The following is a 57,671-nucleotide window of genomic DNA, read 5'->3' on the forward strand; positions in this document are numbered from 1 at the left end:
GCAGCAGATGGCGCGATCATTCGGCTGCGCAGCCAACCGCAACCGGTGGCCGCACAAACTGGCCCGGATAATCAGGACAGGACCATCTATCGCTATGACCGCGAAGGGGTTCTCAACGCTTTGAAACAGGTGAGAGGCGGCGCGAGGTAATCATGAAAGACTTGCTCGTAATGGCTCAGATCGCCGGGCGCCGATGCGCTTTGAATGCGCATGATGTGCAATCGGTGATTGAATTGGGCGATGTCACACCTGTTCCAGGCACCCCGCCATATATTGCCGGGATCACAGCTTTGCGCAGCCAGTCGCTCACCGTGATTGACAGCCGCGTGGCATTGGGTTTCGACCCGGCGCAGTGGACCCTCGATCACCGCGCGATTGTGGTCGCAGTAGACGGGTATTCTTATGCCCTTTGTGTCGATGGCATCGAGGATATCACCACTCAAGTCACCAGCGCCGAGCAAGTGCCGGGCGGTTTCGGCAAAGCATGGACGCAAGCGGCATCTGGAATGATCGAAACGATGGGTGGTCCTGCTTTGCTAATCAATCTGCCCAATTTGATTGAGCCCAGACTGATCGAGCCCACAGAAGACATCGGAGCTGCAGCTTAATTGATTGGTTACGGGTGTTTCGTATTGTTTCACGAAACATAACAGAGGTCTTCATGAAAACGTGCCTGATAGTAGATGATTCGCGGGTGATCCGAAAGGTTTCGAGGCATATTCTCGAAACCTTGGGTTTCAACGTAGACGAAGCCGAAAACGGCCAGCTCGGGCTTGACGCTTGTGACAAGCAGATGCCCGATGTGGTGCTGCTTGATTGGAATATGCCTGTTATGACCGGCATCGAATTCATCATCCAGCTGCGCCAACGTCCGGGCGGTGACAAACCAAAAGTTGTCTTTTGCACCACTGAAAACGATGTTGCCCACATCCGCGAAGCTATTTCTGCAGGCGCGGACGAATACGTGATGAAGCCGTTTGATCACGAAACGCTTCAGATCAAATTGCAGCTTGTTGGCTTTTCATGAACGCCCCGATTGCTTCTCTTCGCAAGGAGAGCTCCGACCAGTTTGACGATCATATCAGAGTGATGATCGTCGACGATTCCCTGACGGTTCGCACGATCTTCAAACGCATGTGTGAAAGCGCGCAGGGCCTTCACGTGGCTGCCACGGCAAGCAACGCAGAACGAGCGATTGCACAATTGCGCAATGGCGATGAGATTGGCCGGATTGATGTTGTGCTGCTCGATCTGGAAATGCCCGGAATGGGCGGGCTCGAAGCCTTGCCAATGATCCTGGACGCCGCTTCATCAGTGCAGGTTCTGGTGGTCTCCTCGCTTACTGAAGATGGAGCAGAGGCCACTCTCAAGGCCCTGTCCATGGGCGCAGCAGATACCATGCTCAAGCCTCGGCCTGGCGGGTTCAATGATGAATACCGCTCGCAGTTGCTGGCAAAAATTGCGGCCCTGGGCGGCAAGGATGATGGGTTCGACAGCTCGTCTGGCAGCCAGCGAAACGGTTCAGGCCCATTATCGCAATCGCTGCAGTCGTCCACGTTTCGGCCAGAAGTAGTTGCCATTGGCGCGTCGACAGGCGGCATCCATGCGCTCAATATCATGCTGAAGTCATTGACCCCGGATTTCACTATACCGATTGTTATTACACAGCATTTGCCGGCAAGTTTTATTCCCGTTTTCGCTCGGCAAATTGAACTCGCCTGCGATCGCCGCACTGTGATTGGCGAAGCTGGAACACCGATCAAATCGGGTGAAATTGTCGTCGCGCCAGGCCATGGCCACATGAATATCCGCCGCGAATACGGCCAGCTTGTGTGCGGTGTCTCTTCCGATCCTGTGCGCAGCGGCTGCATGCCCTCTGTCGATCCCATGCTCTCCAGCCTTTCCAAGGCATGCGACGGCAATGTGCTTGGCATCATCCTGTCCGGCATGGGCCGCGACGGGGCCGAAGGTGCGAGCGAACTGGTTGACAATGGCGGCATGGTGTTTGCTCAGGACGCAGACAGCAGCGCTGTTTGGGGAATGCCGGGAGCGGTCGCAAAAGCGGGTCTAACCAGCCTTGTGGCGCAGCCGGAAAAACTCGCCGAAGCCATGATCGCGCAGGCAAATCGCAGCGGCAATCGCTGATCGGACGCATGCGCGGATAATGGACGGAAGCAACGCCTCGCACCAGATTATTGCCGATCTTCTGGCGAGCGAAACCGGCCAGCACCTGACCGAAAGCCGCCGCTGGCGCGTGAGCTCCGCCTTATCAGGCGTGTTTCGCGAACATGGGATCAGCAATGTCGATCAATTGGTGTGTTTGCTCGATGACAAGCACAATGCCGCCTTGTCCAAACAAGTGGTCGAAGCGCTTTTGAACAATGAAACCTATTTCTTCCGAGACAAGCCAACATTTGACCAATTGCCCCAAAGTGTCCTCCCGGCGCTGGCGCAAAACCGGCAAGACACAAAAAGGCTTTCGATCTGGTGCGCGGGGTGCTCGACCGGACAGGAGGCCTATTCGCTCGCGATGGCGATCGCTGACAAATCAGAACTGTGGGATGGCTGGGCGATAGATATTCTGGGCACCGATGTGTCGCACCGCGCAATCTCAACCGCGCGCAAAGGTCTTTATAGCCAGTTCGAAATTCAACGCGGCCTGAGCGTGACAGAGATGCTTCGTCATTTTGAGGAAACACCAGAGGGTTGGCAGATAAATCAAAATGCGCGCTCGCTTACCGATTTTCGCGTCCATAACATTCTGACAGAACCGCCCGGCTGGCAGAAATTTGACCTTATCTTATGCCGCAATGTCATGCTCTATTTTGACCGCGACATGCGCTCGCGAGTGTTCGAACGGTTGCATTCCGCTTTGGCCTTGGACGGGTTTTTGATGCTGGGCGCGGGCGAAACCGTAGTCGGTCAAACCCGCGCATTTGACCCGGTTGAACAAAAGGCCAGCCTTTACAAGCCGCATTGAAGTGTCTGCGACTTCCTGGTGCGCCGCCCGCATTCACACATTCTTAGCCACTCCTCTTTATTAATTAATACAGATTAACTGGCCTTGTGCGGTCGGTGTTGCGCACCTTTGGGACCGATAAAGGAAAAGTGGTGGCCACAAAAAGCAAACCCTTGCGCCTCACGCCAACAGGATTGGTGGTGATGCCGTTTGCCGTGCTCACTTTTGTCTTCGCGCTCATCGCTCTTGTTGTGATTGCGAGCGATCAGATCGTTGTGATGTCCACATCTGCATTGCTGATTGCTGGCACGCTGCTTTACGCTTCCACCATCCTGCTGCTGGCTCGCAATGGTTTTGCGGGCGTGCGCGAACTCGAAGCGCTGGGTTCAACCGATGCGCTCAGCGCCCTGCCCAATCGCCGCGAACTCCATGCGTTTGTTGAGCAATGCTCGAAAGCAGACGAGGAAGTTGCGATTGCGATTGTCGATCTGGATGGCTTCAAACAAATCAACGACCATTATGGGCACGCCATTGGCGATGCGCTGATTCAGCAATGCGCCGGCCTGCTCAAAACCGTCATGGGCTCTGATGCGCGCTGTTACCGGCTGGGCGGGGACGAATTTGCAGTGGTCTTTTCCGGCAAGGTTGCTGGCACTATCCTTGAAGGACTATGCCGGACTTTCCTCGAGCGGCTGCACACTCCCTTCGAGGTGCGCGATCGCCGGATCACGGTTGGAGCAAGTATCGGGCTTGCGCGATCATCGCGTGAGCGCCTTGTCGCTTCGTCAGAAATGTTGCGGCGCGCTGATATCGCGATGGAAATGTCAAAACGCGGCGGAAAAATGCGCTGCACCTGGTTCAACGAAACCTTTGATCAAAGACGCGAAGCTGTTCGCGAGATCGAAGATGATCTGCGCGAAGGTTTGGCCGACGAGGAATTCGCGCTGGCTTACCAGCCGCTGGTGGACGCCGATACCAAAGACATCGTCGCTGTCGAAGCGCTGCTGCGCTGGAACCGCAAGGATGGCCGCCAGATCGGTCCCAATGTCTTTATCCCGGTCGCCGAGGAATCGGGTATCATCAACCCCATCGGGCTTTGGGTCTTGCGCAAGGCCATGGTGGATGCACTCAATTGGGGCGACATAACTTTATCGGTCAATATTTCCGCCGCGCAGCTTCGCAACCCGGAATTTCCTGTAAAGCTGGGCGAAATACTCGAAGAAACCGGCTTTGAACCCACGCAATTAGAGCTTGAGATCACCGAAACATGCCTGGTGCTTGACCCGGTCGTCGCGGAACGCAGCCTTGATGTCATTCGCGGATTTGGCGTGAAAATCAGCCTTGATGATTTCGGGACTGGTTACGCCTCGATCGGCTTCCTGCGCCAGTTTCGGTTTGAAAAACTCAAACTTGATCGCAGCCTTGTCGTCCAAGCGGGCGAAGACGATGGCAGCCGCGCCATGATGCTATCCAGCATTGCGGTTGCAAGAGCGCTTAAAATGGCCGTCACTGCCGAAGGCGTGGAAACCGCTGAACAAGCAGATATGGTTCGTCTGGCTGGATGCGATCAAATGCAGGGCTGGCTTTATTTCAAGGCAATGCCCGCCCGGGAGATTGACGTGTTGATCGAGGCCCAGAATGAAGCCAGCGGTGCCGTCGTCACAATGCTACCAGGAAAAGCGGCAGCAGGTTGAACGGGCTCTACGCGGCGCAATTTCCAATCAAGCCCAAGCGTGCATTTGCGCGTTAACCTGCGCCTTGGAATTATCCGGGATCGTTCGATTTGAGCGGAGCGAAAGCTGCGCGGCAAGCATTTATCAACCATTTTCGTTCATTAACGATGACCTAGGTAGAACTCGGGAATACTCGCATGAATATGGCAAGCCTTCAGGTTAACAGCGAGACAGAAGCAGGACCAGAATTCCTGCATTCCATTCATGACCAGCTCGAAGCAGACGTGGTTGACGAGCAGAGTCCTGAAGACGAAGAATCCGGCTTTTTCCTCGAACGATTCAACGTGTTTCGCAACTTGCGCATTGCCGCAAAAATTCGTGCGATCTTCGGTACTTTTTTCGCCGTGGGTTTCGCGATTGCTCTGGTTCTTGGTCTTGGACTGACAGAGCTTTGGTTTCGCTACAACACCTCTGCTCAGGTCCAAACAGCGGTCCAACTTGCGACGGAATTACGCGGCGCGACAGGGGAAATGCGTTACAACACTGCCCGATTTGTTTTTGAGGGTGAGCCCGAAGTTCTTAAAATTCGTCAGGAAAACTATGAAGCAGCACAAGAGAAGCTTGCCGACCTTGCTGCGATCATCTCCGAAACAGTGCCGGAAATGCAAAGCCAGATAGCAAGCGCTGCGGCTGATCTCGAAGCCTATGACGCAGCATTCGAGGGCGCGAGGACTAAAATAGAAGCAGAGGGCCGCAATGAGCGCACGGTTGCTTTGGCGTATGAGATTTCTGATGCCGGTGACCGATTGTTCGCAGAATCTGACATTATTGCTCAGGATTTGAAAATCAAATTCGAACAGGTCCAGAGCTCTGGCATCGCATACTTTTTTACCATGGTAGCGATTTCTGCAGTGCTCGCTTTGATTGCGACCACCATATTGCTTATCGGATTAAGTTATCTTTCGCGCGATGTGTCACGGAAAATCGGCGAAGTAACTGCCGGAATGACACAGCTCGCGCGCGGTGACGACAACTTTGTCATTAAGGGCCGCACCCGAAAAGATGAAATTGGCGAAATGGTGCGCGCGCTTTCCCTGTTCAAACGCGCAAACCGCCAGCTGGAGGTGTGGGCGCGTGAGCGTGCGGACCGGGCTGAGCTAGAGATCAACACGCAAAAAGAGCTGGCACGCGAACGCGAAGAATTGGATGCTCGCAAGGCGTCACTAATCTCAAAAGTCGCCGAGCAGTTTGAACAAACGGTCGGCGATGTCGTTGAAAGCGTCGCCAAAGCGTCAGGTGAATTGCAGACAACGGCAACCCGGATGGCCAGCACCGCTGATGAAGCCGGTGCTGGCGCGGTTTCCCTGTCAGAGAATATGGACGAGGCCAATGCAGGCGCTACGTCGGCTGCTGCTGCAAGCGATGAGTTTGCCTTGTCCATTGGCGAAATCAGCCGTCAGGCAGCCTCGTCAAGCGAGCTGGCCCGCCAGGCCGCCGATGCGACAGAGCAGGCCGATACAACCATCTCAGCTCTATCTGCGTCGGCAGACGAAGTTGGCCAGATTGTTGAATTGATCCAAACCATCGCCCAGCGCACCAACCTTCTGGCGCTCAACGCCTCGATCGAAGCCGCGCGCGGCGGCGAAGCGGGCCGCGGATTTGCGGTTGTTGCAAGCGAAGTCAAAGAGCTTGCCATGCAAACCAGCCGCGCCACCGATCAGGTTGGCGAGCAAATCCGCTCCATGCAGGAAACAACGGGCGCCAGCGTCAACGCACTTCGATCGATCGCAGGCCAGGTCAAAGAGCTCGAAAGCACTGCTATTTCAATCGCAAGCGCGGTGGATCAGCAATCGGTGGCGGGCCAGGATCTGGCGCAAAGCATCGACCTTGCTGCACGCCGTACCGAAGCCGTTTCCGGCCACATCGAAGATGTGCGCGCCTTGTCGCTATCCACCGGGGCCGCGGCGAGCCAAGTGCTCACCAGCGCAACTGAACTTGATGGACAGGCCAATTATCTGAGCGAACAGGTGGAAAACTTCCTCAAGAAAGTTCGAGAAGTATAACTCCTGCAAACTCAAATTGCTGGCCATTCAGCGACTTATAAATTTTTAAGACCCTTCCCATAGGTAAAGTCACTCAAACACGATCAACGCTGCAAGCCGGAGATCGGAACTAGGGGACGCTTACGTGACCGGCAAACAGCTGGATAACGCCATTGCAGCAACATATCTGCCTATGATCCGCGGATACTTCGCGACATTGGCACTGTATTATGCTGTCATCACCGCGACCAACTTCATGTTGGTATCTGGTACCGAGCTGTTGGTCTACGCCGGGATTTCATCGGTGACTTGCGGCCTTATCTGCCTGTCGATTTATCGCTTGCCCAGCCAGGCAAACACCCGCGCGATCACGTGTCAGACCATGCTCGTGAATGCGCTGGTGCTGGCCAATATCATTGTCGCCATATATCTTGAATTTGTCGAAGCCAAGCTGGCCTATTTCATCATCGCAACCACGTTATTTGCGTTGTCGAGCCTGACGCTCAGGCAGGCCTTTGTGACCTGCTCGGCGGCGCTGGGCGGGCTTGGCTGGCATATTGTCGCGAATGGGTCGGAACAATTGGTAACCTATGCGCTGGTCGGACTTGCCGCAGCGTTGAGTGCGACGGGTATCTCTCATCATTTGCGCAAGGCAATCGGCACGGCGGCCAAGGCAGAAATTGCAGCGCGCGAGGCGCATGCGAAGGCGGAAAAAAAGCTCGATCATGAAGTGTCGGCAAAGCTTGTGCTGAAGAAAGAATCCTTCTCAGACACTCTGACGGGCCTCGCCAATCGACGCGCTTTCTTCGATTCTTTTGAAACCTGCGTTGAGGGCGATACGCATGGCTGGGTCGTGCTGCTTGATCTTGATGGTTTTAAGCAGGTGAATGACAATTACGGCCACATGATGGGGGACGAATTGCTGAAAGCGGTGAGCTTTCGGCTGCGCGCATTTTGCGGCGAGGATGCTCTTGTAAGCCGGATCGGCGGCGATGAATTTGCGCTTATCTTCAATCGCCCCATGTCCGAAGAAGACATTCAGGAGCTGACCGGAAAGCTGCTTTCCAGGATCGGGCAGACCTATCCGATTGATGGACGTCTTATCCAGATTTCCGGATCAATCGGGTGCTGTCAGTTGAACGGGGAGCGTGATGCTGGCGATGTGATGAAGAATGCCGACTTTGCCTTGCTTCATGCCAAACGGAGCGGAAAGAACCGTTCGATCTCGTTCAATGATGAGCATGCCAAATCCTTCGCGGAACATTACAAAATTGAGCAAGCCTTGCGCAGCGCGAACTTTGCCGACGAGCTCGAACTTGTGTTCCAACCGCAATATGACCTGCGCACAAACACCATCGAGCGCGCAGAAGCTCTCGCCCGGTGGCACAGTCCGGTTTTAGGCTTGGTTGAACCAAACAATTTCATCAAAGTGGCGGAAGAATGCGGGTTGATGGCGAATATCTCGCTCACCGTAGTCAGCAAGGCCATCGCGCAATTGAGCCACTGGGACAACCGCGTGCCTGTTTCGGTCAACCTGTCGGCGGCAGATCTCAATTCGGATGACACCACGCAGGCCATTCTCGATCTGCTCAACCAGAATGAGACTGATGCTTCGCTGATCGAGTTTGAAGTCACCGAAACCGCGATGCTAGTCGATCTCGACAAGGCGAGCAAAAACGTGCGGCGGCTTGCAGCGCGCGGTCACGCCATCGCAATCGACGATTTTGGCACCGGCTATTCGAATTTCAGCAATCTGCGCGCTTTGCCGATTTCAAAGTTGAAGATCGACCGTTCCTTCGTTGAAAATCTGCACGATCCGATGACTGAAAAGATCCTGCGTTCGATGGTGGGCCTTGCACAGACTTTGGAAGTCCAATGCCTGCTCGAAGGCGTGGAGGATGAGCTTGGCATGACCATTGCCAAACGCACCGGCATGGAAATGGTGCAAGGATACATGGTTGGCCGCCCGGTGTCGGGAAATGCCCTCGCAATTCAGATGAACGAAGAAATCGCGCCGGATGATCCCAGCATGGCGCCCGCGCCAGCCGCTCGCACGGCGTAAATGGGGCAGGAGATGCGCGCGGGATTCCACAGCGCGTTCGCCCAGCGGCGATCCTCGCCCCCCTTTAGAGTATCCGCCGCACCATGCGGGCCGCTTCGCTTAACGCCCAACCTGCAAAACTGCGGCCATCGGTTTCGATCTGAACCACGCCTGTGATTGGTTGGATCTGATGGCTTTCATCGCCCTGCTGGCCTCGTTCTGCGACAAGGCGAACGCGGTAGAGCGCCTCGCGCGGTTTATACTCATCACCATCCTTGTTGACGGCAATTGGGCCGCCATTTTCGGATGCAAGAATGGGCTGATCCAGCCGCTCAATCGCGCTGGTTGAAACCTCGATCAGTTTCGCTTTGCGCGCGGCATCGGTGCCGTGCGAGGCGACAAAAGTTCCCATCGCCTCATTTTCAATCCGCCAGATGTCATCTTCGCTGATGAAAGCCTGAAGATCGTAATCAGCAGGGCTCAAAACATATGCGATAATCTCGGCCCCATCCAGCCAGCGCCCGGCATGCACGTGCGGCCCAAGGTCCGATACGGTGCCGGCAATCGGCGCGCGCAGAACCAGCTTTTCTGACCGTCTCTCAAGCCCTGCAAGCTTGCTTTTTTCGCGCGCCAGTTCCCGTTCGATGACTGCGCGATTGGACAGATCACGATCATCCGCCACCGCGCGGCCAAATTGCAGCTCAAGCTGGGCAACGCGCACTTTGGTCGCGGCTGTTTCGGATGAAAGCTGCGGCGCGGTGAGCTCAACGAGCGGCGCGCCCGCCTCAACGCGGTCTCCATTCTTGACCAGAATGCGTTCGACCCGCGCCGCTTCGCCAGCGACAACTGGGGATGCGCCAACAGGGGCCAGCACCGCATGGCCCGACACATGACGATCAAGCGGCAGAACCGCCAGAAGAACCCCTCCCAATGCCAGCAGCAGCCAGGCTTTTCCGCGCCGCGTTGCAAAGATGCGGCTGCGCATTTCGTGCCACACTTTCAGCTCTGAAAAGATGGGACGGCCCACAAACACAGCCATTTCCACCACCGCGAGGATCAGGCCAAGCGGTTCAAAAAAGACGCTGTAGACAAGGATGGCGATCCCGGTGAACAGGAACAGGCGGTAAATCCATGTCGCATAGGCGTAAACGATCATGCCCACATGTAAACGGCGCGGCACGCTTTCGGGCACGGGATCGCCGATGTTGAAGAAGACCTCGCGCAATTTCCATCGCCCCAGCGCAAAGGCGCGCGGTTGCAGATTGGGCACATTGAGCAGATCAGACAGCACATAGTACCCATCAAACCGCATGAACGGATTGAGATTGACGGCAAGGCTCATCACCCAGCTTGTGGTCGCAAGGATAAAGGCGACGCTGCGCAGCAAGCCATCGGGCAAAAGCACCCACGCCATCGTCGCGATGCTGGCCACCATCAGTTCAGCCGCAACCCCGGCACAATCAATCGCGAGCTTTTCCTTGCGCGATTTCAGCCGCCAGGCCGCAGTTGTATCGGTGTAAAGCACCGGCATCATCACCAGAAAGCTGACCCCCATGGTCGGCACCCGGCAGCCATAGCGGGTAGCGGTGTATGCATGGCCAAGCTCATGCAGGATTTTGACCGCGATCAGCCCAAAGCCATAAGCGATCAGGCCCTGCCAGCTGAAGAAATACAGGAATGATGCGATGAACACGTCCCATTGGCGCGACACCAGAAACAGGCTGAAAAGCGCGAGGCAGGCAAAGAATATGAGGCTGTAAGGCGACCAGAGCGGCCTGACGCGGTCAATCGTGCGCTCCAAAAACCGCGCGGGTTTAACCAGCGGCAATCGGATGAACAGATAATTGTCGAGCAGCCATTTCCATGCCGCTTTCTTGCCCGCATTGCGCTGGGCGGTGTAAGTGGTGACAGCGTCTTGCCCCACAGGCGCGATTGTCAGCCCGTTGGTTGCGGCAAATTCCACCACTTCATTAAACGCATCATCGGCCTCTTCCCCGTCCAGCCCCAGCGCGCGCAATTGGCCCGCAATCCCGTCCATCTTGCCCGATGCCCAGCGCGAGAGGATCGCAAATTCCACTTTGCCAAGTTGGAAGAACGCATGGCGAACCGGATCAAACAATGTCCAACTGGGCGCGCCTGTTACGAGCGGTGCTCCTGCCTCAATTCGCAATTCCTGCCGCAAGGCTGGGAGTGGCGGCGGCGGCGGCGCAGGAATGCCGGGCAGCTCGATCGGTATTGCAGCATCGGCCACCGCGCGCGCCCTAAATGCCGATAAATTGGCGGATGGCGGCAATCGGCCTGCGCAAGAGCGAATAGATAAACGGCACCCATTGGCCATAAATCTGCGCCGTACCGCGTGATCCGATGCGCGGATTGTCCCCATCCAGCCGGGCCGTCAAAGCAAATGCCAATGTCCCCTCTGGCGTCTGGCGCGCCTGATAGCTTGCCGTCTCCAGCGTCGCATCAATCGCCCAAAGCGGCTGCGCATCCAGCCACATTTTGACTTTGGCCCCTTTTTCCAGGTCCATCTGTTCAGCCGAGGGCAAATCAATGCGGATCATCGTTGCCGTTGGATCAACCACTTGCATAATCGGATCGCCAGTATTCACCGCGCGCCCTTCCCAATCGCGGCGATCACTGATCAAAGCCATCCCATCGCGCGGCGCGGTGATGGCCGATTGGCCGACGAGATCCTTGGCGTAGTCATATTCCGCCTCCGCCACTTCGAGTTCTGCGCGCATGATGGCAATGTCCGATGTCTCATCGCGCTCTCCAAAAGCCGAGCTGGTTGAGCGTTCAAGCCGAGAGCGCGCCACCAGCAGGCGTTCTTCTGCCAACTCCAATTCATTGGCCAGCCGCACATCATCGAACCGCAGCAGCACCTGTCCTTTTGTAACAGGCGCGTTGGGAGTGACTTCCACTGACGCAATCTGGCCTGCAAACGGAGCGGCCACGACAAACGGGCGCTCTGCCACGATTTCAGCCGGTGCAAGCGCGGTGAGCCGGACCGGGAATAACAGCGCGATTACCACTGCGGCGGCAATCCATTTCTTCTTTTTGCTATCCAGTGCGGGAAACCGGCGCACAGGCTTATTTCCGCTTAACGCGCGCCAGGCATGCGATCCGGTCTCTGCTATGCGAGCGAGGCGTTTCGCCTCCCCCTCCCTAAACGGCTCCTCGCGCGCGGCCAGCAACCCAGCGAAAGCTGCGCCATCATCGCTGAGCAATGGCTGCCAATGCACATTGGCATAGGGATAATCGGCCAGCGCCTCATCATCGCCAAACTGGGCGATATCGAATGCGCGCACTTTGCCAAGGCCGCGATCATCCTGCATCGCGCCAAGCAGCCGTTCCAGCGCCTGTATCAAAGGCGCATTGCGATCAATCGCCGCAAGCGAGGATGCGCAAGTGGCTTTGAACCCCTCGCCCATGATTTTTTGCTGGAAGATAAACATCTGCCCATAAGGCACTATCGCGCGCGCATCGTTCGCGATGCAGTATTGCAGTTCATTCACCGTGGATTGGCGGCGCATATCCGCTTCAAATTGCAACAGCGCGGCCAGACCCTGCGCATCGGGAATGCGCGGGGCGGGCGCTTCTGCCAAAACCGGCTTGGCGCTGGAAGGGTCAGCCTGGCTCGCTGCCATTGCTTTCCTCGGCTTTGGTCTCGGCAGCCTTTTCGCCAGCCTCATCTGCTGCCGGTTCCGCTTCCTCAGGCTTGTCCGGGTCTTCGAATGTGGCCGTGCCGCTCATTCCGGGCAGAACCAGCCCGTCACCGCGATTGATATCGGCGGTGATGCGGATGGTTTTGCTCACCGGATCGACCGCGGCTCCCAATTGCGTGACAGAGCCGGTTATTTCGTTGCCCGTCTCATCAATTGCAAAGCCAAAATCAGCGCCGGGCCGCAGCCATGTCAGCCAATTGCTCGGCACAATCAATTCCGCTTCCAGACTGCCGCCGCTTTGAATTTTCATCAGCGGCTGGCCGCTCGCCGCGATTTCACCCTTGCCTGCGATTTCTTCGACAACGCTGCCGGAAAAAGGCGCATAGACGGCGCAATCTTTTAGCTGGGCAGAAATGGCGCTTGCCTCAGCCTGAGCTTTGCTCAGATTGGCGCGCGATACGGCAACTTCGTTCTTGCCGACAGCTTCGTATGCGTCGAGTTCGACATTGTTGTCATAAGTGACCTTATAGGCCTGCGCAGAGGCGCGCGCCGCGTTCAATTGCGCCTGGATTGACGAACAATCAAACCGGGCAAGCAATGCGCCTTTGCGAAAGCTTTGCCCTTGGCCAAATGGCATGGACGTAATCTTGGCCGTCATGCGCGAGGCGATCACGGATTCCTCTTTCGCCTTGATCACGCCGCGTGCTGTCAATTCCGGTTCGGGCTCAGGTTCCACAGCCGCAGGCTCTTCGGAGGCGGCAATTGCCTCCTCTGCAGGCGCTTCTTCGGCCTGTGACCATTCGGTCTCGCCGCTATTGGCAAAAGCATAAGCGCCCAGCACCACAGCGGCGAGGACACCCCCGCCGATGAGGTACTTGGTCTTTGAAGTGTCAGCAGCCGGGACCGTTTCATCCGGCTGCGCATCATCGCTCATAATATCACTGCCCAGATAGCCGGACTGCATTTTCGCGGTCCTGCCACAATTGCGCAAGAGAAGCACGCAAAGTGGCCACATCTTCTTGGCCTGTTACATCGGGGCTAAATTCATCAATGCCCATGGAGGCGAACAGGTTCGCATAGGCGTTTTGCGCTTCGGCATAAGCGATGTCGTATTTCACTTCGGATACGAGCGTGTTCATTTCTTCGCGCAGCAAAGTCTGGCGGCTCATCGCGCCTGCCTTGTGACCGGACCGGATTTGGTCAAGAATTTTGTCCTGAACGCTCATCTGGCGCGATGCGGTATCGAGTTCGTTGTTGAGATGACCGAACCGCGCGCGCGCGACATGGACCTGTGTGATGACCGCCATGGTCAAGGCCATCTCGCGCTGTTCGAGCAAGGCATCCTGCGCTTTCACCGCTTTCTTATGCGCGGGCAGACGGAACAGGTTGAGCACATTCCAGCTGGCGCGGGCGCCGTAATTGATCCAGTTATTGTTGAACAGGAAATCGTTGGAATCGACATTGACGCCCAAAATCCCGCGGAAACTGGGCAATGCCGACAAAAGCGCTGCATCCATTTCGCGCGAATTGATCCGCTGACGGTAGCTTACCTCGCGCAGTTCGGGCCGGTTGAGCAAGGCTGTCATCATCATGTCTTCGCCGTCATATTTCACATCGGGAAGATTGGTGGAACGGTCTGGCAAGGAAAGCGTGAACTGCGTGCCGGGCCGCAGGTTCATCAAAGCTGCAAGCTGCGCCTTGGCCACCACAAGCTCGCGCTGAAGCTTGCGGATTTGCGCCTGAATTTCAAGCAATTCGCGCTGATAAGTGAGCGCGGTGAGCGGCGCTGACAAACGGCGCTCTGCCAGCCGCTCTGAATTTTCGAGCGTTGTGGTGACAGAGCCTTCCAGCTCTTGCAATTTGGTCAGCAAGCGTTCTGCGCTGACCGCGCGCCAATAGGATGACCGCACATCTTCGATAATCCGGTTGGCAACTTTGCGGCGGCGTTCCTGCGCAATCAGGACTTCATCCGCGCCCTGTTTTGCCCGCACATAGGACAGCCCGAAATCGAGCACATCCCAGCTAAGCGCGAGATCGGCTGTGAACAGGTCGCGTTCCTGCGATGTCGATGGCTCCAAAGATTGCCGCCGGGTAAGCAGCGACAAAGAGCTTGCGCCTGCAAAATTGTTGCGCCCGCCATATCCTGCGCTGGCCACCAATTGCGGCAGCATATCATAGCGCTGAAGATCAAGCTCACGGTCGCGCAGCGCGATTTCCATCAGCTCAACCTTGTAATCAAGGTTGTATTTGAGCGCCCTCGCCATCGCCTCGTACAGATCAACCTCGCCTGCAATCGGCTCTTGATCTACATCGACTTGCACATAATTGCGCTGGGCTGTCTCGCTCAGTTCTGCCCCCGTAAACGGCTCAGGTACAGTTGCGCAGGCACTCAGAAAAAGTGCCGAGACGCTCGTAAGTGCGATACCTTTTTTCATAACCTTACCACCGTGCCTTTATCTGAGTTTCGTCGTTGAATTTTCTTAACTGAAGGCTGCGAGCAATGCGCTCGCCTCGTCGTCTTTTTCCGAATTGACCTTGGCCATAAGCGCATCAAGCGTGTCCGCTTTCGCCGCTTGGTCGCCGCCGCCATTATCAAGCTGAATTTCGCCGGTCGCCCCTTGGATTACGACGGCTGTCTCGGCCGTTTCGCCATTTTCAAGAACAGCGCGAACGATCAATCGAATCGCTTCTGCATCAACCGGACGCTCTATGATCGCCAGACCGCGTGCATCCATGCGGATCCAGTCAGGCAGAGGCGATCCATCGCGGGTCACCAGCTGAAATTCGACAATGCGCGGCGCGTTTTCGGGGCCAATGTCGCGCATTTCGACATAGACCACACGGTCGCGCACAATGCTCTCGATCATAAACAGTTCATTGCCTGTCGTAAGCTGACGGACAGAGAACCCGGTGAGGCTTTCCGGAATGAAATCACCGAAGCGCGGGTCGAACAATCGGTCGACACCAAACCGGATATCGCGAATATCATCGATGTAACGCGTTACGTCACCGATCGGGCTGCCCTGCACATCCAGCGTGCCCAGCCCGCGCAGAGAATTGATGTTGTTAACGGCGGTCAGCAAAGGCTGATCGACATTCAATGTGCCTGTGCCGCGAAGATCGCGGAAACCATTTGCCGTATCAAGGATGACAAGCGGCGCTGCGATAAACTGATCATCTTGGTCAATCTCGCGGTTGGTCCGCTCCAAATCAGGGAAGCCGCCACTGGGATCCTGATTGATCAGGAACGAAATATCCGCGGTTGCCTGAACCACAGTGACAATCGCGGTTGATGCCACAAACCCGCCATTACCATCAGACGCAATGTAATTGATGGTCGCAATGCCATCGAATTCAGGCGGCGCGGTGAATGACAAAGTGCCATCGGGATTGATAACAACTTCGCCCACATCTGTTTCTGCAAAGAAGATATTGAGCGGATCGCCATCGGGATCGCTGGAATTGGCCAGCACATCCAAAATACGCTCGCCCCCGCTGATGACAGTGAATGCTTCGTCGTCATCAATCGGTGTTTCGGTGATGGGGTTGACCGTGACGGTGATCGTCGCGGTGGACGTGCCGCCATTGCCATCATCGATGGTGTAAGTGATCGTATCGGTGCCAAAGAAATCGGCATTGGGCGTATAGGTGATCGATCCGTCCGGATTGATCGTGACCGTGCCATTTTCAGCAGAAGCTTCAGTAACCGTCAGCGGATCGCCATCCGCATCGGTGTCGTTCACCAGTTCAGGAATGGTGACCGAACCGTCCTCGTCAACGCTGGTTACGTCATTGCCTGCAACAGGCGGATCATTAACCGGGTTCACCGTTACTGTGACCGTCACCGTATCAAACCCGCCCATGCCGTCGCTCACCTGATAGGTGATCGTGTCGGTGCCGTTAAAATCGGGATTGGGCGTATAGGTCAGCGTACCGTCGGGGTTGATGGTGACCGTGCCGTTGGGCGCATTGGCAGACACGATGGTAAGCGGATCGCCATCCACATCGCTGTCATTGGTGAGAGCGGGAATGGTGACAGGCGTGTCTTCATCGGTGGAGGCGGTATCATCAACACCGACAGGGGGGTCATTCACCGGCGCGACATTCACAGTGACAGTCGCGGTTGCCGTGCCGCCCATGCCATCATCAATGGTGTAGGTGATAGTGGTGGGGCCGTTGAAATCGGGATCGGGGGTAAACGTGATCGTCCCGTCAGGATTGATGGTGACCATGCCATCGGGCGATGTAGCATCTGTCACCGTTAGCGGATCGCCATCCAGATCGCTGTCATTGGCGAGCACGGGAATGGTAATGGGCTGATCTTCGGCCGTATTGACAGTGTCATCTTGTGCGACGGGTCCGTCATTCACGGGGTCAACCGTAACAGTAATCGTCGCGGTGTCTGTGCCGCCATTGCCATCACTGATGGTGTACGTGATGACATCGGTCCCATTAAAATCGGGATCGGGCGTGTAGGTTACGGTGCCGTCAGCGTTGATGACGACCGCTCCGTTGCCAGCGCTCGCATCGATCACTTCGAGCGGGTCGCCGTCCACATCGCTGTCATTCACAAGCGGCGGGATGGTAACGGGCGTATCCTCATCAGTGGTTGCTGTGTCATCCACTGCAACCGGCGGATCATTCACAGCGCCAACATCAACCGTTACGGTTGCGGTGGCTGTGCCGCCCATGCCATCATCAATGGTGTAGGTAATGGTGGCAGGTCCGGTAAAGTCCGGATCGGGCGTGAAAGTGATCGATCCATCGGGATTGATAGTAACGGTGCCATCGGGCGATGCCGCATCGGTCACCGCCAACGTATCGCCATCCACATCGCTATCATTGCTGAGCACGGGGATGGTGACAGGCGTGTCTTCGGGTGTTGCGGCGGTATCATCCATGGCAACAGGGGGGTCATTCACCGGGGTCACGGTGACAGTGACGCTCGCCGTGTCGGTCCCGCCCATGCCATCGCTGATGGTGTAAGTGATGGTGTCTGTGCCGCTGAAATCAGGGTCAGGCGTGTACGTCACTGTGCCATCGGGATTGATCGTGACGGTTCCATTGGGCGCGCTTGCACTGGTTACGGTGATCGGATCACCGTCGACATCGCTGTCATTGACCAGCACGGGAATAGTGACGGGGGTGTCTTCATCGGTGACGGCGCTGTCATCCTGCGCAACCGGCGGATCGTTCACCGGGTTCACAGTTACAGTCACCGTCGCATTGGCCGTGCCGCCATTGCCATCGCTGATCGTGTAGCTGATCGTATCGGTGCCATTGAAATCAGGGTTCGGCGTGTAATCAATCGTGCCATCGGGCAGGATCACCACCGTGCCATTGGGCGCGCTGGCGGTAACAACGCTCAGCGCATCGCCATCGGGATCGCTGTCATTGTCCAGCACGTCGATATTGACGAGCGTGTCCTCATCGGTTGTCGCTGCATCATTTTGAGCGACAGGCGCGGGATTGGTTATGCTCCAGGTGAACGTGGTGCTGACAGTGCCGCCATTGCCATCATCGGCTGTGATCGTCACGTCGTAGATACCGTCACCGCCAGGCCCGCCAATGGAGGCACCTGGATCAATCGTGCCGGTGATATTGCCGCCCGCATCAATCGAAAGCCCTGCTGGCAATCCGCTGGCGGTGAAAGACAGCATGTCACCGTCCACATCGTCAAAACTGCCGGACACATCGATATTGATGGGTTCAGCATCGGCATTCGCGCGCGGTGGCAGAGGCTGCGCAGTTGGGGCATCATTCGCAGCCCCCACTGTCACTGTGACAATCGCGGTTGATGTGCCGCCCTGCCCATCAGTGATCTGGTAAGTGATCGTATCGGTGCCGTTGAAATCAGGATCAGGCGCATAGGCCAAGGTTCCATCCGGGTTGATAGTCACTGTGCCATTGGGCGCGCTTGCCGATACGACCGTTAGTGCATCGTTATCGGGATCATTGTCATTCGCCAGCACATCGATAGAGGCAATAGGCGTATCTTCGGTTGTCGATGCGGTGTCATTCGCCGCGGCGGGGCCGGGATTGGTGACAGTCCAAACGAACATGATATCGGTCGTGCCGCCATTGCCATCATCGGCTGTGATAATGGCTGAATAGACGCCGCCATTGACCTGGCTTGCATCAGGATCAATTGTGCCGGTGATCAATCCTGTATTGGCATCAATGCTGAGCCCTGCGGGCAGATTGCTGATGCTGTAAGTCAGCGCATCGCCTTCGATATCGCTAAAGAATGCAGATGCATCAATCGCAATCACGTCGCCATCTTCATCAGCGCGGTCAGGGACATTGGTGGCAATCGGCGCGTCATTGACAGGATCAATCGTGATCGTTGCAACCGCCGTTGCCGGATCGCCATTGGCATCCTCAATCGTGTAGGTGACGGTCGCCGTGCCGACAAAGTTTGCATCGGGCGTAAAAGTGATCGTACCATCGGGATTGACCACTGCCACGCCGTTTGTCGCCGTTGCAGCAATCACTGTGATGGGCGTTGTCGGATCGCCATCAGGATCAATATCATTGGCAAGCACATCCATAGTGATGGGCGTGTCTTCGTCCGTCGTGAAATTGTCATTCACGGCCGTTGGCGGCTCGTTATTGATCGTCCAGGTGAATGTGGTGGAGGTGACCCCGCCATTGCCATCATCGGCTGTCACGGTGACACTGTAAATACCATCGCCACCTGGCCCGCCTGTTGATGCGGTCGGGTCTGTCGTTCCTGAAACCAGCCCCGTTGCAGGATCAAAGGTTAGCCCTGCTGGAAGGCCTGTGACATTGAAAGTCAGCGGATCGCCATCTGGATCGTTGAACGCAGGGGCAAGCGGGACGCTGATCGCCTCGTTATTGCCATCAACCAGATCGGGCAGACCCACCGTTACAGGCGCATCATTCACAGGGTTTACAGTGACTGTGACAGTCGCTGTCGATGTGCCGCCTTCGCCATCATCAATGGTGTAGACGATGGTGTCGGTGCCGTTGAAATCGCCATTGGGTGTGTAAGTGACGGTGCCATCGGCGTTGATGATGACTGTGCCGTTATTCGCGCTGGCCGCAGTAACGGTGAGAGTATCGCCATCAGGATCATTGTCATTGGCAAGGACGGGGATGGTAACCGGCACATCTTCATCGGTTGTCGCGGTGTCATCTGATGCGACAGGCGGCGGGTTGCCAATGGTCCAGACAAAGGTGGAACTGGCCGTGCCGCCATTGCCATCATCAGCGGTGACGGTGACGGTATAGAGGCCATTTGCACCGGGTCCGCCCTGGCTCGCTGAATTGTCGATTGTGCCCGTGATATTGCCATTGGTATCAATCGACAGGCCGGGGGGAAGCCCGGCCGCGGTAAAGGTGAGCGTATCGCCATCAATATCATCAAAATTGCCCGACACATCCAGCGCAATCGCATCGCCATCTTCATCGGTTTGATTGGTCAATTGCGGATCAGCAACAGGCGCATCATTTTGCGGGTTTACCGTCACGGTAACAGTGGCCGTGTCCGTCCCGCCTTCGCCATCGCTGATGGTGTAAGTGATCGTGTCCGTGCCGTTAAAGTCGGGATCAGGTGTGTAATTGATCGTCCCATCGGGATTGATCGACACGGTCCCGTTATTCGCTGATCCAGAAATGACCGTCAGATCATCGCCATCAGGATCGCTGTCATTGGCCAGAACATCAATATCGACCGGCGTATCTTCATCGGTTGCCGCGGTGTCATCCGCCGCATCTGGCGCGGGGTTCGTCACTGTCCAGCTAAACGTTGAGCTGACCGTGCCGCCATTGCCATCATCGGCGGTAACGGTAATCGAATAAATGCCATCACCGCCCGGCCCGCCCTGGCTGGCGGAATTGTCGATTGTGCCGGTGATCTCGCCCGTGGCAGGATCAATGCTGAGGCCCGGCGGAAGGCCGGTTGCCGCAAATGTCAAAGTGTCGCCATCGACATCGCTGAAATTGCCAGCGACCGGCAGGGATACGCTGTCTGCATCCACATTGTTCTGCGCGGTGATCGGCGCCGCAACAGGTGCATCGTTGACAGGATCGACCGTGACAGTGACCGTAGCGGTCGATGTTCCGCCTTCGCCATCGCTGATCGTATAGGTGATGGTGTCGGTGCCATTAAAATCGGGATCGGGCGTGTAAGTGACAGTGCCGTCCGCCTCAATCACAACCGTTCCATTGGCCGCAAGAGCGCTGGTAACCGCCAGATCATCGCCATCGGGATCGCTGTCATTAGCCAGCACGTCGATATTGACAGGCGTGTCCTCATCCGTCGCCGCGCTGTCATCAATTGCAACAGGAGCCGGGTTGGCCACTGTCCAGGTGAATGCGGATGTGACAGTCCCGCCATTGCCATCATCGGCTGTGACCGTGACAGTGTAGATACCATCGCCAGCAGGCCCGCCCTGGCTTGCTGAATTGTCGATAGTGCCGGTGATGTTGCCGTTTGCATCAATCGACAGGCCCGACGGCAGACCCGCCGCGCTGAATGTCAGTGTGTCGCCATCAACATCGCTAAAATTGCCTGACACATCCAGAGTGACAGGCGCATCGTCATTGTTGCTTTGCGGGGCAATGGGCGCGGCAACCGGCGCATCATTGTCAGGCGTTACCGTGATCGTCGCGGTGGAGGTAGAGAACCCGCCATTGCCATCACTGATCGTGTAAGTGATTGTATCTGTGCCGTTAAAATCGGGATCAGGCGTATAAGTGACGGTCCCATCGCCATTGATAACCACTGTGCCATTGGGGGCATTGGCCGCTGTAATGGTCAAAGGATCGCCATCGGCATCAGTATCGTTTCCGATCAGATCAACCGTAACAGGCGTGTCTTCATTGGTGGTGCCCATATCGGGATTTGCCACAGGCGGATCGTTGATCGGATTGACCGTGACATCGACAATCGCTGTCGCAGTGCCGCCATTACCATCGGAAATTTCATAAGTGATGGTGGTGTTACCGTTGAAATCAGGATTTGGCGTGAAAGTGATCGTGCCATCGGGGTTGATGACAACCGTGCCATCGGGCGATGCCGCGCTTGTTACAGTCAGCGGATCACCATCCACATCGCTGTCATTGCCCAGCACGCCGATCGTAACGGGAGTGTCTTCATCCGTCGTCACCGCATCATCAACCGCCACTGGCGGATCGTTGACCGGATTGACTGTCACCACCACCGCAGCGGTTGAAACACCGCCATTGCCGTCGCTTATTTCATACGTGATCGTATCGGTGCCGTTAAAATCAGCATTGGGCGTGTAAGTCAGCGTGCCGTCCGCTTCGATCACCACAGTCCCGTTGGGCGCGCTGGCCGATATAACGGTGAGCGGATCGCCATCAGGATCTGTGTCATTGCCCAGCACATCGACATTCACCGATGTCTCTTCATCGGTGGTCGCTGCATCATTGCTGGCCGTGGGCGCAGGATTGGTGACAGTCCAGCTGAATGTCTGGGAAACGGTGCCGCCATTGCCATCATCAGCCGTCAGCGTAACGGCATAAACACCGTCGCCCGCTGGTCCGCCCTGGCTTGCATCAATATCGAGAGTGCCCGAAATAATGCCAGTGGCCGGGTCAATTGTAAGGCCCGGAGGCAAACCCGTGGCCGAGATGGTGAGCGTATCGCCATCAACATCATCAAAAAAGCTATCCGTCGCGACAGAAACGGACTGGTTATCCTCATTCACCACATCGGGGATGGCCACTGCTGTTGGTGCGTCGTTTTCGCCGGTCACGGTGACAACCAAAGTCGCCGTTGCAACACCGCCCTGCCCATCGCTTACCGTGTAAGTGACAGTGGCATCGCCGTTAAAATCGGGATCGGGCGTGAAAGTGACTGTCCCATCGGCATTCACCACAACTGTGCCATTGTCGCTGTTGGCGCTGGTAATGGTCAACGGATCGCCATCAGGATCGCTGTCATTGGCCAGCACCGCCACGGTGACAGGCGTGTCCTCAGCCGTGGTGGCCGTATCATTTTGCGCGATGGGCGGGATGTTCTGGATCGAATAGACGAATTGTGTGCTGACCTGTTCGCCAGATGGATCGGTCGCTGTCACAGTGACAATAAACGGCCCGTTTTGCGAAGAATCCGCTGCCAGTGTGCCTGAGATTACGCCGGTAACCGGATCAATCGTCAAAGCCGGCGGCAGGCCTGTCGCTGTGAATGTCAACGCATCGCCATCGACATCGTTAAACGCGCTTGCCGTGGGGATTGAAACGGTCTGGCTGTCTTCGCCGTTTTGATTGGGCAGACCAACGGTTGTCGGCGCATCATTGACGGGCGCAACGACCACATCGACGCTGGCAGAGCTTTCCCCGCCCTCCCCATCGCTGATGGTATAGACAATCGTGTCCGTCCCGTTGAAATCAGGATTGGGTGTGTAAACCAGCGTGCCATCGGGATTGATTGTGACAGTGCCATTGCCCGCGCTGGCCGAAATCACGGTCAGATCATCGCCATCGGGATCTACATCATTGGCAAGCACGTCGATGTTGACAGGCGTGTCTTCATCGGTGGTCGCATTGTCATTGCTGGCAATGGGCGCAGGGTTTGCAACCGTCCATTCAAATGTCTGCGAAATGGTTCCGCCGCGTCCATCATCCGCCGTCACAGTGACCGAATAAACACCACCATTCACCTGGCTGGCGGAATTATCAATCGTGCCCGAAATGATGCCCGTCACAGGATCAATCGTCAGCCCGGCAGGCAGGCCCGTTGCCGAAAAGGACAGCGCGTCGCCATCAGGATCATTGAACGCCCCTGCAACCGGCAGATTGATCGCCTGATCATCCAGATTGCTCTGATCGCCGATGGAACCGCTTGTCATCGGCGTATCATTGATATCCGCCACAGTGACATTCACGGTCGCGATTGACGTTCCGCCATTCCCATCGGAAATTTCATAAGTGATGGTGTCAGTGCCGTTGAAATCCGGGTTCGGAGTGTACGTGACGGTTCCATCGGGATTGATCACAACCGTTCCGTTTTGCGCATCGGCAGACGTAACGGTCAGCGGATCACCATCAGGATCATTGTCATTGGCCAGCACGTCGATTGTAACGGGCGTATCTTCGTCAGTGGACGCGCTGTCATTGCTGGCAAGCGGGGGCGGGTTCGATACGTTGAACGTGATCGTTTCGGTCGTTGTCCCGCCATTGCCATCATCGACTGTGATGGTGGCTGTGTAGACGCCGCCATTGGTCTGGCTGGCATCAGGAGTGATCGTGCCCGATATCACACCTGTGACAGGATCAATCGACAGACCCGGCGGCAAATCGGCCGCACTAAAGGTGAGAGTATCGCCTTCGACATCGGTGAAGGAACCGGCGACCGGCACCGAAATCGTTTCGCCATCCTGCACATTTTCCGGCGGAATTGGCGTGGAAATGGGCGCATCATTCACCGCGCCCACAGTGACGACGACCTGAGCCTGCGATGTTCCACCTTCGCCGTCGCTGATTGTATAGGTGATCGTGGCGGTGCCGTTAAAGTTTGCAGGCGGCACAAAATTGATCTGATTGCCCACCAAGGTGGCCTGACCCACCGATGCAACTGCCGATATCACATTGATCACATCGCCATCAGGATCGCTATCATTGGGCAAGACATCGATAAGAACAGGCGTGTCTTCATTGGTACTCGCCGTGTCATCAACCGCGATAGGCACGGGATTGGTGATGGTCCAGCTGAAGGTTTGCGTTGCCGATAAACCGCCTGCATCGGTCGCCGTCACTTCGATGGAATACACCCCGCCAGCGCCGCCCTGGCTCGCTGAATTGTCGATAGTGCCGGTGATCTCGCCAGTGGCGGTGTCAATGGAAAGGCCGGGAGGAAGCCCGGCCGCGCTGTAAGTGAGCGATGCGTTATCGACATCGCTAAACCCGCCAGAGGTATTAACGCTGATCCCGCCATCTGCATCCACATTGGTTTGCGGCGGCAATGTCCCGGCTGCCACAGGTGCATCATTCACCGCGTCCACGGTAACGGTAACAGTGGCCGTCGATGTGCCGCCTTCGCCATCGCTGATAGTGTATGTCACGGTATCAGTGCCGTTAAAATCAGCATCAGGCGTATAGGTTATCGTGCCATCCGCATTGATGACCACGCTGCCATTGGGCGCGCTTGCCGATGTTACGGTCAGATCATCGCCGTCAGGATCTGCGTCATTGCCCAGCACGCCGACAGTGACGGGCGTGTCCTCATCAGTCGATGCGGTGTCATCATTGGCCGCAGGGCCAGGATTGGTGACAGTCCAGCTGAAATTCTGGGCCGCGCTCAGCCCGCCTGCATCCGTCGCCGTGACCACGATGCTATAAACACCCGCAGCGCCGCCTTGGCTCGCCGAATTGTCAATCGTGCCAGTGATCTCGCCAGTGGCCGTATTGATGGAAAGACCGGGCGGCAGACCGGCCGCGCTGTATGTCAGCGATGCATTGTCGACATCGCTAAACCCGGCAGAGGTATCAACGCTGATCCCGCTATCGGCATCCACATTGGTTTGCGGGGGAAGGTTACCCGCAGTCACGGGCGCATCATTGACCGCATTCACCACAATCGGGACAATGGCTGTATCTGTCCCGCCTCGTCCATCGCTGATTGTGTAAGTGATCGTATCCGTGCCGCTAAATTCGGCATTGGGCGTGTAATTCAGCGTACCATCGGGATTGATCGTGACCGTCCCATTGCTCGCATTCGCCGCCGTGACGGTAAGCACAGCGTCATCGACATCGCTATCATTGGCCAGCACATCGATATTGGTGATCGGCGTGTCTTCATCGGTGGTCTGCTGCGGATCATCCACCGCTATGGGCGGATCGTTAACCTCGACAACCTTGATCGTTGCGGTCGCGACATTCGATGTCAGCGCGGCATTTTCAAAGCTGATATCAATCAACCGATCAGCCTGACTGGGAAATTCGCCCACAGTCTCAAATGTGACAGCCTGAAGCGCCGCCTGATATTGTGCGGCAGTCGCAGGACCGCTCAAAATGATCTCGGTTGCCGTGCGCGTGTAGGCAATGCCGCCCGCCAAAGTGCCCGATGCCGCAGCTGAGCCATTGACCAGCAAGCCATCACCCGCCTGCGCATTGGTCAGCGTTATGCTCGCGCCTTCAACTTGGCCATTGGGATTGGTGATCGTGACATCGCTATCGACAATCGACACGCCAGCGCTGTTTTCAACATAGGTGCCCATATAGGCAGACCCTGCCGCCGTGCTGTTATTGCCATCCAGATCGAGCCTTGGGATCGAAACGGTTGTGCCGCCAGTGCCCAGATTGAAATCCGCATCGCCATCATGCCGGAAAAACGCGCCGCCAAATCCATTGGCAAGGTTGTATTCAATGGTGAAGCTGTTGGTATCGAGCCAGTTGAAACGAGCAGCGGAAGGTACACCGCCGCTCTCGTTCTGCGAGCCTGATGCGGTAACCTCGCCCGGAACCGAGGTGTCAAACAGGACATTGGAGCCATTGGCAGCCTCAAACGAGGACAAAGTATCGGTGTCGATCACCAGAAACTCGCGCGTCTCCGGCCCTCCAGCGCCGTCAATATCTGCGACAGTGAAATTCACATCAACATTGGCAGGTGCACCAGTGGCAGTGAAGAAGATGTCCCAGCGAACCTCAACCGTGCCTAGCCCAGCAGAACTGCCTTTGCGCAGGAACACGCCAAAATCATCGCCCGGCCCGCTGAATTGGACATCATCGCCGGCGGTCAAAGCCGTTACCGTCGCTCTGACACTGATTTGCTGGCCGTTGACCGTCGCGACATCAAACCAAACAGCAGAGGATCCAACCGCTGTCAGGCGCGTATTGTCCGCCACCTGATTGCCGTTTTCATCAAAGACATCAAAAGCGCCTGTGACAAATGCCGCTGGCGCCAGCAGGCCATACCAATCCTGTGCAACCAGAGTGGCAGCCTCAATCTGGCCTACCCGGTTTTCCAGCGTCCAATCCCCGCCGCGCAGGATATGGCCGGTATCATCCACCGATGCGGCAATATCTGCGCCCGTGATCGCGGCCAGATTGTTGAGCAAGGCCTGACCCGCCTCATCCGCCCCGACATCACAGCCATAAAGAAGGATGTCGCCATCGACCGAAAGCTTTGCACCGATTGATGCGAATACGCCTGCCAATTCGCCGGTCAACGCCGCGTTATCAATGCGTGTATCACCCAGCCAAAACATGCCATCTTCGCCGTGGCTGACGATGTGAATGGCTCCGATATCGCTTTGCCCGGCAAGAGCAGAAAGAACCTGATCCACCCCATCAGATCCGGCATCGATCAGAACGATCGTGCCGCGCCCTTGCCAGGTTTGGACCAGCTCCTGATAGTTTTCGATGCTGGTGTCGATGAAGATAAAGTCATTCGCCGCGCCTGCGGCGAGCGGCACCGCAAGGCTGTGGTCAAAGCCAAAATCCGCCGCATTTCCTCGCTCGGAACCGAAATACGCCGCTTCCCTTGCATCAACCGCATCATCCGCGCGATCACCATGCCCGCCGGCGTCTAGATCACCCAAATCAACCGGATCGCCAATCGCCCCCGATTTTGCGGGCAGTGCGGTGTAGGCCCCGTCGCGAGCAACCACGCTTTGCGGATCCATCGCAATCGGCCCCACCAAGGCGGACGTCATAGGAATATGATCGAGCGTCTGCGCGCTTTGTGCCGCATCGACGCTAAGCGCAGTGACTACGCCCGCACCGTCAAACATCATTCGAGGCTCAAGCGCCAAAAGATGAGACTTGCGCTTTGTTTTGCTTTTCACCGCAGACCCCTCAAACCGTTTAAAAATCGCCTAAGTAGAAGACGCATTTTCTGGCAATTGCTGCATCACCCAAGATTAGCACAAAGCCAAATCATGACCAGACGAGCTGTGTCCAAATGCCGACGAATTTCGTGAACAAGTCTTCTCAATCGCTTAAAAAAGCCATGGTTTTACAATAATTAACCAAGCGATATCTGCCTAACTCAGTGCAGGAACGGGATTTGATATCGATCCAACCGTTCAAATTGGAGGCAAAAGATCGGCGAAAAATCGGCAAGAGGGCCTGAACCGTTCGCGGCTCTTCATCGAACAATTTGAACCGCAAGCTCGCTAAAAAACTCTGTCCTTACAGGCGGCAAACTGGCCAAAGAAGCCCAGCCGCCGCGGCCCGGTGCAATGATCATCACCGGCCTTGCTCACATATATGTCCGCAGAACGAAAAAAGCCCCACTGTCACCAGTGAGGCATATCCTAAAATGGGTCTGCAAAATTGCTGGTTGCGGGAGTAGGATTTGAACCTACGACCTTCAGGTTATGAGGGCTATTCGCGACTCATACGTCGCCATACGTTCTATTGCCTTTAGTTACTTGTTTTCAGCATGTTAGATTGACTGTTGGAGCGGGTTAGTCCTGTGTCGCTCCGCACGGTTTCGCTACGGTTCGTTCCCTCCTGCTTCCTATTTGCTTCCGGATCGAGCCTCGAAACCAGAACTGGTAACAAGAGGTCCAATTGGCAAAGCTCACCAAAAGGCAAATCGAAGCGCTCGAACCATCTGGGAAAGACTATTTCGTCTGGGATAGCGAGCTGTCGGGACTTGGTATTCGTATCTTTCCAACCGGAAGAAAGCAATTTGTCCTGCAATATCGATTTGGCAAAACTTCTCGGCGGATGAGCTTGGGGCGCTTTGGGGCTATAACGCCCGACCAAGCAAGAGGCTTAGCACTGGAAGCACTGGTCAAGATCAGGAACGATGTGGACCCACAATATGAGAAACGTCAGCGCCGCGATGCCATCACCGTATCAGAGCTGGCACAGCGATTTGACGATGAACACATTGCCGTAAGGTTGAAGGCCAGTACGGCGAAGGAGTACCGGCGCAATCTCAAACTCTTCATCCTGCCGGCGATCGGGCACCTTCGCGTGATTGATGTGACCCGTGCCGATATTGCCAAGTATCACCATGATTGGCGTCATCGTCCCTATCAGGCTAATCGCAACATTGAGATCATTTCTAAGATGTTCAATCTGGCAGAGCTCTGGGGGCTTAGGCCTGATGGGACGAACCCTCGCAAGCATATCAAAAAGTACCCTGAGAAGAAGCGAGAGCGCTACTTCTCGGCTGGCGAACTTCAATCGCTAGGCCGCGTACTCGCTGATATGGAGGAAGAGCGGATCGAACTGCCTTCAGCCATCGCTGCGATTAGACTGCTTCTTTTCACCGGTTGTCGCCTCGGTGAAATTCTCAAACTGCGCTGGGAGCACGTCGACCTATCAAATTGCGCACTACAGCTGCCGGACTCAAAGACCGGAGCTAAGGTCGTACACCTAGGATCGGCTGCAATAGAGGTATTGAGTGAAATCGAGAGAATTGAGGGCAACCCGTTTGTAATCATTGGCCGGAACCCGGGTGCACACCTGACCGATCTCCAGCCGTTCTGGCAGCGACTTCGAGGCCGCGCCGGATTAAAGGATGCGCGGATCCACGATCTACGCCACACGTTTGCTTCCGTGGCAGTGAGCAACGGCCAAGGTCTCCCGATGATTGGAAAGCTGCTTGGCCATACCCAAGTCCAGACGACTGCGCGCTACGCTCACCTCGCTAACCAACCAGTTTTGCAAGCAGCCAATGATGTATCCGCGCTGATCAATGAGCAGCTTCGCAATACGAACTAGCGCTTCGGGATTGGCCGGTAGAGAAAATGCTCAATGGGCGTCGGCTTTGCTCCCCAATTTCGCTCATTCCGATGGTCGATCAGCTGTTCCCCGTCAGCGTTTGTGAGACAGATTGAGGTGATTGGATAGAGGAGTGTTTTGGTCTCATCGTAGTGACTGTAAGGAACGAAGATGAGATCAAAACGAGCAAATTCCAAAGCACCTGCTGAGCGGGTGGTGAAGGATATCAGGCGCAAAACGCGGCGTCAGTTTTCAGCGGAAGAGAAGATACGGATCGTGCTTGAGGGCCTGCGCGGCGATGACAGTATTGCCGAGCTGTGTCGCAAGGAGGGCATAGCCCAGAGCCTGTATTACACCTGGTCGAAGGAGTTCATGGAGGCAGGCAAGCGCAGGCTTGCTGGCGATACTTCGCGTGCGGCGACCACTGACGAGGTGAAGGACCTGCGCCGGGAAGCGCGTGATCTGAAGGAGGTTGTGGCTGAGCAGGCGCTGGAGTTGCGTCTGCTCAAAAAAAGCACAATCGGGGATGGGGGAGACGAAGAATGAGATACCCCGCCTCTGAGAAGCTGGAGATCATCAGGCTGGTCGAGCGATCCCATCTACCAGTGAAGAAGACACTGGACATGCTGGGCGTTGCCCGTCCTACCTTCTATCGTTGGTACGACCTCTATCAGCGCTTCGGTGAAGCGGCGTTGGAGGATCAAAAGCCCGGACCACAGCGCGCATGGAACCGTGTCCCTGAGACCATCCAGCAGCAGATCGTCGATATGGCGTTGGAGTACAGCGAGCTATCGCCCAGAGAGCTGGCGGTGCGCTTCACCGACGAGAAGCGCTACTTCGTGTCTGAAGCCACGGTTTACCGGCTGCTTAAGGCGCACGATCTGATCACCAGCCCTGCCTATACCGTGATCAAGGCTGCTGATCAGTTCCACACCCAGACAACACGTCCGAACGAGATGTGGCAGACAGACTTTACCTACTTCAAGATCATCGGATGGGGTTGGATGTATCTATCGACCGTGCTGGATGATTACTCGCGCTACATCATCGCCTGGAGGCTATGCACGACCATGAAGGCCGAAGACGTCACCGAGACGTTGGATATGGCTCTGCAAGCATCGGGCTGCGACCACGCCCACGTCAAGCACAGGCCAAGACTGCTATCCGACAATGGGCCGAGCTACATTGCTGAAGAACTAGCCGACTATCTCGGCAAGAACGGCATGGATCATGTGCGTGGTGCGCCGTTCCACCCGCAGACCCAGGGCAAGATCGAACGCTGGCACCAGACACTCAAGAACCGTGTTCTACTGGAGAACTACTTCCTGCCCGGCGATCTGGAATGTCAGATCAAGGCCTTCGTCGAGCATTACAACCATCAGCGCTACCATGAGAGCCTCGACAACGTCACACCTGCCGACGCCTACTTCGGCAGGGCCGCAACCATCATCCAACGAAGAGAAAGGATCAAACGACAGACGTTAAAACATCGGCGCTTGCTTCACCGAAAGCTAGCCGCCTAAAACACATCAACCAGATGAGACCATACACTCGCTAAGCCAAAACCCAAGCGAGTCTCAATTTATCTGACGACGGACATGCTCGAATTTTGTGATTGTCGGTTTCCAAGCCTTCGAAATGATCTTCAAGGCGTTGACCAATCCGGGAAGTTATGTCGGGTTCCTCTGGCAAGCCCATCAAATGCTCGCGAACAATTTCATCGAGAGCTGAGCCGATTGCTTGCGACAAACGTCTACGTTCGTTCGGGTCACCGATCATAACAGTCATTTGTCTTAGTTAGAATGTCTATGGCTTTTGAAGCAAGATAGCGTTGGACAATTCTGGGATATAGTGGGTGACCACGTTAAAGGCTTGGCAGATAAGAGCGCTGTCCGTTTACCAGTAGAGTCGGTGCAAAGCGGTCAGTCGGCAGTCGGCCCAAAGTCAGACTGCGGTTATCCTAAGCGCTTCTTTTCCTGCAAATTCTTCCCAGCGTCGGACGATGACGTCGCAATAAATGGGATCCAGCTCGATCAATCTTGCACTTAGTCCCAGCATATCGGCCGCGATCATCGTCGAGCCTGACCCGCCAAAAGGGTCTAAGACAACATCGCCTCTTTGCGCCGAATTCTTCAACATGGAACAGATGAGCTCTACCGGTTTCATCGTTGGATGATCAGACGAGAATTTGGGTTTGTCTGCTCGAATGATCGACGGCTCGATGGCTCGCGCAGTCAAGTTCTTGCCTTCAACGATGATCGTCTCGTTGCCCACGCGCACGCAAATTGAACCATCTTCATTCTCGGAGAAGATCCCACCGCCATACTCAGAAATCGTCGTCTGCTTACGGTCGCCGTGCCAGCTATGGGCTGCTCCAGGCTTCCAGCCATAGAGTATCGGATCGTGCTTCCACTGATAGTCTGAGCGCCCCAGCACCAACGAGTTCTTCTCCCAAACGAGGACACCAGAAAGCTTGAAGCCTGCCTCTTGGAAGGCTCGCCTAAAGTTCAATCCTTCCGTGTCCGAATGCGAGACATAGATTGAACCACCGGGCTCTAAAGATCCTGCCACGGACTCGAGGGAAGTGCGCAGGAGTTCCAAAAACTCATCGTCTTCGAGATCATCATTCTCAATGCGGCTTGCCCTGCTTTGGTAATTCACATTGTAGGGCGGGTCCGTCCAGCAGACGTTAGCGGATTCTCCTTCCATCAGGGTCTCATAGGTAAGAAGTTCGGTCGCATCGCCACAAATCAGCCGATGCTCGTCCAATTGCCAAACATCACCTAGCTTCGTGGTTGCTTCCTTTGGGTAATCTGGAACCTCGTCGGGCTCCTTCAAATAGTTGGACTCGATCGGCCCTAGCTCGCCCAATTCAGATTCTGAAAACCCAACGAGATTAACGGCAAAGCCGGCATCGCGCAGTTCGCCAAGTTCTGAGGCAAGCAAATGCTCATCCCAGCCTGCATTCTGCGCGAGCTTGTTGTCCGCGATCGCATAGGCTCGAATCTGCTCGTCACTCCAGCCCTCAGCGATCATCGCCGGCACTTGTTTGATGCCAAGCTCTTTCGCAGCTAGCACTCGCCCATGACCTGCAATAATCGTTCGATCTTTGGTGATCAGGATCGGGCTCGTCCATCCCCACTCCTCAATCGCTTTGGCGATTTGTCCGACCTGTTCTTCGCTATGGGTGCGTGCATTGTTCTCGAAAGCCTTGAGCGACTTAAGCTCAACTTTCAGAACATTTGATGCTGGCCAATGCTCAGTCATTGAACCAATCATCCTCAAGCTCTTCGGGCTCGTGGCTGTCCCGTACTCCCAGCCGTGCTCGTCCGGCCGGCGTAAACCCGAGCTCGCTCGCCGAGGATTGCAGATGCTGAGATTGCTTTGAGCGGACATAGTACCAAGGGCTTGGCATCGCCATGCCGTTGGGCGACCTGATGAGCTTAGGACCAGCCTCAAAGTTTTCGCTCGCTTCGCGAAAAGAAGCACAGGCGATCACATATTGAGCGAGAAGCGTTGTATCGATGTGTTGGAGCAATCCATAAGGTGCGTACTTCACGCAATGCGTCCAAGTCTTCTTCTGCTCCTTGGTGAGCCATGTAGGCGCGCGAGGCCGCCGCTGCTTGCCAGGCTCATGATGCGGTAGCTTTCTTTTCCCTGGGTTGCCTTCAACCAGTTTGAGGTGAACGGGCTTTGGTTTTCGGCCGTAAGGCATGGTCCTTGAGCTCCTTCATCTGCGTCTCATGAAGCTCGATTGAGGCCAGTAAGGCGAAAATGGTCAATCCGCGGCGTGGTCAAAGCGAAATGCCGAGTAAGCAGAGGTATATCCGCCAATGCGAAAACACTCTTAAGCGCGCGTTTCTGATCCGGAAAAGGGTGCGCCTGGATAAGAAAAATGGAGTCTTCCGAATCACTTAGACTCATGGGCCAGTTGCCAACCCCTATTCGCCATTTCGCGACCAGAGAAAATAAACACCCCCGCCGGTGTCCGCTTGAAAGGGGGTAAGGTTTTTGGCTCCCCCCGTCTCCTCAGACCTACCGAAATCAATCTCCCGCCTCGCCCCTCAAAAAGGGCAAGCGCGTTGCCACTTCACCAATGGAAGCGGATCGTTTCAGACGCTCGATTTTCCCCAACCTGTCCACAGGAGGCGATGCTTCTCTTTTTTTGTTTTGGGATTCACCATCAGGATTCTGCAGGTCAAATCGACTTGGCTGCCCAGTGCATTTCGAGGCGTGCCACGATCTTGGTTTTCCACCAGGGAAGACCCGATAGGTCCATGTTGCTCGTCCGCTCTTACCGTCAATTCGAACCAGTCGGGCTGCCTCGACCAAATGTCGAATTTTTCGAGTCACGGTCGAACGCTTCACGCCAGTTGATCGGGCGATTGTATCGATGGCCAAGAAGCATATCCCAGTTGTGTTTGCCGCTCGGCACATGATCAGGAATACGAGTTTGGTATTGCCGCAGATCCCAAAGTCTTCGAAGGCTAAATCGAGAAGCCTTTTCGGACAGCGTCTACCCTTCGCCATGGTTGGCTCCTGGCTTCATATCCCCGAGATCTTCAAAGCGGATGATCGCCTCACGCCGGTAAAGGACCTTGCTACCAACCTTCGTAAAGGTTGGGCCAATACCCTTATACCTCCAGCCCTCAAGCGTTCTAAGGTTGGTGCGCAACCGATCGGCGACCTCAGTTGGGGTCAGATATGCGGGTAAGTCTTCTCTGCTGTTGTTCACGTTCCGGCTCCTTGTGATTCGTGCCGGTACGCAAATAAGAGCAATCAAATCTGGACAGTCACTACTGGTTGTACAACTTTCTTTCCGCGTAAAAGTCGGCCTTCACTGTCGAAGGGGAGACAAACAGTCTATTCGCCACTGTTCGAAACGCTTGCGATTTCGAAGCACCTTTTTCAAGCTCAGCGCAGACGCTTTGGTATCTCAAATACTTCGGATGCCTGGCACGACTCTTCGGTCCTTCCGCCTGCCTGCGTTTAGTTTCTTGGGCCTTCTCAACAAAACCATCCCAAGCTTCTTTGAGACGGAGTTCTGACAATGTCTCGCCTACCAACATGGCTAATTCCAGAGCGTTTTCAGCTTTTCTTTCCTCAATAGTCAGCTCAGCCTGCTTCGAGTAGATAACGATCCTTCTAAGGTACCAGCCGTAAGATTCATGCTTCCTAAAATGGGCGTTGTAGGCGTCGAATTCGATCCCTCGCTCTGCCAAGTCCGTTTCAAGAGCATCAAGCTCCTCCCTCGCTAGCTCAATCAATCTTGCCCTTGTGCCCCATAGTTTTCCCACATCACGAAGCGCGCCTTCAAGCGCCTCGATAAGCTCTTGTGCCGTTTCTTTGTTATTCCACGGGATAGGAGCTGATTCCTGCCTTCTGGTGATTCCGGAACCAACGGCACGAGTGTTTCTCTTGGTCATTTAAAGACCTTACAAGCAGACGACCAGATTCACGAGCTTGGACAGCCGCTAGAAAAATAACGCCGTTTATGATAGGGGGTTGCTTCAAAGAGGCACTCGCCCAATGCCGGCAAACTCTGGAAAGCTTAGAGACATGCTTTTCCCACGATTGGGCGTATTTGACTGGTTCGGGATGCCCTTGAACCCGGTCGAGAGCCATTCTGCTCAGAGCGCGAGCGTAAATCCGCCGTTGACTGGATATGTCTGCCCGCTGATCCATGAACTCGCATCAGAGGCGAGGAAAAGCGCCATGTTGGCAATGTCATCGGGCTCGCCCGGACGCCGGACGATGTAGCGGGAGAACATCTTTTTCACCCGCTCAGCATCGGCCAATTGCGCTTCGATTGCCGGCGTGCGGGTGGCGGAAATTGCTATGCAATTTGCGTTGACCTGAAACCTTGCAGCGGTGCGGGCGACGCTGCGCATAAAGCCTGCTGCGCCGGCTTTTGCACCAGCATACATTTCAAGTCCTGCATCGCCATTGCGCGCAGCATCAGAGATGATCGTAATAATACGCCCCGGAGCGTTTCGCTCGATCAAATCAGGCATTACGGCAGCGGTGCAATTCATAACGCCATAAAGGTTGACGCCGATCGACTGGTTCCAAACTTCTGGCCCGGTTTCCCAAAACGGCTTCATCACATCTGCGGTCGGGTTTGCCCCCATATTGCCAGCATTGTTGATCAGCGTCCCAACCGGACCCAAGTCGGCTTTGACTTTTGCTACCATATCTTTGACCGCATCAAGATCGGTCACGTCGCTCTGAACCGTAATCGCTTTGCCGCCTTCTGCGCGGATTTCTTCGGCAACCGCCTCTGCCCGATCGAGATGGTAGTCGTTTACAGCAACGCCGCCGCTGTTGTGGGCCGACAGGTGAAGGGCGATCTGCCTGCCCACGCCTTGCCCTGCGCCCGTGACCAGTGAAACCCGGCCTGATTGATCGAGCATGTCTTTGTCCATTTGCTAAGATCCTCTCAAAGACGTCTTCGTCATTTACGACGCTGACACTATTCCATTTTCAATAAGGTGTTCGATCTCATTGGCGCTGTACCCGGCACCGCTGAGAATTGTTCTAGAGTCTTTACCCCTTGGCGGGGGCGCCTGCGGAGCAGCGCTGGTGTCGCGTGAAAATTCGGGCGCGGGCTTGGTCTGCAACACGTCGTCCACGCGGTGATAGACGTGCCGGTGCGCCATATGAGGGTGCTGTGCTGCTTCATCAGGGGCAAGGACAGGAGCAAAGCAGCTGTCCGTGCCTTCAAGAAGTGATTGCCAATGCGCGCGCGGCTGGCTTGCAAAAAGCCGAGTGAGTTCATCGCGGAGCTCAGGCCAAAGGGCCGGATTGAGCTGCCCTCTTGTAAAGCGCTCATCTGCACCGAGCCCAATCCGCTCTATAAGTTCGGCGTAGAATTGCGGCTCAAGCGGGGCGATATTGATCCAACCGCCATCAGCGCAAGGGTAGCTTTGACCGGCCCAGTGCGAGCTGTCGAAGCCTTGCGCATTTCTGGCAAAATCGCCGCCGCCGGACGCTATCATTGATAGAAGCAGATTGAGGAGGTTCGCCGATCCGTCGACGATTGCGGCATCGACGACTTGGCCCTGTCCACCTGATCTTACGCGCAGTATGCCGGACAGGATTCCGAGCGCCAGATAGAGCGCTCCGCCAGCGATATCGCCAAGCACTGTAGAAGGCGCCTGCGGAGCGCTGCCTGATGCTCCGGCGTACCAAAGCGCGCCTGACAGGGCTGTGTAGTTGCTATCATGTCCAGCCGCCTGGGCGAGCGGTCCGGTCTGCCCCCAACCAGTCATACGACCGTAAACCAGCGACGGATTGCGCTCCAAACACACGTCCGGGCCGAGGCCTAGCCGCTCCATTACGCCGGGCCGCATTCCTTCGATGAGCGCATCAGCATTTGAGATGAGTTTGAGCACGACTTGGGAAACGCCAGGTGCTTTGAGATCGAGCACAATCGAGCTTTTGCCGCGGTGGTATATCTGGTTAGGCCGCGCTTTGCCCATGTCTGAGGCGGGACGCTCAATAGCGATGACCTCCGCGCCTAAGTCGGCAAGCAACATGCCGCAAAACGGCCCCGGACCAATGCCCGAGATTTCAATGATTTTGACCCCGGCAAGAACACCCGTCATTTTAGCAATTGCCGCGCCATTACCCGGTATTTGTGGACTTCGGTTGGCCCTTCATAAATGCGAGCCAGCCTTTGGCCATCGAACCAATGGGCAAGCGGGCTCTCATAGGTGCCGCCCGCACCGCCGTGGATTTGGATCGCGCGGTCGATGACTTTGCCCACCATTTCGGTGCAGACCATCTTGATCATGCTCGCCTCTACCCGCGTGTCATGGCCTTGGTCGGCCTTTTCCGCGCAGGCATACATCATCAAACGGTTTTGTTGGATCTCAATCCAGCTGTCGACAATCATCGACTGGATAGCCTGTTTCTCGCTCAATGCGCTGCCAAAAGCGTTGCGCGTTTTGGCATAGTCCACCATCATTTCGTAACAGCGTTGAGCGATGCCCAAGGCGCGTGCGCCAACCTCGAAGCGGGCTGCAGAGAGTGCCTTTTGCGCCCCTTTGAAACCAGCGCCTTCACCGCCGATCAGTGAAAGCTCATCCACTTTGCAATCGTCAAAGATCAGCTGATGGGTTTTAAACTGGCCCAGCATTGGAATTTCACGAGCGGTAATACCCGGATTGTCCGTCTCGACGCCAAACATGGAAATCCCAGCGGCTCCTTTGCCCTTCTCGGTGCGAGCAACAACAAAGACATAATCAGCGTGAGCGAAGTTGCTGATCCAAATCTTGTCACCATTAATAACCCACCCACTCGCATCTGGGTCGCGCTTTGCGCTGGTGTTGACGGACATGGCCGGGTCGGCGCCGCCACTGGGTTCGGTCTGAGCAAAACAATGCCGCTTTTCGCCAGCAAGAAGCGGGTCAAGATACCGCTTCTTCTGCTCGCCTTCCAAACCGTAAAGATTGGTGAGCGTACTGCTTCCCCCGAATTGGAGCTCGGCCAGGCACTTACATTTCTCTTCAAAGATGGCGAGGTAGGTGACAATCGGCAACTCAATTCCGCCTAGCGATTTCGGTGCTGTCAGACCCCAAAGGCCAGCCGCTTTTGCAGCATCGCGTCCGGGCGCAAAGTCATCAGGGACAAGCGTTTCGCCCGCCAATATACGCCTTTCAAGCGGCACTTGATGATCTTTGACCAATCGCCGGACCAGATCAACAATCGCCGTCGTTTCCTCCGAAAATTGGTACATGCGCGGATTTCCTCACCCAATGGGACATTGCTCTTGACTCATCATCAAGCATGATACTTGTTGGCCGTCAAATATATTGTGAGCCGGGAAAAGGCCGCTGAGTATTAGGGATGCGACGCGGAATTGCACAGAGGTCGGCGACGCATTTGGGAGGGAACAATGCACCTTGGGATGCACTTTGACCGCGCGATTGCGGCCTTTGGAGACAGGGAAGCGATTATCGATGGAGCTGATCGGATAAGCTACGATCAGCTTGGCGAGAGCGCGACCCGGTTGGCCAACGCAATGTTGGCGGCTGGCTTAAAACAGGGAGACCGCGCGGCAATCCTGATGCCTAATTGCCATCAGGCGATTGCTGTCGATGGTGCGATAATGAAGAGCGGGATTGTGAAAGTGCCGCTCAATGCGCGTGTTTCGGCAGGCGAGCTTAAGGGCATGCTTGAGGACAGCGGAGCGTCGATCCTGTTCACCCACGCTGGTTTGGCTGAGCTTGCCAAGGCTAGCCTTGACGGTGTCGCCGGCGTCCGCAAAGTTGTGGTTGTTGGCGAGGTTGATCCCGGCCTCGGCTGGACCGATTTCAACACCTTCAAAAACACGGGAAGCACTGAACCGACCACCGCAGAGCTGGACGAGGACAGTCTTTACAAGCTTGCTTACACCTCCGGGACCTCCGGTGTCCTCAAAGCGGCAATGCTAACGCATGGCAATTGGATTTGTCTCACGCGGGCCTATCTCATCGCGCAGGGCCTCGATGCATTAGGGCCGAGGCTTTCCGCCTATGTCGCGCCGATCACACATGCTGCTGGCGGGCAGATATTGGCCAATATGTTGTCTGGTAGAAGCAACCTATTGCTCACCAAGTTTGAGCCCGCTGACTTCTTGCGGGTTGTCGAGGAATACAAGGTCACCGACGTGCTGCTGGTCCCGACGATGATCAACATGCTCCTCGAATGCCCCGATATTGCAACCCGCGATCTCTCCTCGCTTGCCAAGATCGTCTACGGGACTGCGCCAATGGCGCCTGAGCGCATCAAGCAAGCGCTTGCCGCATTCGGGCCAGTATTGTCGCAAGGCTATGGGCAAACAGAGTCCACCGCCGTCATTTCGAGCCTCGGACTGGAGGATCATCTCGCGGTCAATGATCCTTCCCTCGTCCATCGTCTTGCATCGGCTGGGAAGCCATCTTTCGACGTCGATATTCGCATAGTCGGCGAAGACGGCAATGATGTTCCTCCTGGTGAAATTGGCGAAATCATCGTGCGCGGCGACATGGTGATGAAAGGCTATTGGAACGCACCCGAGCTGACCGCCGATACGATCAAAGATGGCTGGCTCTACACTCGCGATATGGGCCGGATTGACGAGGACGGCTATCTGTATCTGGTCGACCGCAAATCCGACATGATCATTTCCGGCGGCTTCAACGTCTATCCAGCCGAAGTCGAGAACGCACTGATGGAACACCCAGCCGTTTTCGAAGCCGCTGTTGTCGGTGTTCCAGACGATAAATGGGGTGAGGCGGTCAAGGCGGTTGTCGTAAAAAAAGCTGACGTGGGCGAAGAAGAATTGGTCGCGCATTGCTCTCAGCGCCTCGCGCGTTTCAAGGCACCGCGCAGTGTTGATTTCGTCGATGCCCTCCCCAAAAGCGCGGTTGGCAAGACCCTGAGACGGGTCGTGAAAGAACGGTATTGGCAAGGCCAAGAGCGCCGCGTGCACTAAGCAGTTAGGGATCAACACAATGGCATTGGAACGCTCTTATTTTCGCATGGTCAATTGGGGCCTCTTATCTGCAATCTGTTTCTGGCTCTTTGGTGCCGCAGCCTTGGCACAAAGCCAGCCTAACGTGGAAACCAAATCCGGGGTGGTGTTGGGGCAGTCCAATGACGGGATAGAGTCCTTTCTGGGCATTCCCTTCGCGCCCTCAACCGCAGGGGAAAGACGGTTCATGCCGCCCGGTGCGCCGCCTGTCTGGAGCGAGCCATTGAAAGCCACCAGTTTCGGACCAGCATGCCCTAGCGTTGATCCCACGCGCGGCAATGTCAGGATTGAAAATTCGAGCGAAGAATGTCTCTCTTTAAACATCTGGAGGCCAGAGGGCGACGCGAGTGATCTTCCCGTAATGGTTTGGATACACGGCGGCGGGTATCAATTCGGCTCGGCGAGAACCGAAGTCATCAACGGCGAGCGGCTGGCGAGGCGCGGCAATCTGATTGTGGTGACAATTCAATACCGGCTTGGGATCTTGGGGTGGATGGATCTCACCCATCTGGGCGGGGACGCCTATCGCACCAGCGGTAACAATGGCGTGCTCGATCAAGTGGCTGCGCTGCGCTGGATTAACAACAATATCGCGGGCTTTGGCGGGAACCCTCAAAACGTGACAATCTTTGGCGAATCCGCAGGGGCCGTGTCGGTGGGGACGCTGCTCAATACCAAGCTCGCGCGCGGCCTGTTCGCAAGAGGGATCATCCAATCGGGCCATCCGTTTATTCTGACGACCAAGCAAGAATCCGCCTTCGTAACGCGCAGCATCATGGAAGAAGGCGGGATTAAAACAATCGCGGACCTGAAGGCATTGAGTGCTGAAGAGATCTTGGATCTTCAGACGTCGTATCTTTCAGGGGTTGGGCAAAAGTACACTTTGGGCTCGTTCCTCCCAAGTCTGGACGGAGAAATCTTGACCGAATTCTATAGGGAGAATTTGGCAGACCCTGATTTTGAGCCCTTGCCCGTGATTATCGGCTCCAACCGCGATGAGTTCCGCAATTGGGCGCATTTGAACGGCATAGCGAGACTGCCCTTCGACTTCTATCAGCCATGGCTCGATGCGCTAACGGATGGGCGTAGCGCCGCCGTTTATGATGCGTACAAATCCGAGCGTCCAAGCTTAACCGACGGCGAGTTTGGCATGGCGGTGATGGGAGATGCTCTATTCAGAATGCCAAGCATTCGTCTTGCAGAGAAGATGGGCGCAAAAGGGCATTCGGTGTGGATGTACTTGTTCGAGTTTGAAACGAATGTGCCCGGCAGCAAGGTGGGCAGCCCGCATGCAATGGATATACCGATCGTCTTCGGGAATCTGGAAGCGCCGCAAACCAGACAGCACCACATTCTGGTAACTGACGAGAACAGGCAGAGCCTACAACAATTCTCCGACCGGGTTCAGGATGCGTGGATAGCCTTTGCACACACCGGCGACCCAAGCACTGCGACCCTGGGTGACTGGCCAGCCTATGACGAGCAGACGCGTGCAACCATGGTGTTGAACTTGGAAAGCCGGGTTGAGAGCGATCCGGTAAGCGCTGAACGGACGATCTGGGATGGTGTGGCCTTTGATGGAGTGAGCCCAAGCGCACATCACTCTCAGCCCACGTCGCACCCCGACACAAAAGTAACGCTGGGTACCATTTTGGCAGTGATGGGGCCTATGCAGATAGCCATGTGGAGCGCTGGAATTGTGGCAGCTCTTCTGCTTGGAGCATGGGGATTAAGGAAGCTGGTGCAAAAGCGGAAGGTGGCTGGAAACTGAGGCCGCAAGAGCACAACCTTTCCGAAACGATCCGCACAATGCTCCTTGGGCTTCGTGCCTAAATACCCGATTTCACGAACAAACTATCCGGCGATCAAATATCTATTGCCTGGCCAACAAATATGTTTAGGCTCGCAATGGTCAGGCCCTCAATGAACATCAACAGATGTCTTGCGCCGGCTTTTGGGAGAGAAGTTTATGCGTGGAATTATCCTTTCGTCCGTGGCGCTTGCCGCCCTGGCTGTGCCGATGGCGGCACATGCACAAGACAATGATGAAGAACCCGCCGTCAGCGTTGATGAAAATGTAATTGTGGTCACAGCGCAGCGCCGCGCGCAGGATCTGCAAGACGTGCCGCTCTCGGTGACTGCATTTAGCGGGGAGACGCTGGAAGAGGCAAGGATCAATGACGTTATTGACCTGCAGACGTCGACACCCGGCTTTCAGGCATCGACAGCCAACCGGCCTGCAACCTCAAGCTCATTTTTCCTACGCGGCTTTGGTACCGCTGGAAGCGATCCCGGCATTGAAGCGGCCGTTGGTTTGATTATCGATGATGTTTATCGGGCGCGGTCCGGCAACGGTCTAGGCGACTTGGTCGATATCGCGGGTCTCGAAGTGCTGCGCGGTCCGCAAGGCACATTGTTTGGCAAAAACACAACCGCCGGCGTAATCAAGGTAACAACCCGGCGTCCCAACCTCAGTGATTTCGAAGGCTTTGGTGAGCTGACGGGCGGCAATCATGACCTTGTCCGTTTCCGAGGCGCGGCCAACTTGCCAATTGCTCAAGACAAAGCCGCATTGCGCTTCAGCTTCGGTTATCAAAGCCGCGACGGCTTCATCGACGATCCGCTGCGCGATACATCCTACAATGATCGCAATCGGTTCACCTTTTCTGGCAAGCTCCTTTGGGAGATTGCTCCGGGATTTGAAGCCTACATCATCGGCGATTATTCAGAAATCGATGAATCGTGCTGCCAGTCTGTACGCTTTAGCAATCCCGATAATCCATTGCCTGGTATCCTCGCCGGGCTCGCCGCGGCAAGAGGCGCGAGCTATCCAAACCCGCCAACTCCGACCGAGTTTACCACGTCGGTCAATCGTCCGGTCGTCAACACGAACCGGGATCGCGGTATCCAACTCCAGCTTAATATCGACTTGGGCGGCGCTGAACTTTCATCGGTAACCGCGTATCGTGATTTTGATGATTTTACTGTCAACGATGTGGACTTCTCCGGTGCGGATTTGCTCGGGCAACAAATCGACTTTGGGATCCGAACATTCACTCAGGAAATTCGCTTGCAAGGCGATGCGTTTGATGGCCGTCTCGACTGGCTCATCGGCGGGTTTTATTCGGATGAGCGAATTGAAACTGCAGGCAACATCTCGCTTGGGGGAGACCTGAACACCTGGGGGCAAATCCTTGGACTTCCGGCGATTTATCCAGCGCAAGAAGCTGCCTACGGTAATGTCGCAAGTCAGGATGCCACCAGTTTCTCGATCTTCACGCACAATATCTTCGAAATCGCGGATGGGCTGAACCTTACCGCAGGCCTGCGTTGGACGAACGAAGAGAAAGATGCGGTTCAAAATCCCTTCTTCGATAACTTTGCGTCCAATCTGCCGTTCACAGGTTTTGCACCAATCGGATTTTCGTCATTCGCTTACACTGAATCTCGCAGCGAGAGTGACTTTTCCGGTACTGCATCGCTTAGCTACCAGTTCACGCCGGATGTTATGGCTTACGCAAGCTATTCGCGCGGATTCAAAGCCGGTGGTATCGCGCTTGGCAGAGACTCCGCTGGACGGCAGTTTTCTGTCAATCCAGCATGCTCGGCCAACAATACGGTTGCACTAGCGGTTCCAGGACTAACAGTGTTTCAGTGTGATCCACTCGACCCAGAATTCGAGGATGAGACTGTTGATTCATACGAAATCGGTCTTCGTTCGGAATTCTGGGATCGCCGTATCAGGTTCAACCTGACCGCGTTTCGCGCCGACATCTCGGATCTCCAGCAAAACACCTTTACCGGCACGGGTTTCTTCGTCTCGAATGCAGGTAACGCCCGAAGCCAAGGGCTTGAGTTAGAGACGGCGGTAAGAGTTTCTCCAAACTTTAGCTTCGGAGGTAACATCAGTTATCTCGACACTGAGTTTGGCCCCAATGTACCTAGCGTTGCGGGCGGGGAACCCCCGCTGGCTGGGCAGGATTTGGGGGCAGCTCCAGAATGGAGTGGGGCCGTTTTCGCAAGGCTTGAAGTGCCGCTGTCTGATACCGTGGAATTCTATGCTCGGCCTGAGTATTACTTCCAGTCCTCGACCTTTACCAGCACACGCGTCGCTAGCGATGGCAGTGAGCTCAAGGCCGACGGATATGGCTTGCTGAATGTTTCCGCCGGCGTGAGCCTTAGCGAACAGTTCGAAGTTTCAGCGTTCTGCCGCAACTGCACGGACGAGGTCTATAACAGCTTGATATTCTCGTCAGTGTTTCAGCCGGGTAGCAAGGACGGTTTCCTTGGTAACCCAGCCGAATATGGCGTTTCGCTCAGGTTCGAATGGTAAGAAATGCCCACGCAGCTTTTCGAAAATCGCAGCACTTTTGACTAGCTCCTCACTGTGGCCCGGTTCCCGCTTTCCGGAACCGGGCCATTTCCTTGATAAGAGCTGCAGACAAAATTTGGCGAGCGCGCACCCAAATTACTCAGACCGCTAGCCACAATATTTGACTTAGGAGAGTCGCCATGAGCGATGTAAAAACAGCCAATGCTAGTGAGGGAACAGTGGGAGCGCCCACACCGCGCACGGTGGAATATTGGGCTTCCGAGAAACCGGGCGCATTGGCGCTGGTAGAGGGCGAGAAATCGCTAACTTACGGCGATTGGAATGCGCAAGCTGACAAGGTCGCCGGCGGTTTTGCCCGGCTCGGCGTTGAAGCGGGCGACGTTATCGTCACGCGCCTCCAGATACGGACGGAATGGGCCATCATTGCCTCGGCTGCAGCAAAGCTTGGCTGTTCGATCCTTGGTCTCAACTGGCGCCTGACGCCAAGTGAAGTGAATTACGTTCTCACCAATAGTGATGCGGGGGTGCTTGTTTGCGACGATACTGATCCGTCGGCATTGCTGCCCGCATTCGAGGGTGCAGCGCTCAAGCTCAAGGTCTCACTCGACGTTCCAGCCGATGAGTTTGTGTCCTACCAAGACCTGCTGGCTGATGATGCCCCTGCGCGCTTTTCAAAAGGAGAGGCACCTCTCATCATTTACACATCGGGCACAACAGGCCTGCCCAAGGGCGTGAATATGAGCCCGCGTGAAGGCGCGGATATGCAAAAGATCATGGAGTATTTCCAATCGCTTGCCGCTGCGCGTCCGCAAATTCCTGGTGATGTGGTCTTGATTTCTATGCCGATGCATCATGGCGCTGGTCCAGGGCTGGTGCGCGCAACCCTGAGCAATGGCAACACTGGGATTTTGCAAGGGCGCTTCGATCCCGAAGGCACTCTCCAATTGATGCAGCAACACAAGGTCACGTTCTGGACCGGCGTGCCGACTATGTACAAGCGGATCAATGGCCTGCCGGAAGAAACGCTGAACAAATACGATGTGTCTTCGCTCCGCTCGCTTGGTGTTGGTGCGGCCCCTGTTCCAGCATCGCTTAAGGAGTGGATCCGTTCGTTCTTCGGTGAGGTTTTGCACGAAAGCTATGGCGCGACCGAAGTAGGCATGATCAGCAATTTGGCTCCCGAGGAGCAAAAGCTCAAACCCGGATCATCAGGAAAGCCGCATAAGCACGTGCTGATCGAAATCCGCGACGAAGATGGCAATGTGCTTCCCGCAGGAGAAGCTGGCGAAATTTGGATCAATACGCCTGTCACCATCCGCAACTATGTAAACGCCGACTTGCTAAGCAGTGATACGCTGGATGATCGCGGCTATTTCCGTATCGGGGATGTGGCGATGCTGGATGAGGACGGCTACATCTACATCACCGACCGGGTCAAAGACATGATCATATCGGGCGGCGTGAACATTTATCCAGCCGAGATCGAGGCCGCCTTGATCCAGCATTCTGATATTCAAGACGTTGCCGTAATCGGTGTGCCAGACGAAGAATTTGGCGAGAAGGTGATGGCCTTTGTCGAGCTCAAGCCAGGCAAAAGCTTGGGCGAGGATGAAGTGCGAGACTTCGCAGAAGAGCATCTTGCGTCATACAAGAGACCGCGCGTTATCGAGTTTCGTGATGAATTGCCGCGCAACACGATGGGCAAGCTTTTGAAGAAAGATTTACGAGCCCCCTTCTGGGAAGGCCGTGAGCGCGCAGTATGACGCTCGTTAACGCATTTAGAGAGGCCTCCAGATGACGTATATTACAACCCAAACGCATGACCATATTCTCACCATAACGCTCGACCGTCAGGAATCGCGCAACGCTTTTAACCGGGCCATGGCCGAGGAGATGGAGCAGATCATCGACGATTACGAAGCCGATACCGAGCTTCGCTGCGCAATCATTTGCGCCAAGGGTCCGACCTTCTCTGCCGGGCAAGACTTGAAAGCGGCCTTGAAAGGCGAGATGGCCGCAACTCCAAATCGCGGTGGTTTTGGCATTATGAGCAAACCACCCGAAAAGCCGCTCATCGCAGCGGTTGATGGGCAAGCTTTGGCTGGCGGAATGGAGCTGACCTTGTGCTGCGACATCATTGTCGCATCGGAAGATTCCGTTTTTGGCCTTGCCGAGGCAAAGCGAGGGCTGGTGGCAATTGGTGGAGGGTGTTTCCGACTGCCTCACCGGATCCCGCATAACATCGCGATGGAAATGGTGATCACCGCTGAGCCCAGATCAGCGCAAGACATGCATCACTTTGGCTACGTCAACAGCGTCGTGAAATCAGATGGCGTGATGGACGAAGCCATGCGCTATGCCAAATTGGTTGCGCGCAATGGGCCGATTGCGGTCAAGGCTTCGAAGGCGCTGGCTTACCGTTCTGCGACCGATCAGTGGACCGACAAGCAGGCTTGGGAAGAACAGGGGCCCATAATCGAACCGATGATGAATTCAGCGGACCGCATCGAAGGTATGAAGGCATTCGCTGAGAAACGGGACCCTGTTTGGACAGGCAAGTGAGCGCCTCTGCACAGACGGCATCGGAAACACCCGCCGCGACGAGGCCATGGCTGACCGTGGCGATGCTTTGCGCTGTCTATGCCTGCAGCCAGCTCGACCGGCAGATCATGGGCATTTTGCTCGAGCCGATCAAACAGGATTTGGGCGCAACAGATACGCAGATGGGTTTTCTCGTCGGACTGGCCTTTGCCGTATTCTACACCTTCCTCGCCATCCCGATCGCTGTGGTTGCCGACAAGGGGTATCGCCGCAACATCATTGCCGCCTCCGTCATTGTCTGGAGCGCAATGACCGCGGTGTGCGGGATCGTGAACACCTATGCCCAGATGGCTTTCGCGCGAATGGGGGTGGCCGTCGGAGAAGCTGGATCGACCCCTGCCTCAATCTCGATTATCTCATCTTTGTTCGATGAAAAACGCCGTGCAACCGCGATGAGCGTCTTTGCCATGGGCGCAAGCCTTGGTGTGCTCCTTGCCTTCCTTGGGGGCGGCTATCTGCTTGATACCGTTGGCTGGCGGCAGACATTTATCATCGTCGCCATACCCGGCATCCTTCTTGGGGCGTTGGTGCTGTTTGTGGTGCGCGAACCGCCAGTGCCGCCGCAATCTTCACCTGATGACAAAGCCTCGGTTGGGCCAACTGTCCGGCACATGTTCAAACACAAGGCGATACGCCACATCTTGATCGGCAAGTCTCTGGGGGGTTTTGTCGGCTACGGAATGATCGTCTGGACGCCGGCATTTCTGGTTCGCACCCATGGTTTGAGCGGCACCGAGATCGGGCTGACCCTTGCGCTTTTTGCGGGAATTGGCGGAGCTATCGGTACGCTTATGTCAGGCCGCATAACCGACTATCTCGGGCAATTTGACGAGCGTTGGCGTGCCTGGGCGATGGCTATTGCCATGGTTATCGTGGTTCCATTCTCGATTTTTTGGTTCACGATTGATAGCTACTGGTTGGCGCTTTGCTTTTACGCAGTGCCTGCCTTGCTCGGCGGCTTCTACCTCGCGCCTTCCACCGCTCTTATTCAAAATCTGGTTCAACCCCGCATGCGCGCAGTGGCGTCCGCGATCTCCATGTTTCTGCTCAACATCATCGGCATGGGGCTGGGTCCGCAAGGCGTCGGGATTTTGAGCGATCTTCTGAAGCCCGCATATGGCTCGGACTCGCTGCGCTACACCTTGTGCATATTCTTGGCGGTGAACATCTGGGCCGCTGTGCATTTTTGGATTGCCGGAAATCATCTCAGCGCGCCCAGTGACAAAACGGAGCCAGCAGCAGCGTAGTGAAACCTGCAAGAACATATTTGCTAATGAACAAATAAATGACTTGAAGGCAGCTTGAGCCAATGCGAAGAGATGCCGCGTAACAAGGAGACAATCATGGATAGCGCTACGACCGCGTTGTTTTCCGCAGAGGGCACTGATGCTGCCGCAAATGTTCCATCGCTCTCGGGCGGGAAATGCAACGCTTGCGGCGCTGTGTTTTTCCCTATGCAGACCTATGGCTGTCAGGTGTGCGGATCAAAGGATCTTGCGCCTCAAAAGCTGACGGGTCGGGGCACGCTGATTTGCAGCGCTCCGGTATTCATGTCGATGAACCCTGCCCTGCCTGCGCCCTTTACTGTCGGCTCGATTGAGCTGGAAGATGGTCCCAAAGTGCGCACCATGCTGGCGGTTGAGCCTGGGACGCAGCTCACCCCGGGCGATGCGATGGAGGCGACACTCGTGCCGCAACCGCGCGAAGGCAAAGGAGAACATGATCTGCGATTTGCTCCAGCTGAGAAAGGGAACTGACCATGGCTAAACTGATCTCTGATCTTGCGCCGGTTTATGTCGTTGGCGTGGGTTTTCACCGCTACCAGCATGCCTCTGCTACCCCTTATGTTGAGCTTGGGCTAGAAGCCGTCCGGGGCGCGCTTTCTGATGCAGGAATTGAGTGGGAAGGCGTCGAGAGCTCTTATGTCGCCCACGCACTTTTAGGGATGGCTGTTGGACGCCCGATGCTTAGCCACCTTGGCGCATTGGGCAAACCGATTGTGCATGTCGAAAATGCGTCGGCCTCTGGTTCGACCGCGTTTCGTCACGCATGCATCGAAGTTGCAAGTGGCATCAGCGACGTCGCCCTTGCCGTTGGCGTAGACAAACCGCCCAAGAAAGGCGTGTTCCGCTCAAAGACGGGCATCGACAATCTGGCGGATGACGCGATTGCTCCGTTTACGCATTTTGCTCTGCTGAGCGATGAATACAGCCATCGCTATGGCATCGCTTCAGAAGACATCGCCCGGATCGCGGTTAAAAACCACGCCAATGGGGCGAAGAACCCCAATGCCCAACGGCAGAAGGTTCGCAGTTTGGATGATGTGGTCGGGGCCCCTCCCATTTCCGGCACGCTGACCGCCTTGCAATGCTGCCCTATTGGCGAAGGCGCAGCCGCTGTGATCGTCGCTTCGGAAGAAGGGATCAAACGCCTCGGAATAGATCCGACTCGGGCTATTCGCGTGGCATCATCGGCAGCGGGCAGTGAGAAGGCCAATCAAGGGCTCAACCCGGACACCGCGCTCAGCAATGAAACCATGATGCGCGCGATTGCAGAGGCTCAGATCACGCCACAGGATCTGGATGTGATCGAGCTTCATGATGCATTCGCCACAGAAGAACTGCTTTATGCCGAGGCAACGGGCATCTGCAATCCGGGTGAATTCATCCCGATGTTGAAGGACGGTCATTGGGACATTGGCGGCCAATGCGCGATCAGCCCCTCAGGCGGACTTATCGCAATGGGCCATCCGGTCGGTCCAACCGGTGTGGGACAGATTGGTGAGCTGACCATGCAACTACGCGGCGAAGCGGGCCAGCGTCAGCAGCCGGATGCAAAACATGGCCTTGCGCACATGGTTGGCGTCGGGGCGGTCTGTTACGTCCACGTCCTGTCGAACTAAACTGTCAGCGACCAGATTAAGGGAAATTTCTCGTGCTTATTGAACCACGCCTTCAAAGCGATCTTCTCAAAGACAAAGTGGCTATCGTCACGGGCGGTAGCCGCGGCATAGGCGGCGCAACATCTGAGATGCTTGCCGCCAATGGAGCCCATGTCGTGATTGCAGATGTCGATGCGAAAGCGGCCCAGAACGCAGTCGATGACATCAACGGTGCTTTTGGATCAGACAGCGCCAGCGCATTTGTCGGCGACCTGCTTGCGGAAGGCGCCTGTGACGAGCTTGTCCATGGGACAGCAAAGGAAAGAGGCCGTCTCGATATTGTCGTCAACAACGCTGGCTATGCGTGGGATGGCGGTATCCATTCCATGACCGACGAGCAATTTCAGGCGATGCTTGATATCCATCTTATCGTCCCGTTCCGTATTTCGCGCGCGTGTGCCCCGATATTCAAGGCAGCGGCTGAGAAAGAGGACGCGGGCGGAGCAGCCGATTACCGCAAGATGATCATGGTTTCCTCCATGGCCGGGCAATGGGGCCTGATGGGCGCAGGCAATTACGCCTCTGCGAAGGCCGGGATGCTGGGATTGATGCGCACGCTTGCTCAAGAATGGGGCCGCTACCGCGTCAATTCCAACGCGGTTGCTTTCGGAGTGATCCAAACCCGTTTTGGTCAACCGCAATCCGAAGACGAAGTCATCGAAGTGGACGGCCGGAAAATCCATGTCGGCATGACGGCAAAGCAAGCTGCGCGCATGGGGGTGAAAGTCGATCCAGACCACAAGCCCACACAAGAAGAAATCTACGCGACCAAGCCAAATCCGATGATCACGCTCGGTCGTTCCGGCTCCATCCGCGAGGCGGCGGAATCGATCTTCTGGCTCGCCTCACCGCTCTCGGATTATGTGACAGGACAGGTCCTAACGGTCAGCGGCGGCGCGCGCGGCGGAATGAGCTGATCACAGGTCGTCGTTTTCAGATGGTTGGCTTACGGAGCCAATCTGGCGCACATAGTGGCAATGAACTCTTCCCCCGCCGCATTCTGATCGAATGACTTATCAAGCGCCGCAAATGCCATCTGCCCGCGCAGGAATGAATAGATCACAGGGGCATGCGCGGCAGGATCAATATCTTTGCGGATGTTGCCCAACTCGATCCCCGTCCTGATCTCTGCTTCGATACCTTTCTTACCCTCGGAATTGAGCTTGGCGATGGTCTTACTCAATCCGGGGCTGACAAGAGCCTGCGCGATCAAAATCTGAAGGGTTCGAATTTCGACCCCATGGCCCGCAACATAGCTGCGCACCAGCGCAATCAATGTCGGCAGCCCGCGCTCGGTCGAAGAAATATCTACGGCGCTTTGTCTATAGGCCCCAACCACATGCTCTGCCACCTTAGCGAGAAGATCTTCTTTGCTGCCGAAGTAGTGGGCCGGAAGACCTCTGCTGTAGCCAGCACTTTCGGCGACGTCAGCGAGTGTAAAGCCGTCATAGCCTAGTTTACCAACAAGCTTCACGGCCTGATCGAGCATTTGGGTTTCTGCTTTTTCGCGTCGCTCAGCTTGTGTCCGGCGCTTTACCTCAGCCATGAATCGGTCTCATATTGTTTGTGATCTCGCCAACTAATTAGGCCAGAAGTCTGGCGTTCGAATAGGGACTTCTGAAGGCAGGAGTCAACGCAGTCCATTTCGAGAGATTGGAGTGAGAGCACTGAGCTATCGAACATACTGCGGCTTGAGGGCGCGAGCCGCGTTCCTCACGTAACGCACTAGCGGGGATGCCTTCGACACTAGCAGACCAGTTGCATTATCAATTTATTGATCGGCTGACAAACAAGTGTTACTCTTCGACCGTTCTGTAGTCGAACTGGCAAAGACCTACTTTCGGCACGCGGTTCCACAATCGAATGCAGCAAGGGAGTGCCGCAATGTCAGCTCATCAGATCACCCGAACACCATTTCCGCTAATCTCGATGGAGCAGGAAAAATTCAAGGCCACCTATGGCGGTTCCGAGGGTATCGTCGTGGTGTTCTGCACGCTGATCCGTTCAGAGGTGATATCTGACACTTGCTTGATAACGATGCACCCCATTGGCGGCACCGGGTGGCTGCCGATCATGAACGAATTTGTGCAGCAGGGCGTGCACGTGCTGGCATGCGACGGGCGTTATCGCGGCGCGGATTATGCGCTCAATATGGAAAAATGCGCGGTCGATCTTGGCTCTGCGGTCAAGCATGCCAAGGAAGTTCTGGGTTACAAGAAAGTGGTTCTACTGGGATGGAGCGGCGGTGGATCGCTCTCGGCGTATTATCAATCTCAGGCTGAAAACCCTACCGTCACCTCGAGCCCGTGTGGCGGCGGCGTTGACCTGACCGAAGCCGGCCTCGTTCCCGCCGATGGGGTGATCCAGATGGCCGCGCACGTCTCGCGTCATCACACGCTCACGCAATGGATGGACGCATCGATCATAGATGAAGCCGATCCCGACAAGCGCGATCCGTCGCTTGATCTTTATGGCGAGGAAGTGAAGCCGCCTTACTCGGCCGAGTTTCTCGAACGCTACCGCGCTGCGCAGATCGCCCGCAATCGCAAAATCACCGCTTGGGTAAAATACAAGCTCCAGGAATTGGCTGATAAGGGCCGCGAGAATGAGGAATTTGCTTTCACCACCCATGGCACGATGGCCGATCCAAGGTGGCTTGACCCGGCGGTCGATCCCAATGATCGAAAGCCCGGCTGGTGCTATTTGGGCGATCCCAAAATCGTCAACAACGGCCCCGTTGGCCTCGCGCGCTTCAGCACCCTGCGCAGCTGGCTATCGCAATGGAGCTATGATGATGCGCACGCTCATGGCCCGGCAAGCCTTGCCCATGTGACAAAGCCCGTTCTGGTGGTCGGCAACACGGCCGACGATGCCTGCACTCCCAGCCACACCCAAGCGATCTTTGACGGAGTGGGCCACGACAATAAGGAACTGCACCAGATCAAGGGTGCAACCCATTACTACGCCATGCAACCAGACAAAGCGAAAGAGGCCGCGAGCCTCGTGATGAACTGGTTGGAACGCCAGGATCTCCGCTGAACGCATGCAAGAAATATCTATGGAGACGCGCAAATGAGCAAGAACATCAAGGCCAATGGTCTCAACCATCTGGCGATTTCGACCAACAATATGAAAGAGCAGATCGAGTTCTACACCGATGTGCTGGGCTTTAGGCTTGTGGCGCTTTACTGGATGCACGGGGTTGAGGGATGCTGGCACGGCTTCCTTGAAATGAATGATAGCAGCCAGGTTGCCTTCGTTTTCAACCCTGCAAACAAGGACGCGAAGGTTGAATATGGCGTGACCAATCCGGGCCACACAGGCGGTCCTTCTGCGCCAGGCACGATGCAGCACCTCGCATTCAACGTCGACACCCTTGATGACCTCCTGAACATGCGCGACCGCATTCGTTCGCGTGGGTACAATGTGATGGGTCCGATGGACCACGGCATGTGTCACAGCATCTATTTTCAAGGACCTGAGGATACATGCCTTGAGGTCGCGACATTCGGCAATGCTGACTATCCGATTGGGCCGAAGGACTGGATTGATCCTGAAGTGCAAAAACTCGCCGGGATCAGCGACGAGGAATTGGCCAAGTTTACAAACCCTATTGAATTTGAAGGCCAAGGCGGAACAATCCCGAATCCAGGTTACAATCCCGACAGCTATAATCCGGACCGCCCCGCACAGCTCCTCCAAGGACTGTTCGCGATGCCTGATGAGCAATTCGCGATGATGCCAATGGAAAAGCGGCCCCCTTCCATGATGAGCGAGGAAGACCGCGCCGCGAAGCACGCGGGCTAGTGGCGTTTCACAAATCGGGATGGGTATCGTGAATACAGCAAGACTTAAGCATTACACCGGCACAGCCAAATTCCTGCACTGGGCGATTGCCCTTCTGATCATCACGATGCTGGTTTTTGGACAGGGTTTTGAGGACATCAACAACCCGGATGATATGGCTTTCTCTCTGAGAGGGCACTCGACGCTTGGCTTTACCGTCATAACCTTGCTGGTATTGCGCATATTGTGGCGCCTCGGAAACCCGCCGCCAGCACTGCCAGAGACGGTCGCGCCTACGCAGGCGGTGCTGTCGAAGCTCTCGCACCTGTTGCTCTATGCTCTGATGATCTATGTGCCGGCGACAGGCATCTACACCGCGGCTGCGCATAAATATGCCGTGCTGCCCTATGGCGCGTTCGACGTGCGGGAAGTGTTTGGCTTTCTGGGTGCCAGTGATTTTGACGGGCGGCGCTTCCTGCATGAGATCGGCACTTGGCTGCTGATCACTCTCTTAGCCGTCCACATCCTTGCCGCCTTTCTGCATCAATTTGTTCAAAAAGACGGGGTGCTGCGCCGCATGTGGTTCGGCGGAGGCAAGTAGGGCTGATTTCCTTGGGAGGGGAATGGAATGTTAAAAAATTGGATCCGCCTGCTGCTAGCTACCTTAGCCCTGATGGGGCTTTCCACCACGGCGCAAGCGCAAGAAAAACCCAATTTCCTGATCGTGGTGGCCGATGACCTGGGCTGGTCTGATCCCGGTTTCCTAGGCAGCCGGATCAGAACACCGACGCTAGATAACCTAGCGCAGCGCGGGATATTCATGTCGCATTTTTATGTCGCGCCAACCTGCTCTCCGACCCGCGCGATGCTGATGACAGGGGTGAGCAATCACGCGGCAGGCGTTGGCACTATGCACAATCTCCAAGCCGAAAATCAGATGGGGCATCTCGCTTATGGCGCCCAACTGCATGACGGTGTCGTTACCGTCGCAGAGATGCTCCGTACCCATGGCTACAGCACCATGATGAGCGGCAAATGGCATTTAGCCATTGATGAGGAACAACGGCCCCATCGCCGCGGATTTGCACGCAGTTTTGGCCTTGTCGAAGGCGGGGCAAGCCATTTCGCCGATGCGATGATGATCACGCCAATGGAAAACGTGACCTATCTCGAAAATGGTGAGCCAACCCAGCTGAAGAGCGATTGGTATTCGACCATTGGCTACACAGATAAGATCATCGAATATATCGATGATGCGGGCGATCAGCCGTTCTTTGCCTATCTCACCTACACCGCGCCGCACGATCCATTGCAAGTGCCCGACGAATGGCTGGATCGCTATGCAGGCGTGTTTGACGATGGCCCCGAGGCATCGCGCGAAGAACGGCGTCAGCGCCTGATTGAACTGGGGCACATTGGTGCCGATGCCGAAATGGCAGAGGCGCTCAACTTTCCTGCATGGCTCGATTCCCACCAAGCACCTTGGGCTGAAAGAAGCGATGAGGAGCGCCGCACCCATGCCAAACGCATGGAAATCTACGCCTCCATGGTCGAATTGCTCGATTCCGAACTGGGCCGGGTCATTTCGCGTCTCGAAGAGAACGGTCAGCTATCCAATACCTACATCATGTTCATGTCGGACAATGGCGCAGCGGTCACCACGCCGCTCGCGTACCGGGGCAACACGCGGGAATGGCTGCATGAGAATTTCGATCTCAGCCCCAAAGACATGGGGCAGATGGGGTCCTTCACGTCCATGGGACGCGATTGGGCGCATGCGAGCAACACACCGTTCAGCCGGTTCAAAGGCACCGTTGCGGAAGGCGGAGTGCGCTCTCCGTTGATTGTTGCCGGACCGGGAATGGAAAGCGGCGTAACGCGTACGATGCCTGCGCATGTCACCGATCTGGTGCCCACAGTTTATGAGCTGGCCGGTATCAATTCCGCTGACGACCCGCTGTATGAAGGCAAACTTCAACCGCAAGGAACATCAATTCTGCCGATTTTCGAAGGGGCGAGCTTCGATGAAACGCGCGTCTTTTTTAACGAGCTGTTTGGCAACCGCATGGCGCGAAAAGGGCGTTGGAAAGCGGTATGGCAGAGCCCACCCTCTGGAAGCGGTGAATGGGAATTGTACGATATCGTAGCTGATCCCAGCGCCATGAAGAACCTTGCCGAGGCGCATCCAGAAGTAGTCTCTGAACTGGTTGCGGCCTATGATGAGTTTGCTGAGGAAAACGGCGTTATTCCGCCGCATCCGCGCCGCAGCCTGCGATCCAATATCTGGTACGAAGGTGAGTGCAATTGGTGGTGCGAAGCGAAGTTCAGTTTTGTTAACACGCTGGCCAATCCCACTGGTCGCATGATCCTGCTCATAGGCATTCTTGGTGTCGTTGGCCTTATCCTTTTTCTCGCGTTCCGGTGGCTGCGGCGGCGCCGCAAGGTGGCGCGCCACGGAGCCTAAGAATGCCTGCCAAGCAATATGATGTCTTGATCGTCGGATGCGGTCCGGTCGGTGCAACTCTTGCAAATCTGCTGCGCGAGAGCGGACATTCGGTAGCGATCTTCGACCGGGACAAGGACGTGTTTCATTCCCCCCGCGCAATGATGTTCGATCCTGAAAGCTGCCGCATCTACCAACGCATGGGCATCATGGAGCGGATGTTTCCCGACGATGCCAAGCCGTTCCAGACCTTTCGCATGGTCAATCACAAACGCAAGAAGCTGGTGGAAATGGACTACAGCAAAGTCCCGCCAAGCTTTGGCCACTCAGGCGTTGGAACCATGTTCCACCAACCCACTTTGGAACGCTTGCTTCGCGAAGATTTCGAGCTGGGTGTGAGAGTGGATAGTTTGCTTGGCTATGAAGTTCTCAGCGTTGCATCGGGCTCTGGCCATGCGTCCCTGACAGCAAGGAACACGGAAACAGGCGAAGAAACCGAATTCACTGGCAAATACATCGTGGGGTCAGACGGCGGGGCGAGCCTGTGCCGCCGATCCATCGGCGCAAAGCGGATCGACTTTGACTATCGCCGCAAATGGATCGTCATTGACGTTGTTGTTCACGATCGGGCCTATTGGGAGGGGCTGGAAGACTTCTCAGAATTCATGTGCCGTCCAAACGGGGCAACGGTGTTCGTCAAAGGTTGCCGCGGTCATCTCCGTTTCGATTTTGAAATCGACGAGGAACTGGCCGATCAATTCACCCATGACGATGCGCGTGAGCACATCTCCAATTACATCGACACCTCCTCCATCGAGATACAGCGATGCGCGCCTTACAATTTCTATGCCGGAATGCCGGATATTTGGCGCAAAGGCAGGATATTGCTGGCTGGCGATGCAGCACACCAAACCTCACCCTTTGCCGGGCAAGGGCTCAATATGGGCCTTCGGGACGCCGCTCACCTCAGTTTCCTGTTCGATCTGATATTGGACGGCAAAGCCGATGACCGCATTCTCGACACCTATCACGAGGAACGCTGGCCGCATTGCGAGAAGGTCATCAACAGAGCCTCGCGGACGGGATTACAGCTGAGCACTACCAGCAAATGGGAGCAGGTGAAGCGCAACTTTGGTTTCTGGCTCATAAGGATGTTCCCAAAGCTTGCCGGAGTCGCCAACTCGGATGATCGCTACCCTGCCTATAGAGGCGGCCTAATAGGAACAGGACACCGCCTATGCGGGAGGCGATTGTGCCAACCCGAAGTTGTCGATGCTTCGGGTCAGCGCACACTGCTCGATGAGGTAATCGGGGACGGGTTTGTGCTCTTGCTGTCCCAACCGGCTGCGGGCGAGGCTATCTCTTGGTTCAAAGAAGAGTTTGGCGGATTTGTTGTCGTGATTGGCCAAGACTTTCAGGACGCAGATGGGAAGCTAGCCGAATTCACCGAAGGCAGCGCCGTTCTCGCTCGGCCCGACCGCTATATTTTTGGCGCAAACGAAAATGCGGACGAGTTGTGCGCGGCATTTCGCGCCCATCTCGCCCGTTTCCAAAACTAAACGATCAAAATTCCTTCGCAGCCTCTCTCGCTGCTTCCTTCGCTTTGGCCAACGCTTCATCGAGAGCTGGTCCCGGCATACCTGTTGGTTGAACCCGGATCAGGTTGATGTCGGTAAAGCCGAGGAAACGGAAAATATGATAGATATATGTGCTGGCAAAATCGGTCTTGGGCGCGTCCGATGCCAGCGGAAAACGGTCCTCATACGGGCTGCCGCTCGCCATGATGACTTGCAAAGGCCGGTCTGTGATTTGGCCGACATATTCAAACTTATTGTTGACCATCACCGTCACGCCAACTTGGGTCACAAGGTCGATCCAATGCTTAAGGCGGTAAGGAATTGAGAAGTTCCACATCGCTGTCGACAACACCACTTTGTCCGCCGATTTCAACCGCTCAATCTCTTGCATGACACCAGCCCATTCGCCTTGCGCCTCGATCCCTGAGCCTGTTGTCATCA

The 57,671-nt window shown here is 55.7% G+C and carries 40 protein-coding genes (2 of these 40 only partly in view); 24 read left to right on the forward strand and 16 right to left on the reverse strand.

Going from position 1 to position 57,671, the window contains the following annotated elements:
• The 8 genes from AC0V6W_RS05565 to AC0V6W_RS05600 form a co-directional block, all read left to right on the forward strand.
• Nucleotides 1–150, forward strand: partial view of a chemotaxis protein CheA gene (locus tag AC0V6W_RS05565; protein WP_486147982.1) — the 3' portion only. The gene continues 2,295 nt to the left of window position 1, outside the view; the window shows 150 of its 2,445 coding nt (coding positions 2,296–2,445); its start codon lies beyond the left edge, outside the window; it ends in the stop codon at nucleotides 148–150.
• 20 nt (nucleotides 151–170) lie between these two features.
• Nucleotides 171–608, forward strand: a complete 438-nt coding sequence (locus tag AC0V6W_RS05570) for a chemotaxis protein CheW (protein ID WP_486147984.1) — start codon at nucleotides 171–173, stop codon at nucleotides 606–608.
• Nucleotides 609–661: 53 nt separating this feature from the next.
• Nucleotides 662–1,027 carry a response regulator gene (locus AC0V6W_RS05575; protein WP_486147986.1) on the forward strand — a complete coding sequence of 122 codons (366 nt, stop codon included), beginning with the start codon at nucleotides 662–664 and terminating at the stop codon, nucleotides 1,025–1,027.
• Nucleotides 1,024–2,145: a chemotaxis-specific protein-glutamate methyltransferase CheB gene (gene cheB, locus AC0V6W_RS05580; RefSeq protein WP_486147988.1), complete on the forward strand. Its 1,122-nt coding sequence runs from the start codon at nucleotides 1,024–1,026 to the stop codon at nucleotides 2,143–2,145. The genes AC0V6W_RS05575 and cheB overlap by 4 nt, the downstream gene beginning before the upstream one ends.
• A gap of 19 nt (nucleotides 2,146–2,164) precedes the next feature.
• Entirely contained in the window at nucleotides 2,165–2,980 is an 816-nt protein-coding gene (locus tag AC0V6W_RS05585) for a CheR family methyltransferase (RefSeq protein ID WP_486147990.1), read from the forward strand.
• A 131-nt stretch (nucleotides 2,981–3,111) separates the two neighbouring features.
• Nucleotides 3,112–4,653: a putative bifunctional diguanylate cyclase/phosphodiesterase gene (locus AC0V6W_RS05590; RefSeq protein ID WP_486147992.1), complete on the forward strand. Its 1,542-nt coding sequence runs from the start codon at nucleotides 3,112–3,114 to the stop codon at nucleotides 4,651–4,653.
• A 176-nt stretch (nucleotides 4,654–4,829) separates the two neighbouring features.
• Complete coding sequence (locus AC0V6W_RS05595) at nucleotides 4,830–6,695, forward strand: methyl-accepting chemotaxis protein (RefSeq protein WP_486147994.1); 1,866 nt, start codon at nucleotides 4,830–4,832, stop codon at nucleotides 6,693–6,695.
• A gap of 124 nt (nucleotides 6,696–6,819) precedes the next feature.
• Nucleotides 6,820–8,736, forward strand: a complete 1,917-nt coding sequence (locus tag AC0V6W_RS05600) for a putative bifunctional diguanylate cyclase/phosphodiesterase (protein WP_486147996.1) — start codon at nucleotides 6,820–6,822, stop codon at nucleotides 8,734–8,736.
• A gap of 64 nt (nucleotides 8,737–8,800) precedes the next feature.
• On the opposite strand, the gene AC0V6W_RS05605 is transcribed toward AC0V6W_RS05600, so the two are convergent.
• The 5 genes from AC0V6W_RS05605 to AC0V6W_RS05625 are packed head-to-tail and all read right to left on the reverse strand — an operon-like array spanning nucleotide 8,801 to nucleotide 27,106.
• Nucleotides 8,801–10,966 carry a site-2 protease family protein gene (locus AC0V6W_RS05605; RefSeq protein ID WP_486147998.1) on the reverse strand — a complete coding sequence of 722 codons (2,166 nt, stop codon included), beginning with the start codon at nucleotides 10,964–10,966 and terminating at the stop codon, nucleotides 8,801–8,803.
• A gap of 10 nt (nucleotides 10,967–10,976) precedes the next feature.
• Entirely contained in the window at nucleotides 10,977–12,362 is a 1,386-nt protein-coding gene (locus AC0V6W_RS05610) for an efflux RND transporter periplasmic adaptor subunit (protein WP_486148000.1), read from the reverse strand.
• Complete coding sequence (locus AC0V6W_RS05615; RefSeq protein ID WP_486148002.1) at nucleotides 12,343–13,344, reverse strand: efflux RND transporter periplasmic adaptor subunit; 1,002 nt, start codon at nucleotides 13,342–13,344, stop codon at nucleotides 12,343–12,345. The genes AC0V6W_RS05610 and AC0V6W_RS05615 overlap by 20 nt, the downstream gene beginning before the upstream one ends.
• Nucleotides 13,319–14,815, reverse strand: a complete 1,497-nt coding sequence (locus tag AC0V6W_RS05620; protein ID WP_486148004.1) for a TolC family protein — start codon at nucleotides 14,813–14,815, stop codon at nucleotides 13,319–13,321. The genes AC0V6W_RS05615 and AC0V6W_RS05620 overlap by 26 nt, the downstream gene beginning before the upstream one ends.
• Before the next feature lie 45 nt (nucleotides 14,816–14,860).
• Entirely contained in the window at nucleotides 14,861–27,106 is a 12,246-nt protein-coding gene (locus tag AC0V6W_RS05625) for an Ig-like domain-containing protein (protein ID WP_486148006.1), read from the reverse strand.
• 781 nt (nucleotides 27,107–27,887) lie between these two features.
• Here AC0V6W_RS05625 and AC0V6W_RS05630 point away from each other — a divergent pair.
• On the forward strand, nucleotides 27,888–29,051 hold the full coding sequence (locus tag AC0V6W_RS05630; RefSeq protein WP_486148008.1) for a tyrosine-type recombinase/integrase: 1,164 nt from the start codon (nucleotides 27,888–27,890) through the stop codon (nucleotides 29,049–29,051).
• Nucleotides 29,052–29,222: 171 nt separating this feature from the next.
• Nucleotides 29,223–30,574 (forward strand): IS3 family transposase gene (locus AC0V6W_RS05635; protein WP_486148010.1). Its coding sequence is split into 2 segments (ribosomal slippage): nucleotides 29,223–29,559 and nucleotides 29,559–30,574, totalling 1,353 coding nucleotides; the frame shifts between segments, so codons are not numbered across the junction.
• A 31-nt stretch (nucleotides 30,575–30,605) separates the two neighbouring features.
• Here AC0V6W_RS05635 and AC0V6W_RS05640 read toward each other — a convergent pair.
• The 9 genes from AC0V6W_RS05640 to AC0V6W_RS05680 all read right to left on the reverse strand — a co-directional run bounded on the left by AC0V6W_RS05640 (nucleotide 30,606) and on the right by AC0V6W_RS05680 (nucleotide 37,791).
• Nucleotides 30,606–30,839 (reverse strand): hypothetical protein, encoded by a 234-nt coding sequence (locus tag AC0V6W_RS05640; protein WP_486148012.1) that lies wholly within the window; start codon nucleotides 30,837–30,839, stop codon nucleotides 30,606–30,608.
• Between the two features lie 156 nt (nucleotides 30,840–30,995).
• The gene (locus AC0V6W_RS05645; RefSeq protein ID WP_486148014.1) at nucleotides 30,996–32,318 is read right to left on the reverse strand and encodes a site-specific DNA-methyltransferase; all 1,323 of its coding nucleotides are present in this window, start codon (nucleotides 32,316–32,318) and stop codon (nucleotides 30,996–30,998) included.
• Entirely contained in the window at nucleotides 32,311–32,766 is a 456-nt protein-coding gene (locus tag AC0V6W_RS05650) for a phage terminase small subunit P27 family (RefSeq protein WP_486148016.1), read from the reverse strand. Before AC0V6W_RS05650 ends, AC0V6W_RS05645 begins: the two co-directional genes overlap by 8 nt.
• A gap of 329 nt (nucleotides 32,767–33,095) precedes the next feature.
• Nucleotides 33,096–33,581 (reverse strand): helix-turn-helix domain-containing protein, encoded by a 486-nt coding sequence (locus AC0V6W_RS05655; RefSeq protein ID WP_486148018.1) that lies wholly within the window; start codon nucleotides 33,579–33,581, stop codon nucleotides 33,096–33,098.
• Complete coding sequence (locus AC0V6W_RS05660; RefSeq protein WP_486148020.1) at nucleotides 33,568–33,786, reverse strand: helix-turn-helix domain-containing protein; 219 nt, start codon at nucleotides 33,784–33,786, stop codon at nucleotides 33,568–33,570. The genes AC0V6W_RS05655 and AC0V6W_RS05660 overlap by 14 nt, the downstream gene beginning before the upstream one ends.
• 61 nt (nucleotides 33,787–33,847) lie before the next feature.
• Nucleotides 33,848–34,477, reverse strand: coding sequence for a hypothetical protein (locus AC0V6W_RS05665; protein ID WP_486148022.1), 630 nt, complete (start codon nucleotides 34,475–34,477; stop codon nucleotides 33,848–33,850).
• 204 nt (nucleotides 34,478–34,681) lie between these two features.
• The gene (locus AC0V6W_RS05670) at nucleotides 34,682–35,476 is read right to left on the reverse strand and encodes an SDR family NAD(P)-dependent oxidoreductase (RefSeq protein WP_486148024.1); all 795 of its coding nucleotides are present in this window, start codon (nucleotides 35,474–35,476) and stop codon (nucleotides 34,682–34,684) included.
• Between the two features lie 33 nt (nucleotides 35,477–35,509).
• The gene (locus tag AC0V6W_RS05675) at nucleotides 35,510–36,658 is read right to left on the reverse strand and encodes a CaiB/BaiF CoA transferase family protein (RefSeq protein WP_486148026.1); all 1,149 of its coding nucleotides are present in this window, start codon (nucleotides 36,656–36,658) and stop codon (nucleotides 35,510–35,512) included.
• A complete protein-coding gene (locus AC0V6W_RS05680; protein WP_486148028.1) occupies nucleotides 36,655–37,791 on the reverse strand; it encodes an acyl-CoA dehydrogenase family protein in 1,137 nt (378 codons plus the stop codon). Before AC0V6W_RS05680 ends, AC0V6W_RS05675 begins: the two co-directional genes overlap by 4 nt.
• A 159-nt stretch (nucleotides 37,792–37,950) precedes the next feature.
• On the opposite strand from AC0V6W_RS05680, the gene AC0V6W_RS05685 reads away from it, so the two are divergent.
• From AC0V6W_RS05685 to AC0V6W_RS05725, 9 genes are all read left to right on the forward strand, one after another.
• Nucleotides 37,951–39,510, forward strand: coding sequence for a class I adenylate-forming enzyme family protein (locus AC0V6W_RS05685; protein ID WP_486148030.1), 1,560 nt, complete (start codon nucleotides 37,951–37,953; stop codon nucleotides 39,508–39,510).
• 19 nt (nucleotides 39,511–39,529) lie between these two features.
• A complete protein-coding gene (locus AC0V6W_RS05690) occupies nucleotides 39,530–41,320 on the forward strand; it encodes a carboxylesterase/lipase family protein (RefSeq protein ID WP_486148032.1) in 1,791 nt (596 codons plus the stop codon).
• Between the two features lie 198 nt (nucleotides 41,321–41,518).
• Nucleotides 41,519–43,882: a TonB-dependent receptor gene (locus tag AC0V6W_RS05695; RefSeq protein WP_486148034.1), complete on the forward strand. Its 2,364-nt coding sequence runs from the start codon at nucleotides 41,519–41,521 to the stop codon at nucleotides 43,880–43,882.
• Nucleotides 43,883–44,061: 179 nt separating this feature from the next.
• Nucleotides 44,062–45,645 carry a class I adenylate-forming enzyme family protein gene (locus AC0V6W_RS05700; protein ID WP_486148036.1) on the forward strand — a complete coding sequence of 528 codons (1,584 nt, stop codon included), beginning with the start codon at nucleotides 44,062–44,064 and terminating at the stop codon, nucleotides 45,643–45,645.
• Between the two features lie 31 nt (nucleotides 45,646–45,676).
• Entirely contained in the window at nucleotides 45,677–46,444 is a 768-nt protein-coding gene (locus AC0V6W_RS05705) for a crotonase/enoyl-CoA hydratase family protein (protein WP_486148038.1), read from the forward strand.
• Nucleotides 46,441–47,730: a spinster family MFS transporter gene (locus AC0V6W_RS05710; protein ID WP_486148040.1), complete on the forward strand. Its 1,290-nt coding sequence runs from the start codon at nucleotides 46,441–46,443 to the stop codon at nucleotides 47,728–47,730. The genes AC0V6W_RS05705 and AC0V6W_RS05710 overlap by 4 nt, the downstream gene beginning before the upstream one ends.
• Before the next feature lie 96 nt (nucleotides 47,731–47,826).
• Nucleotides 47,827–48,240, forward strand: a complete 414-nt coding sequence (locus AC0V6W_RS05715; RefSeq protein ID WP_486148042.1) for a Zn-ribbon domain-containing OB-fold protein — start codon at nucleotides 47,827–47,829, stop codon at nucleotides 48,238–48,240.
• Between the two features lie 2 nt (nucleotides 48,241–48,242).
• Nucleotides 48,243–49,385 (forward strand): thiolase family protein, encoded by a 1,143-nt coding sequence (locus AC0V6W_RS05720; RefSeq protein WP_486148044.1) that lies wholly within the window; start codon nucleotides 48,243–48,245, stop codon nucleotides 49,383–49,385.
• Nucleotides 49,386–49,417: 32 nt separating this feature from the next.
• Nucleotides 49,418–50,341 (forward strand): SDR family NAD(P)-dependent oxidoreductase, encoded by a 924-nt coding sequence (locus tag AC0V6W_RS05725; protein WP_486148046.1) that lies wholly within the window; start codon nucleotides 49,418–49,420, stop codon nucleotides 50,339–50,341.
• Between the two features lie 29 nt (nucleotides 50,342–50,370).
• Here AC0V6W_RS05725 and AC0V6W_RS05730 read toward each other — a convergent pair whose 3' ends face one another.
• Nucleotides 50,371–50,913, reverse strand: coding sequence for a TetR/AcrR family transcriptional regulator (locus AC0V6W_RS05730; RefSeq protein ID WP_486148048.1), 543 nt, complete (start codon nucleotides 50,911–50,913; stop codon nucleotides 50,371–50,373).
• 395 nt (nucleotides 50,914–51,308) lie between these two features.
• Here AC0V6W_RS05730 and AC0V6W_RS05735 point away from each other — a divergent pair, with 395 nt between their 5' ends.
• From AC0V6W_RS05735 to AC0V6W_RS05755, 5 genes are read left to right on the forward strand one after another with little or no spacing between them, the layout of a single operon-like run.
• Nucleotides 51,309–52,463 (forward strand): alpha/beta hydrolase, encoded by a 1,155-nt coding sequence (locus AC0V6W_RS05735; RefSeq protein WP_486148050.1) that lies wholly within the window; start codon nucleotides 51,309–51,311, stop codon nucleotides 52,461–52,463.
• Nucleotides 52,464–52,496: 33 nt separating this feature from the next.
• On the forward strand, nucleotides 52,497–53,231 hold the full coding sequence (locus AC0V6W_RS05740) for a VOC family protein (protein WP_486148052.1): 735 nt from the start codon (nucleotides 52,497–52,499) through the stop codon (nucleotides 53,229–53,231).
• A 19-nt stretch (nucleotides 53,232–53,250) separates the two neighbouring features.
• A complete protein-coding gene (locus AC0V6W_RS05745) occupies nucleotides 53,251–53,811 on the forward strand; it encodes a cytochrome b (protein ID WP_486148054.1) in 561 nt (186 codons plus the stop codon).
• A gap of 27 nt (nucleotides 53,812–53,838) precedes the next feature.
• Entirely contained in the window at nucleotides 53,839–55,674 is a 1,836-nt protein-coding gene (locus AC0V6W_RS05750) for an arylsulfatase (protein ID WP_486148056.1), read from the forward strand.
• A 2-nt stretch (nucleotides 55,675–55,676) separates the two neighbouring features.
• Nucleotides 55,677–57,212, forward strand: a complete 1,536-nt coding sequence (locus tag AC0V6W_RS05755; protein ID WP_486148058.1) for an FAD-dependent monooxygenase — start codon at nucleotides 55,677–55,679, stop codon at nucleotides 57,210–57,212.
• A gap of 4 nt (nucleotides 57,213–57,216) precedes the next feature.
• Here AC0V6W_RS05755 and AC0V6W_RS05760 read toward each other — a convergent pair whose 3' ends face one another.
• Nucleotides 57,217–57,671: the 3' portion of an FMN-dependent NADH-azoreductase gene (locus AC0V6W_RS05760; RefSeq protein WP_486148060.1), read on the reverse strand. Its footprint extends 196 nt past the window's final position; the window shows 455 of its 651 coding nt (coding positions 197–651); its start codon lies beyond the right edge, outside the window; its stop codon occupies nucleotides 57,217–57,219.

The sequence above is a fragment of the Erythrobacter sp. JB1-7 genome (assembly GCF_057365015.1).

Excerpts from the sequence above, each read along its gene's own strand:
- AC0V6W_RS05640 (WP_486148012.1), bottom strand. The coding sequence starts at position 30,839 with ATGACTGTTATGATCGGTGACCCGAACGAACGTAGACGTTTGTCGCAA.
- AC0V6W_RS05570 (WP_486147984.1), top strand. The coding sequence starts at position 171 with ATGGCTCAGATCGCCGGGCGCCGATGCGCTTTGAATGCGCATGATGTG.
- AC0V6W_RS05665 (WP_486148022.1), bottom strand. The coding sequence starts at position 34,477 with ATGACCAAGAGAAACACTCGTGCCGTTGGTTCCGGAATCACCAGAAGG.
- AC0V6W_RS05650 (WP_486148016.1), bottom strand. The coding sequence starts at position 32,766 with ATGCCTTACGGCCGAAAACCAAAGCCCGTTCACCTCAAACTGGTTGAA.
- AC0V6W_RS05685 (WP_486148030.1), top strand. The coding sequence starts at position 37,951 with ATGCACCTTGGGATGCACTTTGACCGCGCGATTGCGGCCTTTGGAGAC.
- AC0V6W_RS05625 (WP_486148006.1), bottom strand. The coding sequence starts at position 27,106 with ATGATGTTTGACGGTGCGGGCGTAGTCACTGCGCTTAGCGTCGATGCG.
- AC0V6W_RS05740 (WP_486148052.1), top strand. The coding sequence starts at position 52,497 with ATGAGCAAGAACATCAAGGCCAATGGTCTCAACCATCTGGCGATTTCG.
- AC0V6W_RS05715 (WP_486148042.1), top strand. The coding sequence starts at position 47,827 with ATGGATAGCGCTACGACCGCGTTGTTTTCCGCAGAGGGCACTGATGCT.
- AC0V6W_RS05705 (WP_486148038.1), top strand. The coding sequence starts at position 45,677 with ATGACGTATATTACAACCCAAACGCATGACCATATTCTCACCATAACG.
- AC0V6W_RS05690 (WP_486148032.1), top strand. The coding sequence starts at position 39,530 with ATGGCATTGGAACGCTCTTATTTTCGCATGGTCAATTGGGGCCTCTTA.
- AC0V6W_RS05755 (WP_486148058.1), top strand. The coding sequence starts at position 55,677 with ATGCCTGCCAAGCAATATGATGTCTTGATCGTCGGATGCGGTCCGGTC.
- AC0V6W_RS05750 (WP_486148056.1), top strand. The coding sequence starts at position 53,839 with ATGTTAAAAAATTGGATCCGCCTGCTGCTAGCTACCTTAGCCCTGATG.
- AC0V6W_RS05680 (WP_486148028.1), bottom strand. The coding sequence starts at position 37,791 with ATGTACCAATTTTCGGAGGAAACGACGGCGATTGTTGATCTGGTCCGG.
- AC0V6W_RS05615 (WP_486148002.1), bottom strand. The coding sequence starts at position 13,344 with ATGCAGTCCGGCTATCTGGGCAGTGATATTATGAGCGATGATGCGCAG.
- AC0V6W_RS05575 (WP_486147986.1), top strand. The coding sequence starts at position 662 with ATGAAAACGTGCCTGATAGTAGATGATTCGCGGGTGATCCGAAAGGTT.
- AC0V6W_RS05745 (WP_486148054.1), top strand. The coding sequence starts at position 53,251 with ATGGGTATCGTGAATACAGCAAGACTTAAGCATTACACCGGCACAGCC.
- AC0V6W_RS05620 (WP_486148004.1), bottom strand. The coding sequence starts at position 14,815 with ATGAAAAAAGGTATCGCACTTACGAGCGTCTCGGCACTTTTTCTGAGT.
- AC0V6W_RS05610 (WP_486148000.1), bottom strand. The coding sequence starts at position 12,362 with ATGGCAGCGAGCCAGGCTGACCCTTCCAGCGCCAAGCCGGTTTTGGCA.
- AC0V6W_RS05595 (WP_486147994.1), top strand. The coding sequence starts at position 4,830 with ATGAATATGGCAAGCCTTCAGGTTAACAGCGAGACAGAAGCAGGACCA.
- AC0V6W_RS05730 (WP_486148048.1), bottom strand. The coding sequence starts at position 50,913 with ATGCTCGATCAGGCCGTGAAGCTTGTTGGTAAACTAGGCTATGACGGC.
- AC0V6W_RS05700 (WP_486148036.1), top strand. The coding sequence starts at position 44,062 with ATGAGCGATGTAAAAACAGCCAATGCTAGTGAGGGAACAGTGGGAGCG.
- AC0V6W_RS05585 (WP_486147990.1), top strand. The coding sequence starts at position 2,165 with ATGGACGGAAGCAACGCCTCGCACCAGATTATTGCCGATCTTCTGGCG.
- AC0V6W_RS05645 (WP_486148014.1), bottom strand. The coding sequence starts at position 32,318 with ATGACTGAGCATTGGCCAGCATCAAATGTTCTGAAAGTTGAGCTTAAG.
- AC0V6W_RS05695 (WP_486148034.1), top strand. The coding sequence starts at position 41,519 with ATGCGTGGAATTATCCTTTCGTCCGTGGCGCTTGCCGCCCTGGCTGTG.
- AC0V6W_RS05670 (WP_486148024.1), bottom strand. The coding sequence starts at position 35,476 with ATGGACAAAGACATGCTCGATCAATCAGGCCGGGTTTCACTGGTCACG.
- AC0V6W_RS05655 (WP_486148018.1), bottom strand. The coding sequence starts at position 33,581 with ATGGCGAAGGGTAGACGCTGTCCGAAAAGGCTTCTCGATTTAGCCTTC.
- AC0V6W_RS05675 (WP_486148026.1), bottom strand. The coding sequence starts at position 36,658 with ATGACGGGTGTTCTTGCCGGGGTCAAAATCATTGAAATCTCGGGCATT.
- AC0V6W_RS05720 (WP_486148044.1), top strand. The coding sequence starts at position 48,243 with ATGGCTAAACTGATCTCTGATCTTGCGCCGGTTTATGTCGTTGGCGTG.
- cheB (WP_486147988.1), top strand. The coding sequence starts at position 1,024 with ATGAACGCCCCGATTGCTTCTCTTCGCAAGGAGAGCTCCGACCAGTTT.
- AC0V6W_RS05735 (WP_486148050.1), top strand. The coding sequence starts at position 51,309 with ATGTCAGCTCATCAGATCACCCGAACACCATTTCCGCTAATCTCGATG.